Annotated in this window: 43 protein-coding genes, 1 tRNA gene and 1 pseudogene (2 of these 45 running past the window's edge); 23 read left to right on the forward strand and 22 right to left on the reverse strand. The window is 72.8% G+C overall.

Annotated features, from left to right (window positions below; translation table 11 throughout):
• Window positions 1-42, reverse strand: the 5' end (the start) of a protein-coding gene (locus OHA17_RS25770) for a Gfo/Idh/MocA family protein (protein WP_406508562.1). 966 nt of this gene lie to the left of the window's left edge; only the first 42 of its 1,008 coding nucleotides appear in the window; its start codon is at window positions 40-42; its stop codon lies off the left edge, out of view.
• Window position 43: 1 nt separating this feature from the next.
• On the reverse strand, window positions 44-946 hold the full coding sequence (locus tag OHA17_RS25775) for a sugar phosphate isomerase/epimerase family protein (RefSeq protein ID WP_406508563.1): 903 nt from the start codon (window positions 944-946) through the stop codon (window positions 44-46).
• A gap of 133 nt (window positions 947-1,079) precedes the next feature.
• Between OHA17_RS25775 and iolC the strand changes: the two genes are divergently transcribed.
• From iolC to mmsA, 5 genes are read left to right on the forward strand one after another with little or no spacing between them, the layout of a single operon-like run.
• Window positions 1,080-2,078 carry a 5-dehydro-2-deoxygluconokinase gene (iolC, locus tag OHA17_RS25780; RefSeq protein WP_406508564.1) on the forward strand — a complete coding sequence of 333 codons (999 nt, stop codon included), beginning with the start codon at window positions 1,080-1,082 and terminating at the stop codon, window positions 2,076-2,078.
• The gene (locus OHA17_RS25785; protein ID WP_406508565.1) at window positions 2,075-2,962 is read left to right on the forward strand and encodes a deoxyribose-phosphate aldolase; all 888 of its coding nucleotides are present in this window, start codon (window positions 2,075-2,077) and stop codon (window positions 2,960-2,962) included. The genes iolC and OHA17_RS25785 overlap by 4 nt, the downstream gene beginning before the upstream one ends.
• A 16-nt stretch (window positions 2,963-2,978) precedes the next feature.
• Window positions 2,979-3,794, forward strand: a complete 816-nt coding sequence (gene iolB, locus OHA17_RS25790; RefSeq protein ID WP_406508566.1) for a 5-deoxy-glucuronate isomerase — start codon at window positions 2,979-2,981, stop codon at window positions 3,792-3,794.
• Window positions 3,785-5,674, forward strand: coding sequence for a 3D-(3,5/4)-trihydroxycyclohexane-1,2-dione acylhydrolase (decyclizing) (gene iolD, locus OHA17_RS25795; RefSeq protein WP_406510814.1), 1,890 nt, complete (start codon window positions 3,785-3,787; stop codon window positions 5,672-5,674). The genes iolB and iolD overlap by 10 nt, the downstream gene beginning before the upstream one ends.
• Before the next feature lie 14 nt (window positions 5,675-5,688).
• Complete coding sequence (mmsA, locus tag OHA17_RS25800) at window positions 5,689-7,191, forward strand: CoA-acylating methylmalonate-semialdehyde dehydrogenase (RefSeq protein ID WP_406508567.1); 1,503 nt, start codon at window positions 5,689-5,691, stop codon at window positions 7,189-7,191.
• Window positions 7,192-7,202: 11 nt separating this feature from the next.
• Here mmsA and OHA17_RS25805 read toward each other — a convergent pair.
• Window positions 7,203-7,624 (reverse strand): annotated as a pseudogene (locus OHA17_RS25805) (hypothetical protein); the annotation flags it as partial.
• A gap of 96 nt (window positions 7,625-7,720) precedes the next feature.
• Between OHA17_RS25805 and OHA17_RS25810 the strand changes: the two are divergent.
• From OHA17_RS25810 to OHA17_RS25830, 5 genes are all read left to right on the forward strand, one after another.
• Entirely contained in the window at window positions 7,721-8,371 is a 651-nt protein-coding gene (locus OHA17_RS25810) for a LysR substrate-binding domain-containing protein (RefSeq protein WP_406508568.1), read from the forward strand.
• Between the two features lie 299 nt (window positions 8,372-8,670).
• A complete protein-coding gene (locus OHA17_RS25815; protein WP_398872023.1) occupies window positions 8,671-10,068 on the forward strand; it encodes an APC family permease in 1,398 nt (465 codons plus the stop codon).
• Between the two features lie 21 nt (window positions 10,069-10,089).
• On the forward strand, window positions 10,090-10,863 hold the full coding sequence (locus OHA17_RS25820; RefSeq protein WP_406508569.1) for a maleylpyruvate isomerase family mycothiol-dependent enzyme: 774 nt from the start codon (window positions 10,090-10,092) through the stop codon (window positions 10,861-10,863).
• A 161-nt stretch (window positions 10,864-11,024) separates the two neighbouring features.
• On the forward strand, window positions 11,025-13,634 hold the full coding sequence (locus tag OHA17_RS25825) for an alpha/beta fold hydrolase (protein ID WP_406508570.1): 2,610 nt from the start codon (window positions 11,025-11,027) through the stop codon (window positions 13,632-13,634).
• Window positions 13,631-14,500: an ABC transporter permease gene (locus OHA17_RS25830; protein WP_406508571.1), complete on the forward strand. Its 870-nt coding sequence runs from the start codon at window positions 13,631-13,633 to the stop codon at window positions 14,498-14,500. Before OHA17_RS25825 ends, OHA17_RS25830 begins: the two co-directional genes overlap by 4 nt.
• 37 nt (window positions 14,501-14,537) lie before the next feature.
• Here the strand turns inward: OHA17_RS25830 and OHA17_RS25835 are convergent, their stop codons facing one another.
• Window positions 14,538-15,809, reverse strand: coding sequence for an aminotransferase class I/II-fold pyridoxal phosphate-dependent enzyme (locus OHA17_RS25835; RefSeq protein WP_053727348.1), 1,272 nt, complete (start codon window positions 15,807-15,809; stop codon window positions 14,538-14,540).
• 183 nt (window positions 15,810-15,992) lie between these two features.
• On the opposite strand from OHA17_RS25835, the gene OHA17_RS25840 reads away from it, so the two are divergent.
• Window positions 15,993-16,994, forward strand: a complete 1,002-nt coding sequence (locus OHA17_RS25840) for an aldo/keto reductase (protein ID WP_406508572.1) — start codon at window positions 15,993-15,995, stop codon at window positions 16,992-16,994.
• 171 nt (window positions 16,995-17,165) lie between these two features.
• Window positions 17,166-19,562: an ATP-binding protein gene (locus OHA17_RS25845; protein WP_406508573.1), complete on the forward strand. Its 2,397-nt coding sequence runs from the start codon at window positions 17,166-17,168 to the stop codon at window positions 19,560-19,562.
• A 94-nt stretch (window positions 19,563-19,656) separates the two neighbouring features.
• On the opposite strand, the gene OHA17_RS25850 is transcribed toward OHA17_RS25845, so the two are convergent.
• On the reverse strand, window positions 19,657-21,357 hold the full coding sequence (locus OHA17_RS25850) for a hypothetical protein (protein WP_406510815.1): 1,701 nt from the start codon (window positions 21,355-21,357) through the stop codon (window positions 19,657-19,659).
• Window positions 21,358-21,667: 310 nt separating this feature from the next.
• Window positions 21,668-22,729: a tRNA (adenosine(37)-N6)-threonylcarbamoyltransferase complex transferase subunit TsaD gene (gene tsaD, locus OHA17_RS25855; RefSeq protein ID WP_406510816.1), complete on the reverse strand. Its 1,062-nt coding sequence runs from the start codon at window positions 22,727-22,729 to the stop codon at window positions 21,668-21,670.
• Between the two features lie 208 nt (window positions 22,730-22,937).
• On the opposite strand from tsaD, the gene OHA17_RS25860 reads away from it, so the two are divergent.
• Together OHA17_RS25860 and OHA17_RS25865 are read left to right on the forward strand one after the other, a co-directional pair.
• Window positions 22,938-24,497: a cytochrome bc complex cytochrome b subunit gene (locus OHA17_RS25860; RefSeq protein WP_406508574.1), complete on the forward strand. Its 1,560-nt coding sequence runs from the start codon at window positions 22,938-22,940 to the stop codon at window positions 24,495-24,497.
• 147 nt (window positions 24,498-24,644) lie between these two features.
• On the forward strand, window positions 24,645-25,367 hold the full coding sequence (locus OHA17_RS25865; protein ID WP_406508575.1) for a TetR/AcrR family transcriptional regulator: 723 nt from the start codon (window positions 24,645-24,647) through the stop codon (window positions 25,365-25,367).
• Between the two features lie 31 nt (window positions 25,368-25,398).
• Here the strand turns inward: OHA17_RS25865 and OHA17_RS25870 are convergent, their stop codons facing one another.
• The gene (locus OHA17_RS25870) at window positions 25,399-25,869 is read right to left on the reverse strand and encodes a DUF4429 domain-containing protein (protein WP_406508576.1); all 471 of its coding nucleotides are present in this window, start codon (window positions 25,867-25,869) and stop codon (window positions 25,399-25,401) included.
• A 361-nt stretch (window positions 25,870-26,230) separates the two neighbouring features.
• Between OHA17_RS25870 and OHA17_RS25875 the strand changes: the two genes are divergently transcribed.
• Window positions 26,231-26,482: a hypothetical protein gene (locus OHA17_RS25875; protein ID WP_406508577.1), complete on the forward strand. Its 252-nt coding sequence runs from the start codon at window positions 26,231-26,233 to the stop codon at window positions 26,480-26,482.
• Window positions 26,483-26,575: 93 nt separating this feature from the next.
• Here OHA17_RS25875 and OHA17_RS25880 read toward each other — a convergent pair.
• Window positions 26,576-26,648: transfer RNA gene (locus tag OHA17_RS25880), tRNA-Arg, on the reverse strand.
• 365 nt (window positions 26,649-27,013) lie between these two features.
• On the opposite strand from OHA17_RS25880, the gene OHA17_RS25885 reads away from it, so the two are divergent.
• The 7 genes from OHA17_RS25885 (at window position 27,014) to OHA17_RS25915 (ending at window position 35,907) form a co-directional block, all read left to right on the forward strand.
• Window positions 27,014-28,618, forward strand: coding sequence for a dynamin family protein (locus OHA17_RS25885; protein WP_398871999.1), 1,605 nt, complete (start codon window positions 27,014-27,016; stop codon window positions 28,616-28,618).
• On the forward strand, window positions 28,615-30,336 hold the full coding sequence (locus OHA17_RS25890; protein WP_406508578.1) for a GTPase: 1,722 nt from the start codon (window positions 28,615-28,617) through the stop codon (window positions 30,334-30,336). Before OHA17_RS25885 ends, OHA17_RS25890 begins: the two co-directional genes overlap by 4 nt.
• A 214-nt stretch (window positions 30,337-30,550) precedes the next feature.
• Window positions 30,551-31,087, forward strand: coding sequence for a single-stranded DNA-binding protein (locus OHA17_RS25895; protein WP_406508579.1), 537 nt, complete (start codon window positions 30,551-30,553; stop codon window positions 31,085-31,087).
• A 302-nt stretch (window positions 31,088-31,389) separates the two neighbouring features.
• Complete coding sequence (locus OHA17_RS25900) at window positions 31,390-32,796, forward strand: Cys-Gln thioester bond-forming surface protein (protein WP_406508580.1); 1,407 nt, start codon at window positions 31,390-31,392, stop codon at window positions 32,794-32,796.
• A gap of 298 nt (window positions 32,797-33,094) precedes the next feature.
• A complete protein-coding gene (gene ettA, locus OHA17_RS25905) occupies window positions 33,095-34,759 on the forward strand; it encodes an energy-dependent translational throttle protein EttA (RefSeq protein ID WP_406508581.1) in 1,665 nt (554 codons plus the stop codon).
• A gap of 6 nt (window positions 34,760-34,765) precedes the next feature.
• On the forward strand, window positions 34,766-35,218 hold the full coding sequence (locus OHA17_RS25910; RefSeq protein WP_053727427.1) for a thioesterase family protein: 453 nt from the start codon (window positions 34,766-34,768) through the stop codon (window positions 35,216-35,218).
• Window positions 35,215-35,907, forward strand: coding sequence for a hypothetical protein (locus OHA17_RS25915; protein ID WP_406508582.1), 693 nt, complete (start codon window positions 35,215-35,217; stop codon window positions 35,905-35,907). The genes OHA17_RS25910 and OHA17_RS25915 overlap by 4 nt, the downstream gene beginning before the upstream one ends.
• A gap of 49 nt (window positions 35,908-35,956) precedes the next feature.
• Here the strand turns inward: OHA17_RS25915 and OHA17_RS25920 are convergent, their stop codons facing one another.
• From OHA17_RS25920 to OHA17_RS25935, 4 genes are all read right to left on the reverse strand, one after another.
• Window positions 35,957-36,895 carry an ABC transporter ATP-binding protein gene (locus OHA17_RS25920; RefSeq protein WP_406508583.1) on the reverse strand — a complete coding sequence of 313 codons (939 nt, stop codon included), beginning with the start codon at window positions 36,893-36,895 and terminating at the stop codon, window positions 35,957-35,959.
• Complete coding sequence (locus tag OHA17_RS25925; RefSeq protein ID WP_406508584.1) at window positions 36,892-39,609, reverse strand: FtsX-like permease family protein; 2,718 nt, start codon at window positions 39,607-39,609, stop codon at window positions 36,892-36,894. The genes OHA17_RS25920 and OHA17_RS25925 overlap by 4 nt, the downstream gene beginning before the upstream one ends.
• A gap of 1 nt (window position 39,610) precedes the next feature.
• Window positions 39,611-42,832, reverse strand: a complete 3,222-nt coding sequence (locus OHA17_RS25930) for an FtsX-like permease family protein (protein ID WP_406508585.1) — start codon at window positions 42,830-42,832, stop codon at window positions 39,611-39,613.
• A gap of 196 nt (window positions 42,833-43,028) precedes the next feature.
• On the reverse strand, window positions 43,029-43,433 hold the full coding sequence (locus tag OHA17_RS25935; RefSeq protein ID WP_053727428.1) for a globin: 405 nt from the start codon (window positions 43,431-43,433) through the stop codon (window positions 43,029-43,031).
• 168 nt (window positions 43,434-43,601) lie between these two features.
• On the opposite strand from OHA17_RS25935, the gene OHA17_RS25940 reads away from it, so the two are divergent.
• On the forward strand, window positions 43,602-44,552 hold the full coding sequence (locus tag OHA17_RS25940) for a methyltransferase domain-containing protein (RefSeq protein ID WP_406508586.1): 951 nt from the start codon (window positions 43,602-43,604) through the stop codon (window positions 44,550-44,552).
• Window positions 44,553-44,564: 12 nt separating this feature from the next.
• Here the strand turns inward: OHA17_RS25940 and OHA17_RS25945 are convergent, their stop codons facing one another.
• The 10 genes from OHA17_RS25945 to OHA17_RS25990 all read right to left on the reverse strand — a co-directional run.
• Window positions 44,565-45,806, reverse strand: coding sequence for an FHA domain-containing protein (locus OHA17_RS25945; protein WP_406508587.1), 1,242 nt, complete (start codon window positions 45,804-45,806; stop codon window positions 44,565-44,567).
• 147 nt (window positions 45,807-45,953) lie between these two features.
• On the reverse strand, window positions 45,954-47,312 hold the full coding sequence (locus OHA17_RS25950; RefSeq protein WP_398871979.1) for a VWA domain-containing protein: 1,359 nt from the start codon (window positions 47,310-47,312) through the stop codon (window positions 45,954-45,956).
• 85 nt (window positions 47,313-47,397) lie between these two features.
• Entirely contained in the window at window positions 47,398-48,630 is a 1,233-nt protein-coding gene (locus OHA17_RS25955) for a protein phosphatase 2C domain-containing protein (RefSeq protein WP_406508588.1), read from the reverse strand.
• Between the two features lie 2 nt (window positions 48,631-48,632).
• A complete protein-coding gene (locus tag OHA17_RS25960; protein WP_406510817.1) occupies window positions 48,633-51,185 on the reverse strand; it encodes a tetratricopeptide repeat protein in 2,553 nt (850 codons plus the stop codon).
• A gap of 50 nt (window positions 51,186-51,235) precedes the next feature.
• On the reverse strand, window positions 51,236-52,516 hold the full coding sequence (locus tag OHA17_RS25965) for a hypothetical protein (protein ID WP_398871975.1): 1,281 nt from the start codon (window positions 52,514-52,516) through the stop codon (window positions 51,236-51,238).
• A 95-nt stretch (window positions 52,517-52,611) separates the two neighbouring features.
• Window positions 52,612-53,547, reverse strand: coding sequence for a glutamate ABC transporter substrate-binding protein (locus OHA17_RS25970; protein ID WP_406510818.1), 936 nt, complete (start codon window positions 53,545-53,547; stop codon window positions 52,612-52,614).
• A 185-nt stretch (window positions 53,548-53,732) separates the two neighbouring features.
• Window positions 53,733-55,112 carry a hypothetical protein gene (locus tag OHA17_RS25975; protein WP_406508589.1) on the reverse strand — a complete coding sequence of 460 codons (1,380 nt, stop codon included), beginning with the start codon at window positions 55,110-55,112 and terminating at the stop codon, window positions 53,733-53,735.
• Between the two features lie 176 nt (window positions 55,113-55,288).
• The gene (locus tag OHA17_RS25980) at window positions 55,289-56,263 is read right to left on the reverse strand and encodes an N-acetylglucosamine kinase (RefSeq protein ID WP_406508590.1); all 975 of its coding nucleotides are present in this window, start codon (window positions 56,261-56,263) and stop codon (window positions 55,289-55,291) included.
• The gene (locus OHA17_RS25985; RefSeq protein WP_406508591.1) at window positions 56,260-57,525 is read right to left on the reverse strand and encodes a 6-phospho-beta-glucosidase; all 1,266 of its coding nucleotides are present in this window, start codon (window positions 57,523-57,525) and stop codon (window positions 56,260-56,262) included. The genes OHA17_RS25980 and OHA17_RS25985 overlap by 4 nt, the downstream gene beginning before the upstream one ends.
• A 6-nt stretch (window positions 57,526-57,531) precedes the next feature.
• On the reverse strand, window positions 57,532-57,671 hold the final stretch of the coding sequence (locus OHA17_RS25990; RefSeq protein ID WP_406508592.1) for a carbohydrate ABC transporter permease. It continues 748 nt past the right edge of the window; the window shows 140 of its 888 coding nt (coding positions 749-888); the start codon falls outside the window, past its right edge; its stop codon occupies window positions 57,532-57,534.

Below are 57,671 nucleotides of genomic sequence, written 5' to 3' on the forward strand. Positions count from 1 at the left end.
GCCCATCCGGCCGGTGCCGATGACGGCGATGCCCAGGGGCATGTCAGGCCCCGCACGAGCGGAGGAAGGTGCGGGTGCGCTCGGCGATCGGCAGGGGCTTGTCCGGATCGCAGGGGTACATGTCCTGCTCGACGATCGCGAACAGGTCGACGTCCAGATTCTGGGCGGCGGCCAGGACCGGTTCGAGCGCGGGCACGCCGTGCGGGGGCTCGCACATCACGCCCCGCGCGACAGCGGGCCCGAACGGCGTCCCCTCGGCGCGGACTTGGGCGAGGACCGCCGGATCGACCTGCTTGAGATGGAGGTAGCCGATCCGCTCCCCGTACGTCTCGATCAGCTTGACGCTGTCGCCGCCGCAGTACGCGTAGTGCCCGGTGTCCAGGCACAGCGAGACCAGGTCGGCGTCGGTGGCGTGCAGGAAGCGGGCCACGTTCTCCTCGCTGTCGATGTGGGTGTCGGCGTGCGGGTGCACGACGACGCGCAGGCCGTAGCGGTCCCGCACCTCGCGGGCGAGCCGCTCGGTCTGACCGGCGAGATCGCGCCACTGCGTGGCGGTCAGCGTGCTGTCCTCCAGGATCTCGCCGGTCTTGTCATCGCGCCAGAAGGAGGGGATGACCACGAGGTGCCCGGCGCCGGTGGCCTGCGCGAGCGCGGCCACGTCCGCGACGTGCGCCCAGGTCTTCTCCCACACCGCCGGGCCGTGGTGCAGCCCCGTGAAGACGGTCCCGGCCGAGACCCGCAGATCGCGTACGGCGGTCTCCTCGGCGAGGCGCGCCGGGTCGGTGGGGAGATAGCCGTACGGTCCGAGTTCGATCCACCGGTAGCCCGCGCCCGCGACCTCGTCGAGGAAGCGCTGCCAGGGGACTTGGCGAGGGTCGTCGGGAAACCAGACGCCCCAGGAGTCGGGGGCCGAACCGATCCGGATGCGGGTCTTCGCCGTCGTCATGGGGGCCAGCCTTCCGGGGCCGCGGGAGGAGTGTCAAGGCTACGTCCGAATGTAAGGACAAAAGATTGACAGGGGTGGCGAACGGCGGCTAGACCTGGGTGCACCGGCGACCCGGCGACCCGAGGGGACGTGCATGGACGAGGCTCCGCATGGCACCGAGAACGGCAGTGAGCGCGACCCTGCGTACGACCTGATCACCATGGGCCGGATCGGAGTCGACCTCTACCCCTTGCAGACCGGGGTGTCGCTGGCGAAGGTCAGCTCGTTCGGGAAGTTCCTCGGCGGCTCGCCCTCCAACGTGGCGGTCGCCGCGGCCCGGCTCGGTCGCCGCACCGCCGTCGTCACCCGCACCGGGCGCGACCCCTTCGGCGAGTATCTCCGTACGGAACTGGGCGAGTTCGGGGTCGACGCGCGCTGGGTCACCCCCGTGGACGGGCTGCCCACGCCTGTCACGTTCTGCGAGGTGTTCCCGCCGGACGACTTCCCGCTGTACTTCTACCGGCTGCCCAAGGCCCCCGATCTGGAGCTGCGGGAGGGCGAGTTGGACCTCACGGCGATCCGGGCGGCGCGGATCTTCTGGGTGACGGGGACGGGGCTGTGCGCCGAGCCCAGCCGGAGCGCGACGCTGGCCGCGCTGGCGGCGCGGGGCGCCCCCGAGAAGGTGGCCACCGTCTTCGACCTCGACTGGCGGCCCATGTTCTGGGCCGATCCCGAGGAGGCCCGGGTCCACTATCGCGCCGCCCTCGCTCACGCCACCGTCGCCGTGGGCAACCTCGACGAGTGCGAGGTCGCCACGGGGACGCGCGAACCCCGGGCCGCCGCCGAGGCACTTCTCGCCGCCGGGGTCGAGCTCGCCATCGTCAAGCAGGGGCCCAAGGGCGTGCTCGCCGTGCACCGCGACGGCACGGTCGCCGAGGTGCCGCCGGTGCCGGTCGACGTGGTCAACGGGCTCGGCGCGGGCGACGCGTTCGGCGGGGCGCTCTGCCACGGGCTGCTCGCCGGATGGCCCCTCGAACGCGTCATGCGGTACGCCAACGCCGCCGGGGCCATCGTCGCCTCCCGGCTCGCCTGCTCCTCCGCGATGCCGTACCCCGCCGAGGTCGAGCGCGTCCTGGAAGGCGGCCGGGCGTGAGCGCCGAACTCGGACCCGGCGGGCTCGCCCGGCTGCGGGCCCGCCACCCCGAAGCCGTCGCCGAGGCCGCGGCCCGCCGGGTGCGCAGACCGCTGCTCCGCGGCGACGGCGGGCGGCTGATGGTGATCGCCGCCGACCATCCGGCCCGGGGCGCGCTCGGCGTCGGCGCCGACGGGCTCGCCATGGCCGACCGGGGCGACCTGCTCGACCGGCTCCGGCTCGCGCTCTCGCGGCCCGGCGTCGACGGCGTGCTCGCCGGCGCCGACGTCCTGGAGGACCTGCTGCTGCTCGGCGCCCTGGAGGACAAGGTCGTCATCGGCTCCATGAACCGCGGCGGCCTCGCCGGAGCCGCCTTCGAACTCGACGACCGCTTCACCGGCCACCGCGCCCAGGACCTCGACCGGCTCGGCTTCGACGCGGGAAAACTCCTGCTCAGGATCGACTATGAGGACGCCGGTTCGCTCGACACGCTGCACGCGGCGGCCCGCGCCGTCGACGAGATGGCCGAGCGCCGACTCCCCGTGTTCGTCGAGCCGTTCATCTGCCATCGACGCGAGGGGCGGATTCGTCATGACCTCTCCGCCGAGGCCGTCACCCGGTCCATCGCCATCGCCTCGGGCCTCGCCGGCACCTCCGCGTACACCTGGCTGAAGGTGCCCGTCACCGAGAACCCGGACGACATGGCCGAGGTCATGGCCGCCAGCACGCTGCCCGCGGTGCTGCTCGGCGGCGACATAGGGGACGACCAGGACGCCGCCTTCGAGAAGTGGCGCGGGGCGCTGCACCTGCCCACCGTGCAGGGCCTGGTCGCCGGGCGCTCGCTGCTCTATCCGGCCGACGGCGATGTGGCGGCGGCCGTCGATACCGCCGTCGGGCTGCTGTAGGGGGTAGGGATCGGACATGGATCACCAAGGACTGCTCGTACGGGCCGGGGACGCGGCCCGCGATGCGTATGCCGTCGACATCGACCCCGAGCGGGCGGGGTGGAGCCATTCCTCCCTGCGCGTGCTCGACCTGCCGCCGGGCGGCTCGCACCGCCTTGACTCCGGGGACAGCGAGTGGCTCGTGGTGCCGCTCGACGGCGGCTGTACGGTGCGCACCGACGGACAGGCCCTCGAACTGCTCGGCCGCAAGGGCGTGTTCGAAGGACCGACCGACTTCGCCTATGTGCCGCGTGACGCGGACACCCAGATCACCTCCGGCGCGGGAGGCCGTTTCGCCCTGGCAGGAGCGCGGTGCGAGCGACGACTCCCCGCTCGCCGCGGCCCCGCGCCGGAGGTACCCGTCGAAGCGAGGGGCTCCGGAAACTGTTCCCGTACGGTGCGCAACTTCGCCTCGGCGGACGCCTTCGCCTGCGACCGGCTCATCGCCGTGGAGGTGATCACACCCGGCGGCAACTGGTCCTCGTACCCGCCGCACAAGCACGACGAGCACCTGCCCGGCCGGGAGAGCGAGCTGGAGGAGATCTACTACTTCGAGTTCGAGCGCCCCGGCGGCTACGGCTACCAGCGGATCTCGCCGTCCCGCGACGGCGGCGCCGACCTCCTCGCCGAGGTGCGCACCGGCGACGCCGTGCTCGTGCCGGACGGCTGGCACGGGCCGTCCGTCGCCCAGCCCGGCAATGCCATGTACTACCTGAACGTGATGGCGGGCCCGGGGCAGGAACGGGAGTGGAAGATCTCCTTCCACCCCGACCACGTGGAGGGATACCAGTGACCGGTACGACGCGCCGCCTCACCACCGCACAGGCGCTGATCGCCTTCCTGGCCCGCCAGTACACCGCCCGCGACGGAGTCAACCACCGCCTGATCGCCGCCACTTGGGGCATCTTCGGGCACGGCAACGTCGCCGGGATCGGGCAGGCGCTCCTCGAATCCGGTCCTGACACGATGCCCTTCCACCAGGGCCGCAACGAGCAGGCCATGGTGCACGCCGCCGTCGGCCACGCCCGCCAGTCCGGCCGGCTCTCGGCGCACGCCGTGACCACCTCCATCGGCCCCGGCGCCACCAACCTGGTCACGGGCGCGGCCCTGGCCACCATCAACCACCTCCCGGTGCTGCTCCTGCCCGGCGACGCCTTCGCCGGCCGCCCCGCCGACCCGGTCCTGCAACAGCTCGAAGTCCCGTACGCGGGCGACGTGTCGGTCAACGACTGCCTGCGCCCGGTCTCCCGCTACTTCGACCGCGTCACCCGCCCCGAGGCGCTGATCCCGGCCGCCCTGAACGCGATGGGCGTCCTGACCGACCCCGCGAACACCGGCGCCGTCACGCTCGCGCTGCCGCAGGACGTCCAGGCGCAGGCGTACGACTGGCCGGAGGAGTTCTTCCGGGAGCGGGTCTGGCAGGTGCGGGCCCCGGCCGTCGACACCGATGAACTGGCGGGCGCAGTGCGGGAGTTGAGGCAGGCCCGGCGGCCGCTGATCGTCGCCGGCGGCGGGGTGCGGCACGCCCTGGCCCAGGACGTGCTCGGCGCGTTCGCCGAGGACACCGGCATCCCGGTCGCGAGCACCCAGGCGGGCAAGGGCGCGCTGCTCCACGACCACCCCCGCGACGTCGGCGGCATCGGCCACACCGGGACGGCCGCCGCCGACGAACTGGCCCGCACCGCCGACGTGGTGCTCGGCGTCGGCACCCGCTGGACCGACTTCACGACCGCCTCCGCCACCCTCTTCCAGAACCCGGACGTCCGCTTCGTCAACCTGAACGTCCGCCCCGCCGACGCGCTCAAGATGGGCGGCCGACAACTGGTCGGGGACGCCCGCACGGGCCTTGCCGCCCTGCACGAGGCGCTGAAGGGGTACCAAGTACCGGCGGCGTACGAGGCCGAGTGTGCGCGGCTGAAGGCGGCGTGGGAGGCGCGGGTGGACGCCGCCTACACGCCCGCGTCCGACGACGCGCGCCCCACCCAGGCCCAAGTCCTCGGCGTACTCGACACGTTGGTCACCGGGGACGACATCCTGATCAATGCGGCGGGCTCGCTCCCCGGCGACCTCCACAAGCTGTGGCGGACCCGCTCGCGCGACCAGTACCACGTCGAATACGGCTACTCCTGCATGGGCTACGAGATCCCCGCAGCCATCGGAGTCGCCCTCGCGGCGCCCGGGCGGCCGGTGTGGGCACTGGTCGGCGACGGCACGTACCTGATGAATCCGACCGAAATCGTCACAGCCGTGCAGGAGAACATCCCCATCAAGGTGGTGATCCTCCAAAACCATGGGTACGCCTCGATCGGCGGGCTCTCGGATGCGGTGGGGGGTGAGCGGTTCGGCACGGCGTACCGGTTCCGCGCGCCGGACGGGACGTACGGCGGTGCTCCGCTGCCGGTCGACCTGGCGGCCAACGCGGCCTCGCTCGGGATGCGGGTGCTGCGCGCCGAAACGGTGCGTGACCTGCGGGAAGCCCTCGCACAGGCGCGCCGCTCGGACGTTCCCACATGTGTCTACGTGGAGACCGAAACGCCCGACACAGTGTCGGGCCCGCCCCCGGCCCAGGCGTGGTGGGATGTGCCCGTGGCCGAGACCGCGACCCGCACGTCGGCGGTCACGGCCCGCGAGGAGTACGAACGGCACGTCACCGCCCGACGCCGCCATCTGTGAAGGAGCACTTGGACATGACGAAGACCGTCCACCACTGGATCGGTGGCAAGAGTGTCGAGGGCACGTCGGGCAGCTTCGGCCCGGTGACCGACCCGGCGACCGGCGCGGTCACCACGCAGGTCGCCTTCGCGTCGGTGGAGGAGGTGGACCAGGCCGTGGCCACCGCCAAGGCGGCGTACGCCACCTGGGGCACGTCCTCGCTGGCCCAGCGCACCACCGTCCTCTTCAAGTTCCGGGCGCTGCTCGACGCGAACCGGGACGCCATCGCCGAGCTGATCACCGCCGAGCACGGCAAGGTGCACTCGGACGCGCTCGGCGAGGTCGCCCGCGGTCTGGAGATCGTGGACCTGGCCTGCGGCATCACCACGCAGCTCAAGGGCGAGCTGTCCACGCAGGTCTCCAGCCGGGTCGACGTGGCCTCCATCCGCCAGCCGCTGGGCGTCGTCGCGGGCATCACGCCGTTCAACTTCCCGGCGATGGTGCCGATGTGGATGTTCCCGCTCGCCATCGCGTGCGGCAACACGTTCATCCTGAAGCCGTCGGAGAAGGACCCGTCGGCGTCGATGAAGATCGCCGAGCTGCTCGCCGAGGCGGGCCTGCCCGACGGCGTCTTCAACGTCCTGCACGGCGACAAGGTGGCCGTCGACGCGCTGCTCGCCCACCCGGACGTGGCCGCGGTCTCCTTCGTCGGCTCGACCCCGATCGCCCGCTACATCCACACCACCGCCTCCGCGAACGGCAAGCGGGTGCAGGCGCTCGGCGGCGCCAAGAACCACATGCTGGTCCTGCCGGACGCCGACCTGGACGCGGCGGCCGACGCCGCCGTCTCGGCCGCGTACGGCTCGGCGGGCGAGCGCTGCATGGCGATCTCCGCGGTGGTCGCCGTCGGCGCGATCGGCGACGAGCTGGTGGAGAAGATCCGCGAGCGCGCCGAGAAGATCAAGATCGGCCCCGGCAACGACCCGGAGTCCGAGATGGGCCCGCTGATCACCGCGGCCCATCGCGACAAGGTCGCGTCGTACGTCGCGGGCGCGGCCGCCCAGGGCTCCGAGGTCGTCCTGGACGGCACCGACTACACGGTCGAGGGCTTCGAGAACGGCCACTGGATCGGCCTGTCCCTCCTGGACCACGTGCCGACCTCGGCGGACGCTTACCGGGACGAGATCTTCGGCCCGGTCCTGTGCGTGCTGCGCGCCGAGACGTACGAGGAGGGCCTGGCGCTGATCAACGCCTCCCCGTTCGGCAACGGCACCGCGATCTTCACCCGGGACGGCGGCGCGGCCCGCCGCTTCCAGCTGGAGGTCGAGGCCGGCATGGTCGGAGTGAACGTGCCGATCCCGGTGCCGGTGGGCTACCACTCCTTCGGCGGCTGGAAGGACTCGCTCTTCGGCGACCACCACATCTACGGCAACGACGGCACGCACTTCTACACCCGGGGCAAGGTCGTCACGACCCGCTGGCCGGACCCGGCCGACGGCCCGTCGGGCGTGGACCTGGGCTTCCCGCGCAACCACTGACACCGCGTCGCCTTCGCGTGTTCCACCGCGGCCGTCGCCAGCCCCCTGATGAAGGGGTGCGGGCGGCGGCCGTCGCCCGTCGGCTCCGGCTGGAAGAGGGTGGCGAGGAAGAAGGGGTGGCCGGGGAGTTCGGTGACGCGTACGTCTCCCTCGGTGTCGGCGCCCGTGAAGGCCAGGCCGTGGGCGCGCAGGGTGTCCAGGTGCCGAGGAAGGGGATGCCCTCCTCGCGGGCGGTCCGCACCGCGGCCAGCGCCCCGGCCTTGCTGCGGTACGGGCTGCCAAGCAGCAGCCACACCGCGTCGAAGCCCCCGACCCCGTGCACCTCGGCCTCCTCCGTCGGGATCCAGTACGCGTCGAGGAGCAGCGGGACACGGGTGTGGGAGCGGACGTCGGGCGAGCGGTCGCCGACCAGGGCGATACGGGTCGTGGTCATGCGCACCAGACTGTCGGCGCCCCGTCGGTCCCACCGAGGCCGGGGAGCGTCTCCTGGAGCACGCCCGCCCGCTGCTGCTCCGCCTGGACGCGGCCCGTGCCGACATCGCGCGGCTCACCTCAGGTGCGGCCCTCGCGGCTCACCCTCGCCTGCGCGCCCGCCGCGCTCACGCCCGCTCTCGCCGACGCCCTCGCGACCGTGCGCCGGGCCGCCCCCGGCCTCGCCGTCGAGGTGCGTGTCCTCGGCCGGGACGAGGCTGTGCGGGCGGTCCTCGCCGGCGCCGCCGACCTGGGCCTGGTCACCGGCGCCGCCCCTCCCAGTGACCCTTTGCCGCTGCCCGACGCGGGCCCGATGATCACCCTCGCCGCCGAGGAGCCCCTCGCGGTGCTGCTCCCCGCCTCCCACCCCCTCGCCGGCCGCCCCGCGCTGCGCCTGGCCGACCTCGCCGACGCCCGCTGGATCGACGCCCCCGACACCGCCGTACCCCTGGCCCAGCTGCGCGCCGCCGCCCACACCGACGGCTTCGCGGCCCAAGTGACGTACGGCGGAACGGACTTGAGGGGGCTCGGGGCGCTCGTCGCCGCCGGGCACGGGCTCGCGGCCCTCGCGCCCGGGGCCGCCGAGGGGCTCGCGGGGACGGTGGCGGTGCGGGTCTCGGCGCCGCGCCTCGTGCACCGTACGGAGATCATTCACCCGCGCGGCCCGGCGGACCCGGTGCGCGCGCTGGTGGCCGCGCTGACCGGCTGAGGGCTGTCTGAACGGCCCCAGAGCGTCCGTACCGCGGAAAGTTACGGACGAACTTCGACGCGGGCGCTGCGGTTCCCGTACCGGCCGAACTTCATGGCTTGACGCGTTCTTGACGCCGAAAACCGGCGTTCAGGCGGGCCGGATCTTCGGATTCCGCAGGTAACCCGCTATTGACCTGCGGTTCTGCGAAGGATTCCATGACGTCCACCCGGGAGCCACCGAACCACTTCACCACCCCGCCTCTGGAGGCGATACCGCTCCCGCGCATCGGAACCGCACCAGTCGATCGGAACCGCACGATGACGGAAACGCTCAGCGCCCCCCAGGCGCTCGCCCCCGCGACCGGCCCCACCCCGCAGAAGCTCAAGCGTTCCATCGGCGTCGTGGGCGGCACCCTCCTCACGCTGTCCTGCGTGACGCCCGCCTCCACCCTGTTCGTCGTCGTGCCCGACCTCTTCGCCACCCTCGGCACCTACACCGCGCTCACCATCGCGATCGGCTCGCTGCTCTGTATCGGCGTCGCGTTCTGCTACTCGGAGCTGGGCACCCTCATCCCCAGCGCCGGCGGCGAGTACGCCATGGTGTCGACGATGGCGGGGCGGCTCGCGGGCTGGCTGGTGTTCGTCCTCTCGTTGCTCGTCGTGATGATCGTGCCGCCCGTCATCGCGATGGGCACCGCCGACTACCTCGCGCCGATCGTGCACATACCGGCGCCGCTGGCCGGCGCCGGCGTCATGCTGCTCGCCACCCTGGCCGGCCTGCTCGACCTGCGCGCCAACGCCTGGATCACCGGAATCTTCCTCGTACTCGAAGTCGTCGCGGCCGGAGTCGTCGCCGTACTCGGCTTCGCCCACAGCGAGCGCGGCGCCTCGGCCCTCGTGCACGGCTCGGTCGCCACGGACGGCGGTGCGCCGTCCACGGTCACCGCGATGATGGTGATCTCCGGACTCGCCATCGCCCTCTTCATCACCCAGGGCTTCTCGACCGCCGTGTACCTGTCGGAGGAGCTGGAGCACCCGCGGCGCAACGTCGCCCGCACCGTGCTCGCCACCCTCGCCATCTCAACCGCCGTGATCCTGGTGCCCGTCGTGGCCATCACGCTGGGCGCCCCCGACCTCGCGGCGCTCACCAGCGGCAACCTCAGCGACATGGTCGCCGCCTGGTCGAACTCCGCGGTCGGCACCTTCGTCAGCCTCTGCGTCGCGCTCGCCATCATCAACGCGGGCATCGTCATGGTCATCCAGAACTCCCGCGTCCTGTTCGCCTCCGCCCGCGACAAGGCCTGGCCCGAGCCGGTCAACCGGGGTCTGTCGCGGCTCGGCCGGTTCGGCTCCCCGTGGGTGGCCACCCTCCTCGTCGGCGTCCCCGGCGCGGCCCTGTGCTTCGTCAAGCTCGACACCCTCTACGGCGTCACCGGCGTCTCCGTCACCGCCATGTACCTGCTGGTCGCGGTCGCCGCCCTGCTCTGCCGGCGCGGCTCGCACAAGGACGTCCCGGCCTGGCGGATGCCGCTGTGGCCCGCGGTGCCGGTCCTCCTCATCGCCGTACTCGCCTACATCCTGACCCAGCAGGAGACCCAGTACCTGCTGTGGACCGGCGGCATCACCGCGGTCGCCACCCTGTACTGGGCGCTGTACCTGCGGCCGCGCCGCGAGACCCGCTGGCTGGTCAGCATCCCCGAGGATGCCCGGGTCTGAGGCATTGCCTAGGGTGGGGCCATGACTCTTGAACATGCGACGTACTGCGACGAACTCGTCCGACAGACCGCTGAGTTGAGGTCTCACCTGTCCGGCGCGGACCTCTCGGCGAAGGTGCCGACCTGTCCCGACTGGACCCTGCGCGAACTCGCCCGGCACGTGGGCGGAGCGCACCGCTGGGTCCACCAGATCGTGAGCACCAAGGCCACCGAGCCCGTCTCGCCGGAGCAGGTGGCCGGCCGCGGCGGGCCCGAGAGCGACGACGCGGCCGCCCTGGACGCGTGGCTGGCCGAGGGCGCCGAGCTCTGTGCCACGGCGCTGCGGGACGCCGGGCCCGACCTGGAGGTCTGGTCCTGGGCGGGCATGACGCCCGCCTCCTTCTGGTCGCGCCGGATGACCCACGAGACCGTCGTGCACCGAGCGGACGCGGCCGGCGCGGTGGGCGCGGCGTACACGCTGCCCGCCGATGTGGCGGCCGACGCCCTCGACGAGTGGCTCGGCATCATCGACTTCGCCCGGGCGTTCAAGCGCTCCGAGACCCCGCTCGGCGAGCCCGGCCAGTCCCTGCACCTGCACGCCACGGACGCCCCCGGCGCCGAATGGCTCATCGAGATCGGCGAGGACGGCTTCACCTGGCGCCGCGCCCACGACAAGGCGACGGTGGCGCTGCGCGGCCCGCTCGCCGACGTACTGCGCGTCTTCTACCGCCGGCTGCCCACCGACACCCCGACCGTCGAGGTCCTCGGCGACGCGGCCGTGCTCGACCGCTGGCTGAGCGGGGCGTCGTTCGGCTGAGCCCGTGCGACGGCGGCCGGCGCGTCGACCGGGGCACGCCCACTACTCCCGCTGCGGTACGGGACGGTGCGACCGTACTCCCCGGGTACAGCAGGCACTTCCACCCAGCGGCAGGCTCCGTTGTCGGTGCGGGCGCATACCGTTGGGGGATGGAGATCAGCATGCGCAGACGCCGATGGCGGCTGGCCGCGGGGGCGGCTGCCCTCGCCGCGCTCGCCGGGGCCGGCGTCTGGAGTGCCGCGGGCGCCTCGGGCGCCCCCGCCGTGCACCGTGAGGACCAGGTTCTCGACATGCCCGGAGCGAAGATCGACACCTCGTTCTTCACGGCGGGCAGCGCCAAGGACAAGCGGCCCGCCGTGCTGATCGGACACGGCTTCGGCGGCAGCAAGGACGAGGTGAAGGGCCAGGCCGAGCAGCTCGCGCGGGACGGGTACGCGGTCATGACGTGGTCCGCGCGCGGCTTCGGCAAGTCCAGCGGCCAGATCGGGCTCAATGATCCGCAGTTCGAGGTCAAGGACGTGTCGCGGCTCGTCGACTGGCTGGCCAAGAGGCCCGAGGTACGGCTCGACGGTGCGGGCGACCCGCGCGTCGGCGTCACCGGGGTCTCGTACGGCGGGGCGATCTCGCTGCTCGCCGCCGGATACGACAAGCGGGTCGACGCGATCGCCCCGGAGATGACGTACTGGAACCTGTCGGACGTCTTCTTCCCCGACGGCGTCTACAAGAAGCTCTGGGCGGGGATCTTCGTCTCCACGGCCGGCGGCTGCCAGAAGTTCGAGCCTCGGATCTGCGCGATGTACGACCGGGTCGCGACCGCCGGGCAGCCGGACGACGAGGCCGAGAAACTCCTTGAGTCCAAGAGCCCGTCCGCCGTCGGCGACCGGATCAAGGTGCCCGCGCTGATCATGCAGGGCCAGACCGACTCGCTGTTCCCGCTCGGCCAGGCCGACGCCATGGCCCAGCGGATCGCCGCCAACGGCGCCCCCGTTTCCGTCGACTGGATCGCGGGCGGCCACGACGGCGGCGACCGCGAGACCGGCCGCACCCAGGCCCGCGTCACCCAGTGGTTCGACCGGTACTTGAAGGACGACAAGGGCGCCGACACCGGGCCCGCCTTCCGCGTCACCCGCACCGGAGGCGTCAACTCCACTGATGGCGCAGCCCAGTTGAGGGGAGCGAGCAGTGGCAGCTACCCCGGCCTGGAGAGCGGGCGCCAGGCGATCGCGCTGACCGGCCGGGAGCAGAGCTTCGACAACCCGCCGGGCGGCGCACCGCCCGCGATCTCGGCGGTGCCCGGCCTCGGCGCGGGCCTGTCCGGCCTGTCCTCCCTCGGCGTCGGCCTCTCCCTCGACTTCCCCGGCCAGTACGCCAGGTTCGACTCGGCGCCCCTGAAGACCGGCGTCCACGTCACCGGCTCGCCCACCGTCAAGCTCAAGGTGAAGTCGAGCGGCGACACCGCCGTGCTCTTCGGGAAGGTGTACGACGTCGGCCCCGACGGCAAGCAGCAGGTCCTGCCCTCCCAGCTCGTCGCCCCGATACGGGTCGACGGCGCCAAGGGCGGGAAGACCGTCGAGCTGACGCTGCCCGCCGTCGACCACAACGTCGAGGCCGGCCACCGGCTTCGCCTCGTCGTGGCCGCCACCGACCTCGGCTTCGCCTCCCCGGCCGCGCCCGCCACGTACACCGTCTCGCTGGACGGCGGCGGCCTGAGCGTGCCCACCGTGCCCGCCGCGCGCACCGCCTCCGCGGGCCTGTCCTGGTGGGTGTGGGGGCTGCCGCTCGCCGGGGCCCTCATCGGCGGCGCGCTCCTGGTCACCCGGCGCACCCACACCCCCGCGCCCGACCCGGAGCTGGCCCAAGTGCCGCTCCAGATCACCGACTTGACCAAGAAGTACGCCAGGTCCAGCGATCGGTACGCCGTGCGTGAGCTGTCCCTCCGGGTGGAGAAGGGGCAGGTGCTCGGCCTGCTCGGGCCCAATGGCGCGGGCAAGACCACCACCCTGCGCATGCTCATGGGCCTCATCCGGCCCGACGGCGGCGAGATCCGGGTGTTCGGCCACGCCATCCGGCCGGGCTCGCCCGTCCTGTCCAGGGTCGGCGCGTTCGTCGAGGGCGCGGGCTTCCTGCCGCACCTGTCGGGCCGCGAGAACCTGGAGCTGTACTGGGCGGCGACCGGCCGCCCCGCCGAGGACTCCCGCATCGAGGAGGCCCTGGAGATCGCCGGCCTGGGCGACGCCCTCCAGCGAGCGGTCCGCACGTACTCGCAGGGCATGCGGCAGCGGCTCGCCATCGCGCAGGCCATGCTCGGCATGCCGGACCTGCTGATCCTCGACGAGCCGACCAACGGGCTCGACCCGCCCCAGATCCGCGAGATGCGGGACGTGATGATCCGGTACGCGGAGGGCGGCCGCACCGTGATCGTCTCCAGCCACCTCCTGTCGGAGGTCGAGCAGTCCTGTACGCATCTGGTGGTGATGGACCGCGGCCGGCTCGTCCAGGCGGGCCCCGTCGCCGAGATCACCGGCGCGAGCGACACGCTGCTCGTCACGACGGCCGAACCGGTGGCCGAGGCCGTCGTGGACAAGGTGGCGGCGCTGCCCGGCATCGGCTCGGCGCTGCGCACCGACGAGGGCCTCCTGATCCGCCTCGAAGGGGCGACCACCACCGAGCTCATCGCCGAACTCCTGCGCCTGGACGTGCAGTTGACCGGCGTCGGCCCGCACCGCCGCCTGGAGGACGCGTTCCTCACCCTGATCGGAGGTTCCGCATGACCACGCTGATGGAGTCCCCGTCGGGCGAGACGGCCCCCGGCTACCGCGCCCGGCGCACCCTGCCCCTGCGCGTCGAGGCCGTACGGCAGCTCAAGCGCCGGCGCACCCTGGTCATGGGCGCGGTGCTCGGCGCGCTGCCGTTCGTCCTGATCGTCGCCTTCGCCATCGGCGGCAGCCCGAGCAGCCGCAACGGCCGCATCACGCTGATGGACACGGCGACCGCGTCCGGCGCCAACTTCGCCGCGACCTGCCTGTTCGTGTCGGCGGGCTTCCTGCTCGTGGTGCCGGTCGCGCTGTTCTGCGGCGACACGGTGGCCTCGGAGGCGAGCTGGTCCTCGCTGCGCTATCTGCTCGCGGCGCCCGTGCCCCGGGCGCGGCTGCTGTGGTCGAAGCTGGCGGTGGCGCTCGCCTTCAGCGCGGCGGCGATCGTGCTGCTGCCCGTGGTGGCGCTCGCGGCGGGCACAGCGGTGTACGGCTGGGGGCCGCTCCAGATCCCGACCGGCGGCTCGCTGGGCTCGGGCGAGGCCATACCCCGCCTCGCGATCGCCGTCGCCTTCGTCTTCGTGTCCCAGCTGGTCACGGCGGCGCTCGCGTTCTGGCTCTCCACGAGGACGGACGCGCCGCTCGGCGCGGTCGGCGGCGCGGTGGGCCTGACCATCGTCGGCAACGTCCTGGACGCGGTGACGGCGCTCGGCGACTGGCGGGACTTCCTGCCCGCGCACTGGCAGTTCGCCTGGGCCGACGCCCTCCAGCCGCACCTGGAGTGGGGCGGCATGCTGAAGGGCTCGGCGGTGTCGGTGGCGTACGCGCTCGTGCTGTTCGCGCTGGCCTTCCGCGGGTTCGCCCGCAAGGACATCGTGTCGTAGGCCCGGGGTCCTTGCGGGCGGGGTTCTCGCGGGGCGGTCAGGCCGCCAGGAGCTTCTCGTACCCGACGAGCCGCACGCAGGCCGTGAGGCCCAGGATCGCCTGCTCCAGCTCCGCGAGGCCCGGGTAGCTGGGCGCGATGCGGATGACGGCGTCCTTCGGGTCGTTGCCGTACGGGTGCGTCGCACCGGCCGGGGTCAGCACGACGCCCGCCTCGCCAGCCCGCTTCACGACCTCCTTCGCGCAGCCCTCGGGGACCTCAAGGGTGACGAAGTAGCCGCCCTGGGGGAGCGTCCAGCTCGCGAGGCCGGTGCCGCCGAGCTCGCTCTCCAGGATCCGCTGGACGGTCTCGAACTTCGGCTGCAGCAGGGCGCGCTGGCGCTCCATGTGGGCCCGTACGCCGTCCGCGTCCCGCAGGAACAGGACGTGGCGCAGCTGGTTGATCTTGTCGGGGCCGATCGAGCGCTTGGAGTTGTTGGCGAGCAGCCACTGCACGTTGGCGGGCGAGGATCCGAAGAAGGCGACGCCCGCGCCCGCGGCCGTGATCTTCGAGGTGGAGCCGAAGACGAACGCCCGGTCCGCGTGACCGGCCGCCGCGCAGGCGCCGAGCAGGTCGGCGATCTCGGTGGGCTCGTCGGTCAGGTGGTGGGCGGCGTACGCGTTGTCCCAGAAGATCCGGAAGTCGGGGGCCGCGGTCTCCATGCGGGCCAGGCGCGCCACGGTCTCGTCGCTGTAGCTGACGCCGCTCGGGTTGCTGTACTTCGGCACGCACCAGATGCCCTTGATGCCCGCGTCCTCGGCGACCAGGCGCTCCACGACGTCCATGTCCGGGCCCGCGTCGGTCATCGGCACCGGGATCATCTCGATGCCGAAGCGCTCGCACAGCGCGAAGTGCCGGTCGTAGCCCGGCACCGGGCACAGGAACGCGAGGCGCTCCTGGTCCACCCAGTGGGACTCGGCGCCGGGGACGACGCTCAGCATCGCGTGCACGAGGCAGTCGTGCATGAGCTCCAGGCTGGAGTTGCCCGCGGCGAGCAGCTGCCCGGCCGGCACCTGGAGCACCTCGGCGAAGATCTCCCGGAGCTCCATGAGGCCCTGGAGGCCGCCGTAGTTGCGCACGTCCGTGCCGTCGGCGGAGGTGTAGCGGCCGCCGGGCAGGCTGAGCAGGTCCTCGGAGAGGTCGAGCTGCTCGGGTGCGGGCTTGCCCCGGGTGAGGTCGAGCTTGAGGCCGCGAGCCGCAAGCGCCGCGTAGTCCTGCCGGGCCTGGTCGAGCAGCCCGGCCAGGGCGTCGGAGCTCAACTCGGTGGTCATGGTGTTTCCTCTCGCGGGGCCGCGCGTGCGTGGAACGGCATCGGGTGGGTGCGCCCTGTCGAGCTTACAAAGAGCCCCCTGAGGGCCGGACGACCGGCTTCCTCCCGCCCGTACGGAAGCGGAATACGGGAGAATCTGGGGGCTGGAACTTCGGGGAGTGACAGAAGGGGAGCTGAACGCGACATGAGGTATCGCGAACTCGGCACCGGGGGCCCGGCCGTCTCGGCCGTGGGTCTGGGGTGCATGGGCATGTCGACGGCGTACGGGGTGCCGGACGACGCGGAGTCCGAGCGGGCCCTGGACCGGGCGCTCGACCTGGGCGTCACCCTGCTCGACACGGCGGACGCGTACGGTCGCGGCGCCAACGAGGAGTTCCTCGGCCGCTGGCTGCGGCGGCGCGCGGCCGACCGGGAGCGCCTGGTGATCGCGACGAAGTTCGGGCTGCGGCACGACCCCGGGACCGGCCGGGTGACCCGGGTGGACACCTCGGCGGCCCATGTCCGCAACGCCTGCGACGCCTCGCTGCGGCGCCTGGGCGTCGAGCGCATCGACCTCTACCACGTGCACCGCCGCGACCCCTCGGTCCCGGTCGAGGAGACGGTGGGCGCCATGGCCGAACTGGTCGCCGAGGGCAAGATCGGCCACCTCGCGCTGAGCGAGATCAGCGTCGACACCTTGCGCAAGGCGCATGCCGAACACCCCATCGCCGCCGTGCAGTTGGAGTACTCGCTGTTCACCCGGGACGTCGTCGAGGGCGCCATGCTGGACGCGTGCCGCGAGCTGGGGATCGCCGTGGTCGCGTACAGCCCGCTGGGCCGCGGCATGCTCACCGGCGGCATCACCTCCACGGCCGACCTGGACGGCGCGGACAACCGCAGGCGCTGGCCGCGCTTCGCCGAGGAGAACATCGAGCACAACCTGGCCCTCGTGGACGCGGTGCGCGCCGTCGCCGCCGACCTCGGCTGCACACCGGGCCAGGCCGCCCTGGCCTGGCTGCTCGCGCAGGGCGAGGACATCGTCCCGATCCCCGGCACGAAGAAGCGCCGCTACGTCGAGGAGAACGCGGCGGCGGCCGAGCTCACCCTGACCCCGGACCAGGCGGCCCTGCTGACCCGCGCCGTCCCCGAGGGCGCGGTCGCCCGGGGCCGCTACCCGGACGCGGCGCTGGCGAGGCTGGGGCACTGAGGGGGCGGGGCGCGCGGCTCGGGTGGTGCGGGTCGGCCGGATCTCGCGGTGCCGCGCCGCAGGTCGTACTGTCCAAGCCGGGACGATCTCTCTACCGTGGGTTGTCCAGTGCCGAGGTGGCCTCGGAACATCCGCTGACACCGTTCGCGTGCGCGACACAAAGGGGGCTCTGTGGAAGCCGAGTTGGCGACGCTCGCGGGAACGGCGGCGACCACGCTGATGGGGCTCATGGTCTCGGAGTCCTGGACGCAGGCCCGGGCCCGGGTGGCGCGCTTCTTCGCCCGCAGGGGCGGGGAGGGCGCGGCGGAGGACGAACTCCCGGACGCCCCGGACGAGTTGACGGTTGCCGCGGGCGCTGACGACGCGGCGGCCGTCGAGGGCGAACTGCGCCGCCGGCTGCGGCGGATGCTGGAGGAGGACCCGGGCGCCGCTCAGGAGCTGCGCATCCTGCTCGCCGAACTGACCGGAGCTGCGGGGCCGGCCCCCGATGGCCGGGCCGTCCCCGGCCGTCACGCGGGGATCGCCGCCCGTGGACAGCTGCCGTCCGAGAACCGCCCCGACGAGGTGCCGGCCCTGCGCACCCGGTTCTTCAACCGTACGGACACGCTCTCGGCGCTCGACGGCATCCTCGCCACCGGCGCGAGCGAGGCCGTCCACGTCGGTGTACTGGTGGTCGCGGGCCCGCCCGGGGTCGGCAAGAAGGCGACCGTCCGCCACTGCGCGCACCGCTCGCGCGCCTACTTCCCGGACGGGCAGGTCTACGTCGACTTCGCCGAGCTGCGCGGCCGGGCGGGCGGCGCGGACGTGTCCGCCGCCCTGGGGATGTGCCTGCGCTCCCTCGGCGTGAAGGAGGACTACCTGCCGCGCACCCTGCCCGAGCAGACCAGACTGCTGAGGGAGCGCACCGGCGGGCGGCGGCTCCTTTTCGTCCTGGACAACGTCGACGCACCGGCCCAGGTGCGCGCCCTCGTACCGAACGGCCCGGGCAGCGCGGTCCTGGTCACCAGCAGTACGTCCCTGGGTGAACTCGCCGTGGACGGCGCGCGGTTGATGTCCCTGGAGCCGCTCGGCACGCACAGTGCCCTGGCGCTCCTCGCCGACCGCTGCGGTCAGGAGGCGGTCGACGCCGACCGGGCGGCCGCCGAGCGGCTCGTCGAGCTGTGCGGCGGACTGCCCGTGGCCCTGCACGTGGTCGCGGCCCGGCTGCTCACCCAGCGCCGCCTGACGACGGCCGCCCTCGCCGCCGAACTGTCCGACGAGAACCGCCGGCTGTCCGCGATGTCCCTGAGGGGGGAGCACCCGGTGTCCGCAGTGTTCGATGCGTCCTACCGGCAGCTGGAGCCCGAGGCGGCCCGCTGCTACCGCCTGCTGAGCTGGATCCCCGGCCGCACCTTCGAGACGGGAACGGTCGCCGCCGCCCTCGGTGCGGACCGGATGGCCGCCGGGTCGCTGCTCGACGAACTCGTGGAGGCGAGCCTCCTGGAGGAGGCGGGCGAGGACCGCTACCGCTGCCATGAACTCGTACGGCTGCACGCGCGGGAGCGAGCGGAGTCGGAGGAGCCGCAGGGTGGTCAACTGGCCGTCGTGGAACGGGTGTTGACGCATTATCTGGCCCTGACGGCGTTCGCCGACCGGGCTGTCCGGCTCGACAGGCTGCGCATCGCGGACCTGGCCGAGCTGCTCGCCGACAACCCGGACCCGTTCGCGGCCGATGACGCGCCGGACCCGCTCGACTGGCTGGGGGCGGAGCGCGCCAACATCCTGGCCGTGCTGCGGGCGGCCGGTGACCACGGCCTCTGCATGCGGGGCTGGCAGCTGGCGGAGGGATTCACCGTCCTGTTCCTGCACCGCAGGTACGTCGCGGACTGGAAGGAATCGCTGGAACTCGGCGCGGCCTTCGCCTCTGCCGCACTGGAACCGGCCGCCGAGGCCCGCCTGCGCAGCCTCCTGTCCCGCCCGTTGATGGACCTGGGCGAGTACGAGCACGCCCGTGCGGAACTGAACACGGCGCAGGCGTGCGCGGAGGTGGCCGACCACACGCAACTGCGGGCATCCGTCCTGGAGTTCCTCGGCCGGTACTGGGACCGCTCCGACCCCGCGCGGGCCATCGAGGTGTACGAGGAGTCCGTGCGCCTCAACACCGAGGCGGGCCAGGCGCGGGGTGCGGCCATCGTGACCTTCTTCCTCGGCTGCGCGCAGGACGCGGCGGGCGACTCCGCGCTCGCCCTGGACACGCTGAGGCAGGCCCACCAGGCGCTGCTCGGCCTCGCGGATCCCGATGTGCGGATGGCCGCCCGAGCGACGGCCGCGATCGGCCGGGCCCACGGCCACCTGGGGCAGCGCGCGGAGGCGGAGCGCGAACTGCGCGAGGCGGTACGGGTCCTGCGCGAGCAGGACGCGACCCACTACGAGGCGCAGGCCCTCCTGGAACTCGCCGACATCGCCCAACGCGAGGGCGGCGAACGGGCGTTGCTGCGTGCGGACCTGACCCGCGCGCTGGAGATCCACGAGGCGGGAGGCAGCCCGCTGGCGGCGGAGATCCGGTCGCGGCTGGGGGAGTTGGGGTGAGTCCGGCTCCGCCGGTGCGAGAGGCGGCCCGCAGCCGCAGGGCTCCCGCTCAGCGGGACCAATGAGTGGCGCCCCGTACCCGCAGGGCTCCCGCTCAGCCGGATTGCTGGGCGGCCCGCACCCGCAGGGCGACGTCCTCCGTGCGAGCCGCCCCGATCCGCAACGCCACCAGCGCATCCGTCAAGGGCCCGCCCGCCCGCAGGCGCGCGTAGACAACAGCGGCCGCGAGGCCCGGGTCCACGGCCGCGCCGGTCGAGGTGGCCTCGACGATCCGGCCGTCCCGCAGCCCGACCAGGACGCCGCGCGAGTCCGTGGCGACGGCCGTCAGCAGGCAGCCGGGGAATCGCTCCAGGGCGTCGGCGATCCAGCGCAGGGCGCCAACTGCCGTACCCGCCCGGCCTTGTCGGACGATGACCGAAGCGCTCTCGGCCAGCCGCCGGTCCGGCTCGTCCTCCGCGCAGGCCAGGTGGGCGAACGTATCGGCGCCCTCCTCGACGGCGCCGGACACCGAAGCGGGATGGCGCCGGACGGTGACGACGGGCCCCGAGCGGTCGGCGGACACGGCGGTGGCGACCCGCCACGACCTGCACGGGACGGCGTCGACGTCCGCGCCGCCCAGCGCGGGCGCGCACGGCGCCGCGGTGGCCGGCTCGGGCAGCTCCATGAGGCCGTACAGCGCGCTGCGGAGCCGGGCGTGCGCCTGCCCAGGGTCCGCGAAGGCGCGCTCGGCGACGGGGGAGTAGCGCTGCGGCACGTGCGCGCGGACGGCTTCCTCGACCTGCCCGGCCAGATCGGCGCGCGGGTCGAGGCGCGGTGCGAGCCGGGCCAGGTCGAAGGCCGCCGTGCCCGGCACCGCGTCGGGGCCGAACGCGGCGAGCAGTACGGGGATGTCGAGGCAGGCCCCGTACAGCGTCACCGATCCGTGGTCGCCGATCACCAGGTCGGCGGCGACGAGCGCGGGCCGCCAGGCGTGCACCGGCGGCACGAGCAGCAGCCCCGCGTCGAGGGCGGCCGCCTGAAGCGTACGGATCTGCCAACTCCCGTGCCCTGCCCAGACATTGGGGTGGACGACCAGGGCGACCCGGTACTCGTCGTACGGCAGCGCGGCGAGCAGCCGGGCCGGCAGCTCCGGGTCCTGCCCGACGAGGGAGGTGGGCCCCCAGGTGGAGCTGACCACGACGAGCCGGCGCCCGTCGCCGACCCCCAACTCCCGTCGGTAGACGTCTCGTTGGCGCATCGCACCGAGGAGCTCGTCGAAGCACGGGTCGCCGACCGGGAGCGTGCGCCCGGCGGTCTTGGGGTGTGCGGCGAGCAGCTGCTCCTCCTGCTCCGGATGCGAAACGGCCAGCCAGGCCCGCCCGGCCTCAAGGAGCGCATCCGGTACGAGCCCGGAAAGCCGCTCCCGCGCACTACGGGAATCGGGCACCAGCTTCTGGAACCCCACCCCGTGCGGCAGCACAAGGACCGGGCAGTCGCCGTCCGGCACGTCGATGTTCTCGCTGGCGGTGACGATGAGGTCGGGGCTGATGCGGCCGAGCTGCTCCCAGGGCATGACCCGGCACCCGGCATCGTGGAGCAGTTGCAGCACGCCGTCGCTGAAGGCGGACGTCGGATCGTAGGCGAACACGACGGAGACACGGCTGTCGTCGCGCACCAGGGTGGGCAGGCACTCAAGGACGCGGACGGTCGACGTCACCGTACGGGCGGCCACGACCAGGGTCTTCTCGGCGCGGAAGGTGCGCCACCGGTGGGCATCGGGCCCGACCGGAACGCGAAGGGGCTGGCTAGCGTGCATGGCCACCCCGAAAAGCTACGCGCCGGCCGCCCCACTCGCGGCTCGCGGCTCGCGGCTCGCGGCTCGCGGCTCGCGGCTCGCGGCTCGCGGCTCGCGGCTCGCGGCTCGCGGCTCGCGGCTCGCGGCTCGCGGCTCGCGGCTCGCGGCTCGCGGCCATCGTCGCCCTATCGTCTTTCAAGCTGCGCCACAACCTTTCGGACGGACCTCGGCCGCACTGGCGCGCCTGACTCCCCGTCAACTGGCGCATGCTACCCGCCCGTCCCGCGAGACACTCGCCGGCCCGGCGCCGACCAGGGGAAGCCCGCCGCCGTCAGGCGACCCGCACGCCCCGGGCGACCGGGTGCAGGGCCGCGTACTCCAGCGGGGCGGACGGGTCGATGGAGACGTCCAGCGGGGCGGGTTCGGCGCCCGCGCGGACCAGCAGGTCGCCCACCGCCGCGATCATCGCGCCGTTGTCGGTGCACAGGCCGAGCGGCGGCACCCGCAGGGTGATCCCGGCGGCCGCGCAGCGCTGCTCGGCGAGGGAGCGTACGCGGGAGTTCGCGGCGACCCCGCCCACCACGACCAGGGTGTCGACCCCGTGCGTGCGGCAGGCGTCCACCGCCTTGCGGGTCAGTACGTCGGCGATCGCCTCCTGGAGGGCCGCCGAGCCGTCGGCGACGGGTAGTTCGGTGCCCGCGTGCCGCTCGGCCCAGCGGGCGGCGGCCGTCTTGAGCCCGGAGAAGGAGAAGGCGTACGGGTCGTCGCGCGGCCCGGTCAGCGGCCGGGGGAAGGTGACCGCGCCCGCGTCGCCGCCCCGGGCCGCCCGGTCGATGGCGGGGCCGCCCGGGTAGGGCAGCCCGAAGACGCGGGCGACCTTGTCGAAGCACTCGCCCGCCGCGTCGTCCAGCGTGTCGCCGAGATGCGTGATCGGGTCGCGCGCCAAGTCGCGTACGAGCAGGAGCGAGGTGTGGCCGCCGGACACGATGAGCACCATGCACGGGTCGGGCAGCGGACCGTGCTCCAGGGTGTCGGCCGCGACGTGACCGGCGAGGTGGTGGACTCCGTACAGCGGTACGTCCAGGGCGTACGCCAGTCCCTTCGCGCCCGCGAGGCCGACCTGGAGGGCGCCGGACAGGCCGGGCCCGGTGGTCACGGCGACCGCGCCGATGTCGGACATCCGCAGCCCGGCGTCCTCCAGCGCCCGGTGCACGACTGGGGTGAAGGAGTGGACGTGGGCGCGGGCGGCGATCTCCGGCACGACCCCGCCGTAGCGGGCGTGCTCGTCCATGCTCGACGCCACCGCATGGCCGAGCAGCCGCCCGTTCCGCACGAGACCGGCCCCGGTCTCGTCGCAGGACGACTCGATCCCGAGCACCACTGGAAACCCCACCCCGAACACCCCTTCCGCCTGCACCGCCGTTATTGCAAGTAGTTCGCAATAAGGATAGAGGCGCGCGGGAGGGGCAGGCCCCCGGCTAAATGGGGAAGTATCCCCGGTTAGTATTCGGGGCGTCGGCAAGGGAGTCGCGTGGTCAAGCCCTGCCGACGTCCGACGTGCGCGTCTTCAGCGAGGGCGCGCCGGAGCGAGGGGGTTCGGGATGGCAGGCCGTGGAGAGCGGGTCGCCGACTGGGCGGACGGGCGGGTGGGCCTCCACCGGCTCGCCAAGAGCAACATGCGCAAGATCTTTCCGGACCACTGGTCGTTCATGCTGGGCGAGATCTGCCTGTACAGCTTCGTCGTCATCATCCTGACCGGCGTCTATCTGACGCTGTTCTTCAAGCCGAGCATGGTGGAGGTCGTCTACGACGGCTCGTACGTCCCGCTCAACGGCCAGAAGGTCTCCGAGGCCTTCGACTCCACGATGCACATCAGCTTCGAGGTGCGCGGCGGGCTGCTGATCCGGCAGATCCACCACTGGGCGGCGCTGATCTTCATCGCGGCGATGTTCGTGCACATGATGCGGGTGTTCTTCACCGGCGCCTTCCGCAAACCCCGCGAGGTCAACTGGCTGTTCGGCTTCGGCCTGCTGTTCCTCGGCATGCTGGACGGCTTCTTCGGCTACTCGCTCCCCGACGACCTGCTCTCCGGCACGGGCATCCGCTTCATCGAAGGCGTGATCCTGTCGGTGCCGGTGGTCGGAACGTACATCCAAATGTTCCTGTTCGGCGGGGAGTTCCCGGGTGCGGACATCATTCCGCGCTTCTACAGCCTGCACGTCCTGCTCATCCCGGGCATCATGCTGGGCCTGCTCGTGGCCCATCTGATCCTGGTCTTCTTCCACAAGCACACGCAGTTCGCCGGGCCCGGCCGCACCGAGAAGAACGTGGTCGGCATGCCGCTCCTGCCGGTGTACGCGGCGAAGGCGGGCGGCTTCTTCTTCCTGGTCTTCGGGGTCACGGCGGTGGTGGCCGCGATCGCTTCCATCAACCCGATCTGGGCGTTCGGCCCGTACCGCCCCGACCAGGTCTCCACCGGCGCCCAGCCCGACTGGTACATGGGCTTCGCGGAGGGGCTGATCCGCGTGATGCCGGGCTGGGAGATCAACGCGTGGGGCCACACCCTGGCCCTCGGCGTCCTCATCCCGTTCCTCCTCTTCCCGACGATCCTCGGCCTGATCGCGGTCTATCCCTTCGTGGAGGCGTGGATCACCAAGGACCGGCGCGAGCACCACCTCCTCGACCGGCCGCGCAACGCCCCCGTGCGTACGGCGCTCGGTGCGGCCTGGATCAGCCTGTACGTGGTGACCCTGGTCGGCGGCGGCAACGACCTGTTCGCCACCCACTTCCACCTCTCGCTCAACGCGATGACCTGGACGGTGCGGACCGGCTTCTTCGTGGTGCCGGTACTCGTCTTCGAGATCACCCGCCGCTGGTGCCTCGGCCTCCAACGCCGCGACCGCGACCTGGTGCTGCACGGCAGGGAGACCGGCCGCATCAGGAAGCTGCCGCACGGCGAGTACGTCGAGGTGCACGAGCCACTGCCCGCGGAGCGGCTGCACACCCTGACCGCGCACGAACAGCCCGAACCGCTCGCCGACGGGAAGTCGCTGCGGGCCCGGCTGTCCCGCGCGTACTTCGGCGCGGGCGGCCAGGTCGCGAAGGCGACACCGCAGGAGCGCGAGAGCCTAGCCGCCGGGCGCGGGGGTGCCGGACATTGAACGGGGTGCGGACGCCGATGAGCGCCGGGGTCGGTCAACCGGCCCGCGCCCGGCTGCGGCACGGGCCGGCCGGGACGGTGGGGGCCCGATCGGCAGGGCCCGGCAACCGGGGAGGGGTCCTCGTTTCCCGTTGTAGGGTCTGGCCCCATGGCCCCGCCGGAGAATGAGCAGCAGAACCACCCAAAGCTGAACCATCAGCAACAGAACCATCAGAACCAGAAAAAGCCCGCACCCCTGCGGCGGGACGCGCTGCGGAACCGGGAGCTGCTGGTGGCGGCGGCGCGGGAACTGTTCGCTGAGCAGGGGATCAACGTCCCGCTGGACGAGATCGCGAAGCGCGCGGGGGTGGGCAACGCGACGCTGTACCGGCGCTTCCCGGCCCGGGGCGACCTGGTGGAGGCGGTCTTCCACGACGACCTGGCGGCGGTGATGGCCTCCGGCGAGAGGGCGCGTCTGGCGGACGACGCGTGGGGCGCGCTGACCACGTACTTGGAAGGCGTGTGCGCGCTGCTGGCCCGGGACCGGGGCGTCGGCGACCTGATGACCACGGGCATCGAGGGCGCCCCGACCCTGGACGCGATCCACGCCCACAACCACGCGACCCTGAGCGGGTTGATGCGCCGGGCCGCCGAGGACGGCGAACTGCGCACGGACGTGGTCACGGAAGACCTCCTCTTCGCCCTGAGTGCCCTGGGCACCTCGCTCCCCGCGACCGAATCAGTCCGCCCGGGCTCCTGGCGCCGCCACCTGGCCCTCCTTCTGGACGGCTTTCGAGCAGCGGCCCAACGCCCACTGCCGGAGCGGGCGTTGACGGCGGAGGAAACGAACCTCGTGCATCGTGAGCTGGGGGGAGAGCCGCCTCTGGTGTGACGCGGGCCCGGCCACCCCGTCGGGTAGCACGCTACTGGCCGAGCAGCCTGGCCTTCTGCTGTTCAAACTCGGCCTGGCTGAGGACGCCTTGGCTTCGCAGGGCGGCCAGTTTGGTCAGCTCGTCCGCCAGCGACGCGGGCGCTGCTGCGGACGGTGTCCGTGGTGAGTGCTGTACAGAGATCGCCTGGTCGAGGGCGGCACGGAGCTTTTCGAACTCCGGCTGCTGCTTTTTGGTGAAGACTACCGAGTTCTCGTCATGCGCCGCGCTGGTGGTCTGCCCGCCGAAGGCGGAGCGCCGCTCTTTTCCTCCTGGCAAAGTGAACTGGATGAAACCGTTCACAAACGGGCCGGCGGGCTTCCACTGGATAGCCGTGACCTGCGAAATGTGAAGACGCTTCTCGCCTTTGCCAATGGTGGCGCGGGCGAGAAATCCCTTGCGGGTGATGGTGAGGTACTGACCGTCGAACTGGATCTGTCCGCCGTAGCCACTGACTTCGATCATCTTGTGCCCCCTGGCCGCTGGGGGCATCGTGGCATGAGCCGGGTCCGGGCGTCAGTTGGTTTCGATATTTTCCCGCGATCCCTGGTGCGTACGCAGCATGACCTTTGCGTGCCGCTGCAATTCGGGCGGGCCCGCGCTTCAGCACTACTACGGGTCTGAGCTGTGATCGAAGCCATCGAGTGCCGGTGGAGGCCAGGCTCGTACCGCTGATGTGCGGCACAGCCGATCGCTCCATAAAGCCTCTTCGAGCACGGCGACCTGCCCTGAATGTGGCTGCCAATGGTTACGGAACGGCCACATCCTCATCCGCCTCCCGAACTCCACGTCATGATTCCTCGCAAAGGCAAGACAGGGGGAATCTGTGTCCAATTACAGCGACGTGCAGAGGGCTGTCCGGGTTGAGAAGTTTCGAATCTGGTTCGCCTGGGTCTCTGGCGGGGTCATCATGGCAATCGTTACGAACGCGACCCGACATGTCCCAGTCGTGGGAGTCATCACCGAGGTGTTGTTCTTTGCTCTGGGCATCTTGTTCACCATCGTGGCCGTGCGGATGACCAACGCCCTGAATCGCAGGGCCGAGGCCGCCCAGCGTGAAGTTCTCGGCGGCCTTTGATCGCTTACGCCCTTGCTACCGGCACCTCGCTAAGCTCCCCCGACCAGCCAAAAGGCCCTCCCGAAGGAGGGCCGGACGCCCGGTGAACGTGGGCGCCCCCGGCAGGACTCGAACCTGCGGCCAAGCGCTTAGAAGGCGCCTGCTCTATCCACTGAGCTACGGGGGCCGGATGGGGCCTCGGTGGCCTGGAGCCCCGGGCGGGCAAGGGCGGAGGTCCGGGACGGGTCCCGGGCCGATGACCTTGCCGGGGACAAGGATAGGGCTCCTGTCACCTCGTCCCGGTTGCTTCACCTGCGTGGCACGATGTGGAGGTTCGGTGAAGCGAACCGATAATCGCAGGCAGGTGCGAATCATGCAGCGCTTTTGACGCTCGCGGCGCAGGGTGTTGTGCACTCGTTATGCCTGCGTCCCACTCGTCCCGTGTGTCCCATCTGTCCGTTCGGCATGTCCCGGCGACCTACGGACGCGCGCGGAAGTGGCCATACGCTTCAAAAAGGCGCCAAAATTGGGCATTCTTCGCATGTGGTGACCATGGACGTACGGCCTCAGCTCATCGACGCACTCTCCGCCCTGCGCGACAGTGTCGCCGCCGTGCGTCTCCCGCTGCCCCTGCCGGGTGCTCCACGCGCCCGGCAGACGCGCAGCGAGCTGCTCGCACAGCTCGACGACTATCTGCTGCCCCGGCTCAAGGATCCTGAAGCCCCTCTGCTGGCTGTTATCGGCGGGTCGACGGGGGCGGGGAAGTCCACCTTGGTCAACTCCCTTGTGGGGAGGCGGGTCAGCCAGGCCGGGGTGCTGCGGCCCACCACTCGTACGCCCGTCCTCGTGTGCCACCCCGATGACAAGGACTGGTTCGCGGGGGTGCGGGTGCTGCCCGAACTCACCCGCGTCTGGCTGCCGCAGCAGCAGGACGACGCCGAGGCGGACGAGCTGCCCGGCGGGGACGACGACGGGGCCGTACGCGTCGAGACCGCCACCACGCTGCCCCGCGGGCTCGCGCTCCTGGACGCGCCGGACATCGACTCACTGGTCGTCAGCAACCGCATCCTGGCCGCCGAACTCATCTGCGCCGCCGACGTATGGGTCATGGTCACCACCGCATCGCGGTACGCCGACGCGGTGCCCTGGCACCTGCTGCGTACCGCCAAGGAGTACGACGCCACGCTCGTCACCGTGCTCGACCGGGTGCCGCATCCGGTGCTCGGCGAAGTGTCGCGGCAGTACGGGGCGTTGCTCACCAAGGCCGGACTCGGGGACGTGCCGCGGTTCACCGTGCCCGAACTGCCCGAGTCCGCCGGGGCCTCGCACGGGCTGCTGCCCGCCACCGCGGTCGCGGCCCTGCGAGCCTGGCTCACCCACCGCAGCCAGGACCCGGCCGCCCGCCAGCAGGCCGTGGCCCGTACCGCGTCGGGCGCCATCGAGTCGCTCAACGCGCGGATGCCGGAGCTCGCTTCGGCCGTCGCCGCCCAGTACGCCGCCGCCGTACGCCTCACCGGCGCGGTCGAGGACGCGTACGCAAAGGAAGGCGCCCGGGTGCGGCGGCGGTTGCAGGCCGGCGGGGTGCTCGCCGGGGACGCGCTCACCCGCTGGCGCGCCCACCCCGGCGGCGCCTCCTCCGCCGAGCTCCTGGACGCGCTCGTGGACAGCCTCGCCGAACTGCTGCGGTGCGCGGCCGCGGCCGCCGATGAACGCGTCCGTGAGGCGTGGGCGCGCGAGCCGGCCGCCGGGCGGTTCGACAACGACGTACGCCACCGGGACCCGGAGGACCGGATCGGGCTCGCCGTGCGGCGCTGGCGCAGGGTCCTCGAAGAGCTGGCCGAGGAGGAAGTGCGGGAGATGGAACGCTCGCTGGCCCCCGACCCCGAGACCGTGGCGGCGCTGCTCGCGGCCGCGCTGCTCGGCGGGCGGCGGGCCCGCAGGGCGGGCGAGCGGCTCGCCGAGCGGATCGGCGCCCAGGGCGCGCTGCGGCTCAGCGACAAGGGCGGCGAACTCGTCGCCACGTACATCGACCAGGTGCTCGGCGCCGAGCGCGAGCGCCGGCTCGCGCCGCTGGACGCCCTTGAGGTGACGCCCGAGCCGCAGGCCGGGCTGATCGCCGCACTGTCCATGGTGCAGAAGGAGAGGAAAGCGGCATGACGCAGCAGATCGACGACCAATGGGCCGACGGGTTGATCGCGCGGCGCGCCGCCGATCCCGGCGAGATGACCACTCCTGAGGACGAGGAACCCCAGGAGGACGATCTCGACTTCGAGCCCATTGGCGGGCCGTACGTCGGGGCGGTACGGGGCCGGCTCGACGCGCTGCGCGAACTGGTCGCGCTCTCCCGCACCCGGCTCGAAGCCGAGGCGCTCGCCGAGGCCGGGCGGGTGCTCGACGAGGCGTCCGCGCGCCAGCGGCTGTCCGCGCGGCACACCGTCGTCGCCGTCGCGGGCGCCACCGGAAGCGGTAAGTCCACTCTCTTCAACTCCCTTGCGGGAAGCCAGATTTCGGACACCGGTCTGCGCCGTCCCGCCACGGGCGCGCCCATCGCGTGCAGCTGGACCGACGGCGCCGCCGGGCTGCTCGACCGGCTCGGCATCCCCGGCCGGCTGCGCCGCCGCCCGCTCGACATCGTGGGCGGCTCGGGCAGCTCGGGCGGCGACCTGGAGGGCCTGGTCCTGGTCGACCTGCCCGACCTCGACTCGGCGGTCGTCTCGCACCGCCAGGCGGCCGACCGGGTGCTCGCCCTGGTGGACGCGATCGTGTGGGTGGTGGACCCCGAGAAGTACGCCGACGCCGTGCTCCACGAGCGCTATCTGCGGCCCCTCGCCGGGCACGCGGAGGTCAGCTTCGTCGTGCTCAACCAGGTGGACCGGCTGCCCGGCGAGGCCGCCGACCAGGTGCTCGACGATCTGCGCCGCCTCCTCGACGAGGACGGCATGGCGCTCGGCGAACACGGCGAGCCCGGCGCCACGGTGCTCTCCGTGTCCGCGCTGACCGGCCGGGGCGTGGGCGAACTGCGCGAACAGCTCGGCCGGTTCGTGCAGGAACGCGGCGCCGCCGCACGCCGCCTCGCCGCCGATGTGGACGCGGCCGCCGTCGAACTGCGCCCGCTGTACGTCGCGGACGGCCGGCCCGGACTCGACGAACGAGCCCGCAAGGACTTCGCGGACCGCCTCGCCGCGGCGGTCGGCGCCTCGGCCGCGGGCGAGGCCGCCGAACGCGAGTGGCAGCGCAACGCCCAGCACGCGTGCGGGACTCCGTGGCTGCGGCTGTGGCGCTGGCTCGACCGGCTCCGCGCCCCGGCCGTGCAGCGGCCGCCCTCCGATGCCGAGGTCGAGGATCAGGTCACCGCACGCCAGCGGGTCGAGCAGGCGGTCCGTACGGTCGCCGACGAGGCCTCGGCGGGGCTGCCCGCGCCCTGGGCGCAGGCCGTGCGTGAATCCGCGGTGCGCGGCGCCGAGGGGCTTCCCGAGGCCCTGGACGAACTCGCGGTACGGGAGGAACTGGAGCGCGGCACCTCGCCCCGGCCGCCCTGGTGGCCGGCCGCGGTGTTGGCCCAGATGGTCATGACGGGCATTCAGGTCGTGGGCGGGCTCTGGCTGGTCGGCCAGATCGTGGGCGTCCTTCAGCCGGGGCTCATCGTCCCCGCGCTGGTGATGCTGGCCGGCATCGTGGGCGGCCCGCTGGTGGAGTGGGCGTGCGCGGTGGCGGCGCGCGGGCCCGGGCGGCGCTACGGACAGGAGGCCGAACGCAGGCTCCGGGAGGCGGCCGCGGGCTGCGGGCGGGCCAGGGTCCTGGATCCGGTGGCCGCGGAGTTGCTGCGGTACCGCGAGGTGCGGGAGCAGTACGCCGCAGTCGCGGGGACGGGGTGATGCGGGGCGGCCCCGGCCGGGTGAGCGGGTTTTCCACAACGGGGCGGTAGTCCACAGGCTCCGGCAGGGACTCCCCGTCCGGTCCAGCATGGAGATCGACAGCGCAAGGGTTCGATCGAGTGCCGGGCCGGGCGGGGCTTTTCATTGCCTCGTTCCCGTTCCGGCGTACGAGAGGTCGGACCCACGGGATCTACCCGGTACGGGGGTTGAGGCAGTGAACGAGACGATGGTGACGCTGGTCGGCAATGTGGCGACGCAGGTGGAGTGGCGGGAATCGGCGACGGGCGGGGCGGCCAGGTTCCGGCTGGCGGTGACCGCGCGCCGCTTCGACCGGGAGAAGCAGTCCTGGGTGGACGGGGCCACCAGTTTCTACACGGTGTGGGCGGCGCGGGCGCTCGGGATGAATCTGACGGGCTCGGTCGCGATCGGAGAACCGCTGGTGGTGCACGGCCGGTTGAAGGTGCGGGACGAGGAGCGGAAGGACGGGCCGCGCCGCTTCTCGGCGGACGTCGACGCGGTGGCGATCGGGCACGACATGTCGCGGGGGACCACCGCGTTCCGCCGGGTGTTCAAGGGCGAGGCGGGTCCGGTCGAACGGGCCGGGGCTCAGGGCGCGGAGGGCGGCCCGGCACCGGGCCGCGAGCCGACCGCGTCCCAGGTGGGCCAGCCGATTTCGGCCAACAGTGTCCCGGCAGTGGTATGGGAATCGGCCACATCCACGGCTTCGGCGCCCGCTCCGATGGGCGTCTAGGCGGGGGCACTTGAGGAGGGAGGGAGTGGCGGTGGAGGGTTGGTTGAGCGGTAAAGGTGTCCCGAAACTCCCTTTCTGTACCGGGGATTTGTCGATAAGACCAGGTGGCACACCCGTTCCGGGATAACGATTCCGAATCAGAATGCTTATCTGATGTCATCGCTGCGGATCGTTGACTTCCGTATCCCTAGGATTCCCGCGTACTCACGGGGCACTTGAGTCTGCCGGTGAGGCACTTCCCCCACGCGCACCCCTGTGCACGCGCACCACATGCGAAAGTGCCTCGCCCGAAGGGGAATTCTGTGTTTTCAGCCGTTCACGGGCGTTCCGCCCGCAAGCGGGGTGCTCTGCGCCTCGCCACTGCCACAGCCGTCTCGGGACTCGTCGCGGCCGGTGCGATAGCCGGCGCCGGTGCGGCCGTCGCGGACACGCCCGACCAGCAGGGCCAGGGCGGCGCGACCGCCACCATCCAGGGTCTTGAGCCCGGCTCGTTCGCCGGCGCCGTCATCACGGGCGACAACGGCCACCAGGAGCAGGTCTCCGCCGGTCTGTTCCGGATGAACGTCGACGGTGGCGGCACGCTGCGCACGTACTGCATCGACATCCACAACCCGACGCAGCGCGAGGCCCAGTACCGCGAGACGCCGTGGAGCGGCACCTCCCTGGCGAACAACAAGGACGCCGGCAAGATCCGCTGGATCCTGGAGAACTCCTACCCGCAGAAGAACGACCTCGGCCAGCTGGCCAAGGACGCGGGCGTCACCGGCAAGCTCAGCAACGGCGAGGCGGCCGCGGCCACCCAGGTCGCGATCTGGCGCTACTCGGACCACGTCAAGGTCGACGCGGCCGACAAGGACGCGCAGACCCTGGCCGACTGGCTGTTCAAGAACGCCAAGGTCGTCGAGGAGCCCAAGGCCTCCCTGACGCTCGACGGCGCGTCGGTGGCGGGCAAGGCCGGCCAGAAGCTCGGCCCGGTCACGGTGCACACCAACGCCGACAAGGTGACGGTCACGCCGTCCCAGGAGCTCCAGGCCGCCGGGGTCAAGATCGTCGACAAGGCGGGGAAGACCGTAAGCTCCGCCGTCAACAACAGCCAGCTCTTCTTCGACGTGCCCGCGGGTGCCCAGCCGGGCTCCGGCTCGCTGCGCCTGTCGGCCACCACCCAGGTGCCGGTCGGCCGCGCGTTCGCGAGTGACTCCAAGAGCCAGACGCAGATCCTGGCCGGCTCCAGCGACTCGACGGTCAACGCCGAGGCCAAGGCGACCTGGGCCAAGCAGGGCGCCATCCCGGCCGTGTCGGTCAAGAAGGACTGCGCCAAGGGCGGCGTGGACATCACCGTCACCAACAAGGGCGACGAGGCCTTCCCGGTGACCGTCGGTGGCAAGACCATCGCGACGGTCCCGGCCGGCGGCTCGAAGTCCGTGCTGTTCCCCGTAGCCGAGGACCAGAAGTACGACTTCACCATCGCGGGCCAGCACTTCTCCGGTGTCCTCGACTGCAAGACCGCGGGCACCGGCCCGGCCCCGTCCTCGAAGCCCAGCCCCGCCTCGGCCGGTGGCAGCTCGACCGGGACCAACGGTGGCACCAACCTGGCCGAGACCGGCAGCTCCAGCGCCACCCCGATGATCGCCGGCGCGGCGGTCGTCCTGGTGCTGCTCGGTGGCGGCGCGGTGTTCTTCCTCCGCAAGAAGAAGGCCGCCGGTCAGTAAGCAGGACCAGTAGGCGAGCAGTACGAGCAAACACTGAGCTCAGTGTGAGCGCCCGGTGACGGGCAGCGGCCCCGGTACGCGATCGCGTACCGGGGCCGCTTCGTCGTGCCGGGCCAATTCCCGGCCGCGCGGGTCCGCCGGACAGGATCCGATACCGACGGCCCGTGACAGGCCGACTACAGCGGTGGCCCAACGCCGGCAGGTCAGCGGTGCACCGCGATACGGGTTTCCCCCCAGGGGTGGCCGTCAGGCAAGATGGGGTGTATCTGCCCACACATCGATTGCCGGACGGTTTCTCTTGGCTGAGTACATCTACACGATGCGCAAGACGCGCAAGGCGCACGGCGACAAGGTGATCCTTGACGACGTGACGCTGAGCTTCCTGCCCGGCGCGAAGATCGGTGTGGTGGGGCCCAACGGTGCCGGTAAGTCCACGGTGCTGAAGATCATGGCGGGCCTTGAGCAGCCCTCCAACGGTGACGCCTTCCTGTCGCCCGGGTACAGCGTCGGCATCCTCATGCAGGAGCCCAAGCTCGACGACTCCAAGACCGTCCTGGAGAACGTCCAGGACGGCGCCGCCGAGATCATGGGCAAGCTCAAGCGCTTCAACGAGGTCGCCGAGCTCATGGCGACCGACTACTCGGACGCGCTGCTCGACGAGATGGGCAAGCTCCAGGAGGACCTGGACCACGCCAACGCCTGGGACCTCGACGCCCAGCTGGAGCAGGCCATGGACGCCCTGGGCTGCCCGCCCGGCGACTGGCCCGTGGTCAACCTCTCCGGTGGCGAGAAGCGCCGCGTGGCGCTCTGCAAGCTGCTCATCGAGGCCCCCGACCTGCTGCTCCTCGACGAGCCCACCAACCACCTCGACGCCGAGTCGGTGAACTGGCTGGAGCAGCACCTCTCGAAGTACGCGGGCGCCGTGGTGGCCGTCACCCACGACCGGTACTTCCTGAACAACGTCGCCGAGTGGATCCTGGAGCTCGACCGCGGCCGCGCCATCCCGTACGAGGGCAACTACTCCACGTACCTGGAAAAGAAGGCGTCCCGCCTCAAGGTCGAGGGCCGCAAGGACGAGAAGCGCCAGAAGCGCCTCAAGGAAGAGCTGGAGTGGGTGCGGTCGAACGCCAAGGGGCGTCAGACCAAGTCCAAGGCCCGTCTCGCCCGCTACGAGGAGATGGCCGCCGAAGCCGACAAGATGCGGAAGCTGGACTTCGAGGAGATCCAGATCCCGCCGGGCCCGCGCCTCGGCTCCATCGTGGTCGAGGTCAACAACCTCTCCAAGGCGTTCGGTGACAAGGTCCTCATCGACGACCTGTCCTTCACGCTGCCGCGCAACGGCATCGTGGGCATCATCGGCCCGAACGGCGCCGGCAAGACCACGCTGTTCAAGATGATCCAGGGCCTGGAGACGCCGGACAACGGCTCCATCAAGGTCGGCGAGACCGTCAAGATCAGTTACGTCGACCAGAGCCGCGCCAACATCGACCCCAAGAAGACCCTTTGGGCCGTCGTCTCCGACGAGCTCGACTACATCAACGTCGGCCAGGTCGAGATGCCGTCCCGCGCGTACGTCAGCGCCTTCGGCTTCAAGGGCCCGGACCAGCAGAAGCCGGCCGGTGTCCTGTCCGGTGGTGAGCGCAACCGCCTCAACCTGGCGCTCACGCTCAAGGAGGGCGGCAACCTGCTGCTCCTCGACGAGCCCACCAACGACCTCGACGTCGAGACGCTCTCCTCGCTTGAGAACGCGCTCCTGGAGTTCCCCGGTGCCGCCGTCGTGATCTCCCACGACCGCTGGTTCCTGGACCGAGTGGCCACCCACATCCTCGCCTACGAGGGCGAGTCCAAGTGGTACTGGTTCGAGGGCAACTTCGAGTCGTACGAGAAGAACAAGGTCGAGCGCCTCGGTGCGGACGCGGCCCGCCCGCACCGCGCCACCTACAAGAAGCTCACCCGGGGCTGAGTGTCAGTGACCCGTCACATCTACCGCTGCCCGCTGCGCTGGTCGGACATGGATGCCTTCGGGCACGTCAACAACGCGGTCTTCGTCCGGTACCTGGAGGAAGCCCGCATCGACTTCATGTTCCGGCTGCAGCCGGGCGACGGGTCGCCGTCGTTCCAGGGCGGGTCCGTCGTGGCCCGGCATGAGATCGACTACAAGCGGCCCCTGGTCCACCGGCACGAGCCGGTGATCATCGAGTCGTGGGTGACGAAGATCGGCGCGGCGTCACTGACCATCTCCTACGAGATCAAGGAGCCCGGCGAGGGCGGCCTGGTGTACGTCGCCGCGGCCACCGTCGTCGTGCCCTACGACCTGGCGGCGGGCCGGCCGCGGCGGATCACCGCCGAGGAGAAGGCCTTCCTGCTGGAGTACCTGGACGACGGCTCGCGCGACGACGGGCAGGAGCGGGCCGCGGCATGAACGCCGTGCTGCGGTTCGACGACGCCAGGGAGGCGGCGGATCTCGCCGCCTTCCTCGGCCGGCTGATCCACTACGACCGGGCCGCCGCGGTCCGCCTCCAGGCGGGCGGCGGCGCCCTCGCCGTGTTCGGCCGGCCGCCCTCCTTCGAGGTGCTCGCGATCCGTACGGCCCGGCTCCAGGACGACTTGGTCGCCCTGGACGTGACCGTCTCCGCCGGTGAACTCCTCGAATCCCTCGACGAGTCGAGCGCGACCACGACCGTCCCCGAGGCCGTCACCGGGCCGCCGTGGGCCGGGGTGCTCCCGCCGCGCGGCGGCTGGCAGCCGGTGCCGGGGCTGCCCGAACCCGAACGGATGCGGGGCGCCGTCGCGGCCGCCGTCGCCGAATTCCGTGCCCGGGACGAGGCGTTGCCCGAAGAGCGGCGCACCCGGGCCGAGCGCGAGCTGATCGGGCGCGAGATCTGGTCGCGCACGCTCGGCTCCACCGAACTGCCGCTGCGAGCCGTGCACGCGGCCCAGTCGCTCGGCTTCCTGCGGCCCGTCCGCGCGCTCGCCTCGGCGGGCGCGCCCTCCGCGCCCGAACCGGTGGCGCTGTTCGCCTCGGGCCCGTGGCTGCGCCTTCGCACGCCGTACGGGTCCGTCGCGCTGCGCAGGGCCGGACTCGGCGGGCTGACCGTCACGCCCGCCTGAGGCGCCCGACTGTGCCGGGATACCCCAACTGCCTTGCTCTGTAAGGCGGTTACTGCTCGTCCGGCCAGATCTGGATGTGGTCGCTCTCCAGCTCCAGGGCCACCCGGTGCTCCATGCTCAGGGCGCGGGTGTACTCCGCGGGGAGCTGGAGGCGCCCGGCCCGGTCGAGCATCGCGTACTCGCGGGCGACCAGGGACTCCTCGCCCGTCGCCTCGTCCACCTGGGTGCGGCGCAGGACCTCCGTCGAGGTGCGGCCGTCGCGGATGGCCACGGTGCGGCGGACCTCGCTCGCCACGGCCTGGTCATGGGTGACGATCACGATCGTCGTGCCCAGCTCCTCGTTGGCCGTGCGGAACGCCGCGAAGATCTGCTCGCCCGTCGCCGAGTCCAGCTCGCCCGTCGGCTCGTCGGCGAGCAGCACGGACGGGCTGTTGGCCAGGGCCACCGCGATCGCGACGCGCTGCTGTTCGCCGCCCGACACCTGATGGGGGCGCCGGTCGCGGCAGTGCGCGACGTCCAGCATCGTCAGGAGCGAGTCGGCCCGCTCGGCCTTGCCGCGCTTGGAGAGGCCGCCCCCCAGCTGCATCGGCAGCGCCACATTCTGAATAGCCGTCAGATACGGCAGCAGGTTGCGGGCGGTCTGCTGCCACACGAAGCCCACCACGTCGCGGCGGTAGCCGAGCCGTGCCCCGGAGTCCATCGTCAGCAGGTCGCGGCCGGCCACCCTGGCGGCCCCCGCCGTCGGCACGTCCAGGCCCGCCAGGATGTTCATCAGGGTCGACTTGCCGCTGCCCGACGCACCGACCAGGGCCATCAACTCGCCCTCGGTGACCAGGAGATCGAGGCCCTGGAGGGCCTGCACCTCAACACCGTCGGTCGTGAAGACCCGTACCAGACGGTCGCAGGCGATCAGCGCGTCGTGGCCGTAGGCGGGCCGGTCGCGGTGGGCCGTGGCCCGGCGCTCCAGGTCTTCGAGCGATGTGGTCATCGAGCGTCTCCTGCCCTGAGTTCGGTGATGGATCCGCGGCGGCCGCTCCACCAGGCCTGCGCGGTCGCCACGCCCGCCGCGAGCAGCACCACGCACACGGCGGGCAGCAGCAGCGACAGCGGGTCCGCGCGCAGCTCGGAGCCGACCGGCGCCAGAGTGCTGCTGGTGGCGAGCGCCAGGCCCGCCAGGTCGATGCCGGGCGCGAGCAGCGCGATCGACGCCCAGCCGGTGAGCGCGCCGCCCACCGCCGCGAGGAACGCCGGCGGCAGTGCCTCCAGGACCAGGAGCGTGCGGCCCTGGCGGCGGGTGAGGCCCATGGTGCGAAGGCGGGCGAGCAGCGCGGAGCGTTCGGGGGCACCGCGCAGGAGCGAGAGGAGCAGCGCGAGCACGGCCAGGCCCGCGCCCGCCGCGACGGCCGCCGCGTAGATGTGTCCGGCGCCGCTCTGGAGCGGCGAGTCGGCGTACTCCTGCCGCGCCTCGGACCGCAGCCGGACGTTCGCATGGCCGCTCACGGCGGCCTTGCGCAGGGCCTTCGCGTCGATGGAGGTGCCGCCGACGAGCAGCGCGGTCGGGTCCTTCGCGCCGAGGCCCGCGGTGTCCACCAGGATGAAGTCGCTCTGCGGTACGGCCGCCGAGCCGTCCTGCGCGGCGACCACCTTGATCGTCACGTCGTAGCCCGCGACGCGCAGCTTCACCGGCTCCTTGCCGAGGCGCTGGGCGACCGAGGGCGAGGCCACGGCGGGCAGAACCGCCTTGCCCTGGGCGCCGGTCGGGGCCTTGAGCCGGTCCGCCGGGACGCTGAGGGCGGTGCCCGCCGTGAGCTTCGCGTACGTCGTGGGGTCCACGCCCGCGACCGCGGTCTTGTCGTCGTCCGGGAGCAGGACGGAGTACTCGATGTGGACGGGGGAGACGCCGTGGACGCCCGGGACCCGGGCGACGCGCCCCGGCAGGTCCCTGGGCAGCGACAGATCGCTGTCGACGCGGGCGTCGGTGCCGGTCGCGTACAGCGCGGCCAGGTCGCGGGCGTCGGCCGCGCCCGCAAGCACCGAGCCGCCGAACGCGGCCGTCGTCAGCGCCGTGAGCAGGGCGAGCAGCGGAAGCACGCCGCCGCCCGAGGCGCGTCCGGCGCGGGCGAGCGACAGGAAGCCGACCGTGCTGCGCAGCCGGGCCGCCGGGCGGGCCGCCCAGCGCAGCGGCAGCGGGTAGAGCCGGATCAGGACCAGCGCCGCGATCACCCCGATGAGCACCGGCGCAGCGCTGACCAGCGAGTCGGCGGAGCCCCCGGCGGTGCCGCGGCGGCGCAGCGCGAACACCGCGCCCGCCGCGAGCACGAGCAGCGTCAGCTCGGCCACCGTGCGCCGCGCGGAGGGCTTCTCGCGTACGAGATCGGCGCGTTCGGCGGCCGAGCGGACCGCGCGGTGGGTCAGGGCCGCGCGCACCGGCAGGGCGAGGCAGCCAAGGGTCGCGACCCCGCCCGCCGCGGCGAGCGCGGGGCCGAGGCGGCCGTGCGGCACGGCGAGCACCGCGAGGAGCAGGCCGAGGGCCGCGGCCGGGACCACCACGACCGCGCTCTCGGCGAGCAGCCGCCCGGCGATCTGGCGCAGCGAACCGCCGCGGGCCCGCAGCAGGGCGAGCTCGGCGGTGCGGCGCGCGGCGGCGAGGCCGCCCGCCATCAGGAGCACCACGGCCGCCACGGTCGCGGTGCCGAAGCCCGCGACCGCGACCACCGGGGTGATCGAGTCGCGCACGGTCGCGTACGAGAGGAGCACGCGGTCGAGTTCGGTGTAGACGTTGGTCGACATGGAGAAGGAGGTGCGGATCCGCGAGAGCGCGGGTCCGTTCTGCAGGCCCGCGACCGCCGTCTTCAGATCATCGAACTGACGGGCATTCAAATGCTGGCTGTCCGGGGCGAGTTGGGCGTACGCCTCGGGCTTGCCGGTGGTCGCGAGCAGGGCCGGGGCGGCGCCGGGGGCGAGCAGCAGGCCGCCGTGCCAGTACATCGGCGGATCCGGCTTTTTGCTGGCGGGCAGCAGTTGCGGGGTGCGGAGCACCGGCAGGACGGACCAGTAGCCCGCCTCCGGGAGTAGCGGCTCCACGATGCCGGTCACCTTGAACGCGAGGCGCGGGCCGCCGAGCGTGTCCACGTGCAGCACCGAGCCCGCCTTGATGTTCAAGGTCCGGGCGGTGGCCGTGGTGACGGCGGCCTCGGCCTCCGCCGACTTCTGGTCGGCCGACCCGCCGGGCAGCCGGCCCGACACCACGCGTGCGTGGGCGGCCAGGTCCGACTGGGTGGCCACGGTGAACCGCGGCGGCACCCGGTCCGGCTTCGGCAGGTACGGCTCGTCGGACTCCAGCTGCTGGGTGGTCCGCAGCCCGTACGCCGACTGGGAGAGGTCGGCCGTGAGCGGGGCCGGCACGTCCTTCACGACCGAGTCGAAGCGCCGCTTCGTCTCCTCGGGGGAGACCATCGCGGCCCGCTGGTCGTCGGGCAGGGCCAGGCCCGGTGCCCCCGCGACGAACTGGAGGGCGGTGCGGCCCGGCGCTGCCGTGGCGACGGTGCGGCGCAGCCCGTCGTCCTCGTACGTGTCGATCCCGCGCGGGTAGGCCGCGGCGAGCCACGCGGTCACCAGGACCAGGAGGGCGAGCGCGGCCGCGGCGCCCGGCGCGGTCCGCAGCCGGGTGCGCACCCAGGGCGCAACTGCCTTGCCGGACATGTCAGTTGCCCCCTTGGTGCCGCAGCGTGACGGCCGGATCGGTGCGGCGCAGCGCGATCGCCGCGACGATGAGCAGCGGCACGGCGGCGACCCCGGCGAGCAGCAGCGCCACCCGGCCGGCCGGCAGCTCGACCAGGACCGCGGGCACCGGCTGGGTCGCCTGGTCGGTCAGCACGATCAGCGGCACCACCGCCCTGGTCAGTACTTCGCCGAGGCCGAGCCCCGCCAGCAGGGCGATCGCGATCAGCACGCCCTGTTCGGCGGCGATCAGCCGGGCGAGCTGGCGGCGCGGGGTGCCGAGCGCGCGCAGCACGCCGAACTCCTGGCCGCGCTCGCGCAGCGACCCGGCGGCGCTCACCGAGAAGCCGACCGCGGCCAGCGCCGCCGCCACGATCGACACGGCCACGAGCGCCGACTGCGGGCCCGCGCCCAGCGGATCGTCGCCCAGCTCCTTGGCGATCTCCGCGCGGGACACGATCTGCGCGGGGTCGGCGTCGGGGCGGGCCTTCAGGGTCGCCACGGCCGCGGCCGAGCGGTCCGGCGCGGTGGTCAGCCACCACTCGGTGGGGAGCAGGGCGTCGCCCTTGTCCTGGAGGACCCGGTTGACGGCCCGCAGGTCGAGGAGCAGGCCTCCGCCGTCGGAGGCCGCGGTGCCCGCGGGCACCGCGGCCGGGCCGACCGCGCCGCTGCCGGTGGTCGGCAACTGCTTCAGGCGGGCGACGAGCTTCACCCGCAGACTCTGGCCCGCCAGCGGCACGTCGATGGTCTGCCCGACCTTGCTGCCACTGGACTGAAGGAACCTGTCGTCGGCGACGGCGGCCGGTGCGGGCGGCGCGGGGCGCGGCGCGGTGAGCCGCACGGTGCGGGTCACGGACGCGGAGCCCGTCTCCCAGTTCGTGTCCTTGGCGCTCTCGGTGTCCGCCTTCCACCGGCCGGCCGGCGGCACGGCGACGGCGGTCTCCTTCCCGCCGGGGCCGGTGGCGCGCAGCCCGTCCAGGGCGATCGCCTGCGGCTCGGCCGCGCCGTCGGGCAGCTCGCGCACGACGGAGAGGCCGGTCAGGAGCAGGGGTCCGGCGGGGCGTCCCGTCGGGCAGCCCGCGGCGACGGACAGATCGAGGCCGAGGGTGTGGGGCAGGCCGTCCGAGGCCAGCTTGCCGACAGTGAACGGGAACTGCATCCCGAAGCGGTCCTCCAGCGTCGCCGTCACCGCCCCGGGCGGCCCGCCCGGGGCCCCGCCGGTCAGCCGCAGGTCGAGGCCGATCCGCTCGGTGTCCTGGGGGAACGCGACACCGGCCGGGGCGTCCTGCTTCGGCGTGAGCGCGGCGAGCAGGTCCTTGGCGGAGCGGCCCGCGAGGTCCTCGCGCAGCAGGAAGCCGTCCGCGTGGTGGGTGTCGAGGGCGAGCACCGTGCCCGAGCGCCCGCCGCTCAGCGGCATCGAGCCGCGCGCGGCCGGGGCGACCGCGCTGACCCCGGGGACCGCGTCGTACGAGCCGGCCTGGCCGAAGGGGCTGATGGTGGAGCCGAGTACTCGGATGTCGGTGCCCGCGCGGAAGTCGGCCTGGTCGCTCTGCGAACGGTTCCAGGTGGACGCCTGGCCGAGGGTGAGCAGGCCCATCGCGATCGCGAGGATGAGCAGAAGGACGGGGCCCGCGCCGCGCAGCGGGCGGCGGCTGAACTGCCAGCCGGCCAGCGCCGTCGGCAGCCCGCGCCCGCCGGCCGCCCGGCGTTCGGCGAGCCTGGCCGCGGGCGGCAGCAGCCGCAGGACCAGGACGGTCCCGGCGAGCAGGGCCAGCGCGGGCGCCGCCACGAGCAGCGGGTCGACGCCGAGCCCGCCCGAGGCGTCGGTGTTGATCGCGCCGGAACCCGAGGTCTGCCGGTCCAGCTGCCAGTAGGCGACCCCGGCGATCACCAGGAGCCCGATGTCGGCGCCCGCCCGGACCGGCGCGGGCAGCGCCCCGTCCCGGCCGCCCCGGCCAAGGCGGCTCGCCGACAGCGCGGGCGCCACCACCGCCGCCGCGCAGCCCAGCGCGACGAGGGCCGCGACCAGCCACACCGTGGCGGTGGCCGAGGTGTCCAGACGCAGTCCGGCCCGCGCGAGCGCGCCCTGCCCGGCGAGCAGCCGGGTCAGCGGGCCCGCGAGGAGCGGGGCGACCAGCGCGGCCGGCACCGCGAGCAGCAGCGCCTCGGCGGCCGCGAGCCAGGTGATCTGGCCCCGCGATCCGCCCCGGGCCCGCAGCAGTTCGGTCTCGCCGGACCGCTCGCTGCTCAGCAGCCGGGCCACCAGGAGCAGCGCGTACCCGGCGAGCAGCACCAGCTGGAGCGCCACGATGAGCAGCGTCGAGCGGGACACGAGCAGGGAGCGCTCGGCCCGGTCGAGGATCTCCGGCAGTGAGGTCACCGCGGTCGCGTTGCCCCCGAACACGGGCTGTTTCACCAGGGACTTGGGCCCGTCGGTGGCGGCCGAGCGGAGCCGGTCCATGCGGTCGACGCCGATCCCGGAGAAGTCGGCGGAGGCCAGCCACGCGCTCTGGCCCGTACTGACCCGGCCGCCCGCGAGCACCGAGTCGTCGGCGAGCAGCGGCCCGTACGTGGTGAAGTCGAGCTTGCGCATGCCGCGGCCGCCGAGGTCGTCGAGGCGCCAGTACGCGTCCGAGACGTCAACCGCCTTGTAGATACCGGTGATCCGGGCGGTGACGGGCGGGCCGTCGAGCCGGTCGGTGAGGGCGAGCGTGGCACCCGGGTGCAGATCCAGCCGCCCGGCCGCGGACTCGGGCAGCGCGACCTGGATCTCTGGCGAGCTGTTGGCGGCGGGCCAGCCGCCCGCGGTGAGGCGGACGCGCGAGCGGTCGATCGCGGCGAACAGCGTGAGGTCGGGGTCGCCGCCGCGGGCGTCCGGCGGTTGCAGGGAGCGCGGCAGGGCGTACGGTCCTGATTCGGTCAACTCCCTTGTTGTGACCGGGAGTTGATCGAAGACGGCGCGGGCGCCGGTGCGCACCGCGTCGCCCGCGGCCCTGCGCTGGTCCGGCTTGACCTCGGACTTGACGGCGAGGGCCGCGGGCGCGGCGGAGCGGGTGGCCAGCGTGTGGCGCAGCGCCGCGTCCCCGATGGACCCGGAGAACGTTGCCAGGGCGGCGAGTACGGATGTGGTGAGCAGCACCGCGAGCAGCGCCGCGATCAGCAGCAGCCGGTGCGCACGCACCCGCAGAAAGACGAACCCCGGCACACGGCCCCCCTCGGCGGCTTTTAGGCCATCCCCCCGAAATGTGCCCAGATGCTTTCAGAGGGCATGAGGCCGTGGAAACCGCTTGCCGTATGAACTTGCCCGATCGTGATCGGAATGCGACCACGGACGACCGAATTCCGGTCGGAGGGGCAGTTTTCGAGGGTGCTTTCGGGCAGCTGGGGTGGTGCGGGGCGGCTCAGCCCTCGGAGTTGACCATCGAAGCGGCCGCGTACGTCAGATAGTTCCAGAGCGTCTGCTCGTGCTCGGGGGACAGTTCCAGGCCGTCGACGGCGGTGCGCATGTGGCGCAGCCAGGCGTCGTGCGCGGCCCGGTCGACCGTGAACGGCGCGTGCCGCATCCGCAGCCGCGGGTGCCCCCGGCCGTCGCTGTAGGTGCGCGGGCCGCCCCAGTACTGCATCAGGAACAGGGCGAGGCGCTCCTCGGCCGGGCCCAGGTCCTCCTCCGGGTACATCGGACGAAGCAGCGGGTCCTCGCCGACGCCCTGGTAGAAGAGGTGCACGAGGCGCCGGAAGGTCCGCTCGCCGCCGACCTGCTCGTAGAAGGTCTGCTCCGGCAGCGTGCCGCGCGGAATCTCGGTCACGTAGAACACCCTCGCAATGTCGTGTTGGCCTGCCCCGGAACGCGGCCCGGAGTCCAGGGGCCGTTCCCCGGGAAATGCAGCACGCTTCCATGGTCTCAGACCTCGTGGCCGAGGACCGGAGGCGTAGGACCGCTCGCCTCCCGGCCCCCGGCGCAGCACAGTGGACGTATGAGCGCGGACCTGGCACTGAGGCGGGCCCTGGTGCGCGGGATCGCGGCCGGCGGGGCGCTCGCCGACCCGGCCTGGCGAGCCGCCTTCGAGGACGTGCCGCGCCACCTCTTCGTGCCGTACTACTACGAGGGCGCGCCCGGCGGCCACGTCCGGCTGTGGGGCGAGGACCCGGACCCCGAGCAGCGCGAACGCTGGCTGACCGGGGCCTATGCGGACGCCCCGCTGGCCACCCGGATGCGCGACGGCGAGCTCGTCTCGTCCTCCAGCCAGCCCTCGCTCATGGCCCGCATGCTGGAGGCGCTGGAGATAGGGGACGGGGACCGGGTCCTGGAGGTCGGCGCCGGGACCGGGTACAACGCGGCGCTGCTGTGCCACCGGCTCGGCGAGGAGAACGTGACCACCGTCGACCTCGACCCCGAGATCACCGAGTCCGCGCGGACGCACCTGGCCACGGCCGGGTACCACCCCGCCGTGATCACCGGGGACGGGGCGCGCGGCGCTCCCTCGCGGGCCCCCTTCGACAAGATCGTGGCGACCTGCACGGTGGGCTCGGTGCCCCACGACTGGCCCGCCCAGTGCCGCACGGGCGCGCTGATCCTGGCCCCGCTGGCGACCGGCCTGATCCGGCTGCGCGTGACGGGCCCGGGCCACGCCGAGGGGCGCTTCCTGCACACCCCGGCCTACTTCGTGCCGCTGCGCGGCGCGGCCTCACAGAACCGGACCGTCCCCTACGCGGGCGGCCTGCCGCGCGAGAGCGTGGCGAACGAGCTGTTCCGCTTCCTGCTCGAACTGACGGCGGGCAGCCTCGACCCGTACGAGGCGCACCAGCTGTGGCGGCGCGAGCAGCGGCCCCGCCGTGAGCGGTTCGGGGTGACCGTGGACGACGGCGCCCAGTGGGCGTGGCTGGACGATCCGCAGGGGCCCTACACCTGGCCCCTGCGGGAGTGACCGGTCGGGCTCTCAGCCCCGGCGCACGGTGATCGTCGTCCAGGCGCCCACGTGCACCCGGTCGCCGTCCTGCAGCGGCACCGGAACGTAGGGCTGGATCGGCTCGCTGGAGCCGTTGACCGTGGTGCCGTTCGTCGAGTTCTGGTCGACGACCGCCCACGTGCCGTCCGGCTGCTGCACGAGCACCGCGTGCTGGTGCGAGACGCCCGGGTCCTCCGGCGGCACCGACAGGTCGATGTCGGGCGCCTCGCCGGTGGAGTGGCGGCGGCGGCCGATGGTGATCTGGTTGCCGGACAGCGGGCGCTGCTGCTCGGGCGAGTACGCCGGCAGGTTCAGACCGGCCGCTTCCGGGCCGCTGCGCTGCATCATCGCCAGGAAGTAGTCCCGGTCCGGGCCGATCGTGATCGCCCAGCCGGCCGGCGCGGGCGGCGGCACGGCCTGCGGCCAGTCGTCGCCCTGCTCCGGGGTGGACTGCGGCCAGTCGTCGCCGCCCCGCTCGGGAGTCGGCTGCGGCCAGTCGTCACCCCGGTCAGGGCCGGTGGCCTGCGGCCAGTCGTCGCCGCGGTCGGGCTGCTGGCGCGTCCCCTGGACGGGCTGGGACGGCGGCGGCAGCATCCAGTCGTCTTCGGCCCCCGGCTGCTGAACCTGCGGCGGAGCCGGCGGCGCCTGCTGCTGGAAGGCGGGCGGCGGCGGGGGCGGCCCGCCCTGGCCGCCGTTGAAGGGCCCGGGGGGCGGGGGCGGCTGCTGCTGGAACGCGTTCGGGGGCAGCTGCTGCGCGGAGCGCTGCGAGGGGTCGCCGGCCAGCGGCTCGGCGGGCCGGTTCACCTGCGAGGGCCGCGAGCTCTGGTACTCGTACGGGTCGCGCGCCGGCGGGGGCGGCGGCGGGCCCTGCTGGAAGGCGGGCGGCAGGTTAAGGCCGGGGCCGGGAGCAGGGCCGGGCCCGGGACCGGGGCCGTTCGCCGGGCCGGGGCCCTGGTTCGGCATCGGCTGCTGCGGGGCCAGCGGCGTGTACGAGGTCGCCGTGTTGGTGAGGAAGTTCCAGCGGCACTCCTCGCAGAAGGGCGCCCCGGCCTCGCGCGGGGTGCGGCACTGCGGGCAGAGCTCGGCCTGGGAGGTGGCGTTCGGATCCCCGGGGCCCGGGTAGCCGTACGCGGGCGGAGGCGGGGGAGGCGGCGGCACGGCGCCCATGCGATGGCCGCAGATCTCGCACCAGTCGTCGGAACCCGACTGGTGTCCGTTCGGGCAGGTCGGCATGGAGTCGCTTCCCCCTCTCGTCGTCCGGCCCGGCGGGCCGCGGTATTTCGGCGGTTCTTTGTACTCGCGTACTCGGTATTGCTGCTTGGTGCTTTTCGGGCGTAACCACGCACTATTCGGGCGTAGCCACTTCTTGTGCGCTTCTTGCTACTTCTTGACGCGAACGGTCTTCGTGGAGCGCGTTTCGAGGGTCATCTCGTCCGCTTCCGCGACCTTCGCCTTCAGTCGCACAGTACCCGTCGCCTCGTCGACGACGTCCACCACCTTCGCAAGGAGTTTCGCGGTATCCGCGTTCCCCGAGGCGGCGGCCAGCTGCACCGCCCGGCCGAGCTTCGCGGTCGCGCCGTCCACATCGCCCGACTTGCGGGCATCCAGACCCTGTTGGATGACCTGTGCCAGTTCGGCCTGGCCCGTGTAGTGCGCGACCTGGGGGTTGATGGAGGTGGAGGCCGCCATGTCGTCGGTCCACACCGCCCGCACCAGACCCTGCGAAAGGACCTGCGGCGCACCGCCCTCGCGGTCGGGCACGATCAGCGAGACGCGGGCGGCGAGCATCTCCTGGCCGATTCCGGCCTCGGGCACCCGCACGCACACGTGGTAGTCGCGGGACTCGTCGCCCCAGGAGCCGGTCGGATAGTCCCCGGCGCGCGGGCCCGCCTCGGTGCGGCGGTCCGTCAACTCCTCGACGGTGGGCGCCACTTGCTTGACGAACGCGATCTCCACGCCGACCGGGGTCCACAGCCGCAGGGCGACGTCCGCGACCTCCTTGCCCATCGCGTTCTCCATCATCTGCGTGAAGTCCGCGGCCAGATTGGCCGGATCCGCGACGATGTCCGCGGTGCCGAGCAGCGCGGAGGCGATCGAGGTGACCTCCTTGACCTCCCAGTCGGTCCCCACGCCCCGGGCGTCACAGGTGAACCGTCCGGCGCAGGCCGTCAGGGCGGAGCGCAGGTCCTCGGGCGACTCGTGCTCGTTGCGCCCGTCGGTGAGCAGGATGCCGTGCCGGATCGGGACGTCGGCCGCCCCGAGCAGCCGGTCGGCGAGCCGCAGCCAGGTGCCGATCGCGGTGCCGCCGCCCGCGCTCAGCTTGCGCAGCGCCTCTTTCGCCTGCGTACGGGTCTGGCTGTCGGCGGTGGCGAGGCGGCCGTTGCCCGGGTAGACCTCACGGGCGATGTGCGTGCCGGCGACGACCGCGAAGGCGACCCCGTCGCGCAGCGTGTCGATGGCGGCGGCCGTCGCGTCACGGGCGTTGCGCATCTTGGTCGGCGGGTAGTCCATCGAGCCCGAGCAGTCCACCATGATCACCACGGCCGCGGTGGGCGGCCGGCCGGGTATGTAGGACGGCGCGGTCGTGGCCGCCGTGAAGGGCGCGCCGCCCAGGGTGCCGCCGCCGGTGGAGGCCACCGTGACGATCGCGTTGACCTCGCGGCCGCCCTCCGGCAGGAACTCGTTCTGGTACACCTCGACGGAGAACTGCGGCACGTTGGACTTGGAGAAGTTGGCCATCGGAAAAGGCTCCTTGAGGCTCCATGGACCTGAAGTGAAAGAAGTGAGAGAAGCCGCGCAAGAGGGATGCAATGGGGACGGAGGCCTAGTTGTAGGCGGATCCTGCCCCTTGCTGCTCCACCGCGAACGGCAGCACGGCCACTGTTACGTTGTCGTGGCCCCCGCCGTCCAGGGCGTGCCCGACGAGCACCTGGGCGCTGTGCAGCGGCCGTTCGGCGGCGTCCGCCGGGATGACGCGGGCCATCTCCTCGGCGGCCTCCGCGTAGTTCCACAGCCCGTCCGTGCAGACCACCACCACGCCGGAGCGGTCCGGCTTGAACGAGGCGGTGTGCGGGTCCAGTTCGTACGCGTCGGCCCCCAGCCACCCGGTGATGGCGTGGGCGCGCTCGTCGGCGTAGGCGTCGGCCTCGCTCATCAGGCGGGCCGCCACCATCTGCGCGGCCCACGAGTCGTCCTCGGTGAGCCGGGCCGGGGCGGTCGTGCGGTCGTCCGGCACCCAGTACGCCCGGCTGTCCCCGACCCAGCCCACGACGAGAAGACCGCCCGCCGAGATCGCCCCGACCAGCGTGCAGGCCGGCGCGTTCTGATGGCGGTGCGGATCGTCGCCGAGGGCCGGACCGGGCTCGGCGGCAAGGGAGTTGACGGCCTCGGCGGCGGCCAGGATCGCGTCGTGCATGGCCTGCTGGGGGTGGGTGCCCTGCGGCAGGGCGGCGAGCAGCGCCTCGTTGGCGGCGGCGGCGGCCGCGGCGGACGCCTCGTCGGGGCGGGTCGCCGACGACACCCCGTCGCAGACGATCGCCACGACGGCGGGCGAGCCGTCGGGCAGCGCGGTCGAGGACAGCGCGAAGGAGTCCTCGTTGCGGTGGTGGCGCAGCCCGCGGTCGCTCACCGCGGAGACCGAGCCGAGCTCCTCCTCCATGTGGTCGCGCTCGCGCGGCTGGGCGTGCCCGCAGTTCTCGCAGTACCCGTCGCCGTCGACCCGGCCGGACCGGCAGGCCACGCACACCTTGGCGCCGGGCGCCGGGGGCCGGGCGACATGGGTGGCCGGGTCGGGCTCGGCCGCGCGCGGGTCGGGCGCCGGAAGCGGATACTCGTCCACCGCGTCGTCCGCCGTAACCGGCTCGTCCGTCCGTACCGCGTACGGGAGTTGAGGCTCCGGTCCCGCGGCGGCCGGGGACGCCATCTCGATGGTCGGATGGTCGAGCGGCGGCTCGGGCACGGCCGACAGGTCGTACCCGCAGGCCCCGCAGAACAGGTCCCCCGTCTCCAACGGCTCTTCGCAGCCGGGGCAGGCGGCCGGCTGATGCGTCTGCGACATCGTCACACCCAGGTCCGGGGGCGGAATCGGTTGGCCCGTTCCACCAGGTCGATCCTTTCCTCGCCACGCTGTGCGAGCCGGGCGAGCACCCGGTACGAACGTTCCAGACCGAAGCGCAGGCCCCGCTCGTCGACTTCGCTGCCGAGCAGTGCGGTCTTCGCCTGCCCGGCGCCGGTGCTCCCCGACAGTACCCAGTCCAGAGCGGTGCCCAGGACCTCGGTCGCCAGCTGTTCACGTCGCACCGCGTCCAGACCGAACCCGTCGAGCGCCTCGACCTGGGCCGCCGCGGCCGACAAGTCCTCGATCAGCGGGTCCTGCGGGGCGCGGCTGCGCAGCCGCGCCCGGACCGCCGCGACGCGCGCCGCCGTGTAGTGGATGGAGGACTCGGGCACCGACTCCAGGGTCCGTACGGCGCTGGTGCGGTCCCCGGCGGCGAGCCGCACCCGGGCCAGGCCGAAGGCGGCGCTCACGTAACTCGGGTCGGTCGTCCACACCAGGCGGTAGTACTCGGCCGCGTTGTCGAGCTGGCCAAGCACCTCCGCGCACACGCCGAGGGCGAGCTTGGGGGCGGGCTCGCCGGGGAACGCGTCGTAGATCGCGTCGAAGGACAGCGCCGCGTTCTCGTTGTCGCCCGCCGCCAGCGAAGCCAGGCCCCGGTACCAGACCACCCGCCAGTCGTCCGGGTGGTCCATCTCCAGGGATTCGAGGGCCTTGGCGGCGGACACTCGCTCGTTCATGTCGAGCCGGGCCCGCAACTCGCGCAGCCTGCGCTCGATGGAGTCGGCCGGTGCCGAGCGCAGCGCGGTGATCAGCTCGGCGGGCGCGGCCGCCATCAGGCCCGCCAGGAACCCGGCGTTGGGGTCGCTCGGGTCCACGTGCGGCACGGGCAGCGCGAGCGAGGTGCCGCGCGGGTCCAGGGGCGTGAGCAGCGGCGCGGCGTGCCCGCCGCCGGTCGAGCCCTCGGCGCGCGGCACGGGGATGGCGCCCTGCGTCGCCGGGTGGGGCAGGTTCGGGGTGCTCGGGGCGACGGCCGGGACGGGCGGGGCGCCCGCCGGAACAGCGGCCAGGGCCGGTGCCGGGGCCGCCGCGAGCGCCTTGCGGGCGCGTCTGCCAACCGGAGCCACCCGGGCTCCGAGCCGCGAGAAGTCCCCGTTCTGCTCGGCGAACAACTTCGTGTCCGTGACGCGCAGTTCGGTGCCGAACAGCGTCGAGAGGGCCGGTCGCGGGCGGCCCGTCTGGAGCGCCACGACCTCGCGGAGGACGCCCGTCAGCTGCTCCGCCATCTCCTGCGCGGAGGCGAACCGGCGCGCCGGATCCGGGTCGGTGGCCCGCACCAGGAACCGGTAGAAAGACTCGTACGTGCGGAACACGTCGATGTTGTCGGGGTCCGGCAGGCTGTCCGCGTAGACGTTCGTGTAGCCCTGGAAGTCGAAGGTGAGGACGGCCAGGGTGCGCGCCACCGTGTACAGGTCGGAGGCGACCGAGGGGCCGAGCTCGGCGACCTCGGGGGCCTGGTAGCCGACCGTGCCGTAGATCGCCGACTCGTCGTCGTCCATGCGGCGCACCGCGCCCATGTCGATCAGCTTCAGCTGGTCCTCGGTCTGGATCGCGTTGTCGACCTTGAAGTCGCAGTACAGCAGGTTGCGGCTGTGCAGATGGCCGAGCGCCTCCAGGGCCTCGATGCCGTACGCGCAGGCCTGCTCCACGGGCAGCGGGTCGCGCTTGCCGGCGGTCGTGCGCCGCTCGTTGGCTATCTCCTTGAGCGACTTGCCGCCGACGTACTCCATGACGATGTAGCCGTCGAGCGAGCCGGTGCGCTGGTCCAGGTGCTCGACGAAGTTGTAGATCCGCACGATGTTGGAGTGCTCGATCTCGGCGAGGAAGCGCCGCTCGGAGATCGCCGCCGCCATCGCGTCCTGGTCGCCGGTGTCGAGCAGGCCCTTGAGGACCACCCAGCGGTCCGAGACCGCGCGGTCCACGGCGAGGTAGACCCAGCCGAGCCCGCCGTGCGCCAGACAGCCCACGACCTCGTACTGGCCGTGCACGATGTCGCCGGCGTGCAGCTTCGGTACGAACGAGTACGGGTGGCCGCACTTGGTGCAGAAGCCCTCCGTGCGCCCCGTGCGCTCACCGCGCGAACGGCCCACCTGCGCCCCGCAGTCCGAACGCGAGCAGAACCGCTTCCGCTCGGGGACCTCGGGGTGCTCCATCACCGCCGAGCGCGGATCGGGCCGCGGCACCTCCGGCACCGACACCAGGCCCGCGCCGAGCCGGCTGCGCGCCGACGAGCTCGCCGCCTTGCCCGAACTGCGCACCGACACCGACCGCGAGGTGCTGCCACCGGTCAGCGAGGACAGCCGCCCGGAGACCGAGCGCCGCGACGTCGAGGACCGGGAGGTGGAGGACCGCGACGAGCGCGAGGACGAGCGCGAGGACTGCGAGGCCGAGCGGTGGCCGCCGCCGGTGATCCCGGTCGGGGGCGACGACACCATGCCGTTCGGTGAGACGACGGGCGCGAGCCCGCACGTGTCGCAGTACAGCTCGCCGCCGCCCATGTCCTCGTACGAACCCGCGCAACCGGGGCGCTGGCACTGGGTGTTCTCGCTCACGAATCCCCCCTCTGGTCAACGGGCCCGGGATGTCTCGGGACCAGTACGTCGGCCGCCGCCCGCTGGTAGCGGAGCACCGCCTCCTCGGCGACGCGCAGATCGCAGGGCGCGGACCACAGCATCCGGCGGGCCGCGTCGTACCGCTCGATCAGGAGCGGATCCTCGGCCATGCCGTGCCGGGCGACCTTCGCCTTGTACGCGTCGAGGCGGCCGCGCAGCTCCGCGCGGACCGCCAGCGGCGCGGTGACCGCCGTCAACGACTCGCGGGCGCGCAGCAGTTCGTCCTCGGCCTCCCGCTCAAGCGATTCGAGCAGGGGCGAGAGCCGGTGCCACTGCGAGTGCCTGCGGTACTCGGCGGCGGTCGCCAGCTGTTCCTGGAGCGCGATCGACGGGCCGCTCACGGCGGGCACCTCGCTCGCGGCGATCTTCGCGAGGACCTCGCCGCGCGCCGACCGGGCCTCGGCCAGCGTGCGATCCGCCCGTGACAGTACATCGCGCAACCGGACCAACCGCTGCTCAGCGTCCTGCCGGACCGTCAGGACTGCGTCAATTTCGCGGCGTACGTCCTCCAGGGCGCGAGCCGCCCGGTCGTAGCGACCGGTGTCGGGGCGGCCGCCGCCCGGCGCGGAGCTGCCCGGCGCGGGCACCCAGAACGCCAGCGGGTCGGAGATCACCTGGGCGCGCAGATCGGCCAGCTCGGCCGTGATCGACTCCAGGTCGTCGCCCGAGGGATGCTCCCCGGGCCGCACGCCCACCGAGTGCGCGAGGCCCCGGGTGCGGTGCAGCTCGGCGGCCAGGAGGTCTATCCGGGCGGGCAGCGCCGACCACACCGCGTCGGCGGCCACGACCAGGTCGAGCGCGTGCGCGTACAGCTCGTTCATCCGGTTCACCAGCTCGGCGAGGGTGAACCGCTCGGTCAGCCGCGCCGGGCCCCCGGCCAGCGTCGGGGCGCTGTGCAGGGCGGCGCCCGACAGCGTCACGGACTCGCCGCGCAGCCGCTCGGTCAGCTCCACCAGGTCCTCCCGGCCGAGCCAGCGCCGCCTCGCGCGCAGCTCGCGGGCGGACTCAAGGGCCGCCGTGTACGCGTCGAAGTACGCCCAGAGCAGGGAGATCGACTGCTCGGTGGACGCCCAGCGCTCCTTGGTGACGCCGGTGAGCCCGGCGCCTTCGAGGAGCCGGCGCCCGGCATGGTCCTGGAGGGCGAGCAGCGAGGTCTCGATGGCCTCGTGCTCGGCGCCGAGGCGTGCCAGCGCACGGTCCACCTCGTCCCGGTCCATGACCGGCTCCGGGGGTCCCCCGGTGGAGCTGGGGGAGGGTCCCGCGCCCATCGATCACCTCTCCGCTCTGTGGTACGACGCCGACGTCAACTCGCTCATCCTGTCCGGTACTTGGGGGCCGGTGGCCCGGATATGCCGGGCAGGTCGGCGGCGAGCCAGTGGCGGTACGCCGTCATCCACGGGCTGTTGGCCCCGCCGGCCCGGTAGTCCACCAGGACCTGGTTGATCCGCTGCACCAGGTCGGTGTTGCCGAGCTTGACGGCGACGCCGTAGTACTCGGTGGTGAACGGGCTGCCCTTCAGCTGGACCGCCGGGTCCTGGGCGGCCTGGCCCGCGGCGAGCGCGTTGTCGGTGACCACCGCGTCCACCAGGTTCTGCTGGAGGCGGACCAGGCAGTCCAGCTGGTTGGGGACCGTGAAGTCCTGGTAGTCCGCGCCGTGCGGGCCGGCCTTGAGCGCCTCCAACGCGGTGGAGCCCGCCGCCACACAGACCCGCTTGCCCTTCAGCGAGTCGTCGAAGCCCGTGATGGCGGAGGTCTTGGGGGCGAGCACCTGCTGGCCCGCCTCGAAGTAGGCGGTGGAGAACGAGGCCTGCTTGATGCGGGTGCAGTTGACCGTCATCGTGCGCACGACGACGTCGACCGTGCCGTTCTGGAGCGCGGGGATGCGCTGACTGGTCGGGATGGCGCGGTAGATGACCGCGTTCTCGTCGCCCAGGATGTTCTTCGCGATCGCCTTCACCAGATCGATGTCGAAGCCTTCGAGGGTGCGCGTCGTCGGATTGCGGTAGCCCCAGCGGAAGCTGTTCTGGTCGACGCCCGCGATCAGCTTGCCGCGCCGCTTGATGGCGTCGATGTTCGGCCCGTCCGCCGACGACGGGGCCAGGCTCGCCTCCGGGTCCTTGCAGTCGTCGGCCTTGGCCTGCACGGCCCGGGCGACCCCGGGGCCCGCGACGCCCGCCGCGCCGTCCTCGCCGCCGTGCCGGGTCAGCGGGATCAGCGCGCCCGCGGCGACCGCCAGCGCGAGCGCCATGCCGGCGACGCCGCCCCAGCCGCGCAGCCGCCCGGCCCCGCGCCGCGTGCGCCGGGCGCGGCCGGGCAGGTCGGTGCCGGGGGCGGCCGGGTGTGCCGGATCCGCCGAGCCGTTCGCGCCGCTCATCTCGACCCCTCTCGCCGATCCGCCGCCGGTGCCGCGTCCGTTGCCGCTGTCCATGCCGCTCACCTGTACTCCGCGAGCCGGCGGCTGATGCCGACGCCCGCGCCCGCCGCCGCGAGCACCGCGAGGACGGCCGCGCCCAGCGGCAGACCCGCCAGGGCGCCGCGGCCGTCGGAGGCGGCCGTGGTGAACTCGTGCTGCTCGTGGGCGATCGCCGAGTCAAGCTCCTTGTCCACCTGGTCGAAGCACTCGCCGGTGGAGCCCGTCGCGCCGATGACCTGCGTCAGCGCGCCGTCGTAGTCACCGCTGTCGTCGGTCTTGCGGGCCGCCGTGTGGCGCTTTTGCCACTCGTCCATGTCGCCGACGGCCTTCGTGACGGGATCCTTGCCCGCGGCGTCGTCGGCGAGGCTCTTGGCCGCGCCGAGCTTGCCGGACAGCGACGCCATCTCCTTGGTGAACGACGCCTCGTACAGGTCCTTGCCGTCGTCGTTGAGCACCGCGCCCCGGGCCACCAGCGTCAGGTTCTCGTTGGCGCGGGCCTGGAGCGAGCTGATCCGGGCGTCGTTGAGGACCTTCAGGGACTCCTGGCCGTGCGCGCGCGAGGTCGACAGGTCGGAGGAGGCCACCGCGTGCCCCACCACCAGCCAGAGCAGCACCACCGTGGAGGCGGCCGTCGCGGCCAGCAGGCCGTGGTTGAACACCCGGTTCGTCCGCAGGAAGTTGCGGCGCTGGACCCACGCGAGCCCGCCGAGCGCCACCAGGCCGAGCGCGGTCGCCGCGTACGGCCACGTGTCCGCCTGGTCGTAGTCGTCGTAGAGCCGGCCCGTCTCGGCCTCGTACAGCTTCTGCGCGGCGGGCAGCAGGCTGGTGCTCATCTTCTGGTTGGCGAAGCGCAGATAGGCGCCGCCGACCGGGAAGCCCTGGCGGTTGTTGGCCCGCGCCTGCTCGATGAGGCCGTTGTAGAGCGGGAGCTGCTCGTTCATGGTGGCTATCTGCTGGGCCGACTCGGCCGAACCCGTCGTGTTCGCGGCCGCCTTGACCAGCAGCCGGGAGGCGGTCGCGATGTCCGTGTCGTACCGCTTGCGCACGTCCAGGGGCTCCTGGCCGCCCGCGAGGAAGCCGCTCGCGGCGGCCGTGTCGGCGTCGGCGAGGGAGCGGTAGATGGAGGCGGCGTCCGCGCTCAGCGGCTGACTGCGGCTGACCACGTCGCTCGCCGCCGCCGAGCGGTCCGAGATCTCCCAGGCGGTGACGCCGCCGAAGGCGACGACGAGCAGCGCCACGACCGTACCGATGATCCACAGGCGGCCGGGCTCGGTCGTCGCGGCGGCGCGCAGCTGCTTGCGGGTCTCGGCCCAGCCCCGGTGTGTGCCGGGTCGCTGAGCCGCGACCCGGGCCGCGGACTCCCGCGTCTCCGGTTCGCGCACGTTCGGCGGATTCGCCACCTGACCTCCCCCTCGGTCGCTGCCTAGGCAGTATGGCCGCAGGGACCGACAACCATCCAGGGTTGTCTGGATCTTGTTACCTGCCGTACCGCGCCCCTGGCCCCCTGCCCCACGCCCCCACCATGTATACGCGTCGGCGATCCGTTCGGTTCCACAGGGCCCCGCCCGTCTCGCGACTACGCGTACTGGGCCCGCAGCCGCGCGTAGGCCCCGTCGGGCGCGCAGAGGTGGTCGAGGCCCAGAAGCCCCGCGCCGAGCACGGGCGATGTGGTCACCACCAGCGGCACCGCCTTGGGAGCCCGGTCCGCGAGCAACTCCCTTACCCTGTCGTCCAGTTGGGGATGCCTGGCCGCGAGCACGCTGCCGCCGAGCAGCACCGGCGTCTCCACTTCCAGGAGCCCGAGCCGGTCCAGGGCGACCGTCGCCAGGGCCACGATCTCCTCGGCCTGCCGATCGACGAGGGAGCGGGCCACCGGGTCGCCGGCCGCCGCGACCTCGAACAGGACCGGGCTCAGCTCGTGCCGGCGCACGGCCGGGATCTTCTCCAGGTGCAGCGCCTCGATCAGCTCGTACATCGAGGAGAGCCCGAAGTGGGCGGGCAGCGCCGCCGCGAGCGCGGTCGGACCGCCGCGGCCGTCCTCGGCGCGCGCCGCGAAGAACAGGGCCTCCTCGGCGAGCCCGCCGCCCCCGCCCCAGTCTCCGGAGATCTTCCCGATCGCGGGGAAGCGGGCGGTGCGCCCGTCCGGGGTCATGCCGACGCAGTTGATGCCCGCGCCGCACACCACCGCGACCCCGCGCGGGTCGGCGCCGCTGGGCAGCCCGGCGCGCAGGATCGCGAACGTGTCGTTGTGCACCCGCACGGAGTCCCCCCAGCCGCGGGCCTCAAGGGCCGCCGCCAACTCCCTTTCCTCGACGGGCAGATCGGCGTTGGCCAGACACGCCGAGACGTGCTCGACCCGCAGCGGTCCGGTCCGGTGCGAGGAGAGGTAGGCCTCCTCCACCGTGGTGGCCAGCATGTGCATGGCCACCTCGACGCCCACCGACGGCGGCCGGAAGCCGCCGCCCCTGGCGGTGCCGAGCACCGTTCCGTCCGCACCGATCAGTGCCACATCGGTCTTGCTGTTGCCGGCGTCGATCGCCAGCACACTCATGCCCACGCGAGGTGCTCCCGGTTGTGCTCGATCAGCCGGTCGGTGAGTCCGTCGGCGTATGCGTACTGCCCGACCAGCGGGTGGGCGAGCAGCGCCCGGAACACCCGGTCGCGCCCGCCGCGCAGGGCGGCCTCCAGGGCGAGGTCCTCGTACGCGGTGACGTGCGCGATCAACCCGGCGTACAGCGGGTCGAGTTCGGGCACCGGCAGCGGGACGGCGCCCGCGGCGTCCACCCGGGCCGGCACCTCGATGACGGCGTCGTCCGCGAGGAAGGGCAGCGTTCCGTTGTTGTACGTGTTGACGACCTGGACGGGGCTGCCGCCGTTGCCGAGGAGCGAGGCCGCGAGGTCGACGGCCGCCTCCGAGTAGAAGGCGCCGCCGCGCTTGGCGAGCAGCTCGGGCTTCTCGTCCAGGGCCGGGTCGCCGTACATCGTGAGCAACTCCCGCTCCATGGCGGCGACTTCGGCGGCCCGGGACGGCTTCGTGCCGAGCTCGCGCACCACCTCGTCGTGCGCGTAGAAGTACCGCAGGTAGTAGGAGGGGACCACGCCGAGCCGGTCGAGGACCTGGCGGGGCAGCCGCAGGTCGTCGGCGATGGCGTCGCCGTGCTCGGCGAGCAGCTTCGGCAGGACGTTGTCGCCCTGCGGGCCGCCGAGCCGCACCCCGAGCTCCCACGTCAGGTGGTTGAGGCCGACGTGGTCGAGGTGGACCTCGGCGGGCGTGACCTGGAGCAGGGCGGCGAACTTGCGCTGGAGGCCGATGGCCACGTTGCACAGCCCGACCGCCTTGTGCCCGGCCTGGAGCAGGGCGCGGGTCACGATGCCCACCGGGTTGGTGAAGTCGATGATCCAGGCGTCCGGGTTCGTGCGGCGGACGCGCTCGGCGATGTCGAGGACGACCGGCACGGTCCGCAGCGCCTTGGCGAGGCCGCCCGCGCCCGTGGTCTCCTGGCCGACGCAGCCGCATTCGAGCGGCCACGTCTCGTCCTGCTGGCGGGCGGCCTGGCCGCCGACGCGCAGCTGGAGCAGCACCGCGGCCGCGCCCTCGACGCCCGCGTCCAGGTCGGAGGTGGTCACGATCTTCCCCGGGTGGCCCTGCTTGGCGAAGATCCGCCGGGCGAGCCCGCCGACCAGGTCCAGGCGGTCGGCGGCCGGGTCGATCAGGACGAGCTCACTGATCGGCAGGGTGTCCCGCAACCGGGCGAAGCCGTCGATGAGTTCGGGGGTGTAGGTGGACCCGCCCCCCACTACTGCGAGCTTCATTCGTGGTCAGCCTTTCACTCCGGTCAGCGTGACGCCCTCGACGAAAGCCTTCTGCGCGAAGAAGAAGACGAGGATCACGGGGGCCATGACCAGTACGGTCGCGGCCATGGTCAGGTTCCAGTCGGTATGGTGCGCGCCCTTGAAGG

The organism is Streptomyces sp. NBC_00212, from assembly GCF_045206365.1.
In the GTDB taxonomy this organism is placed as follows: Bacteria; Actinomycetota; Actinomycetes; order Streptomycetales; family Streptomycetaceae; genus Streptomyces.

Coding starts and splice junctions, on each gene's coding strand:
- OHA17_RS25940 (WP_406508586.1), top strand. CDS start 43,602: ATGAGCGCGGACCTGGCACTGAGGCGGGCCCTGGTGCGCGGGATCGCG.
- OHA17_RS25970 (WP_406510818.1), bottom strand. CDS start 53,547: ATGGCGCTCGCGCTGGCGGTCGCCGCGGGCGCGCTGATCCCGCTGACC.
- OHA17_RS25960 (WP_406510817.1), bottom strand. CDS start 51,185: ATGGGCGGCGGCGAGCTGTACTGCGACACGTGCGGGCTCGCGCCCGTC.
- OHA17_RS25865 (WP_406508575.1), top strand. CDS start 24,645: ATGGCCCCGCCGGAGAATGAGCAGCAGAACCACCCAAAGCTGAACCAT.
- OHA17_RS25840 (WP_406508572.1), top strand. CDS start 15,993: ATGAGGTATCGCGAACTCGGCACCGGGGGCCCGGCCGTCTCGGCCGTG.
- iolB (WP_406508566.1), top strand. CDS start 2,979: ATGGATCACCAAGGACTGCTCGTACGGGCCGGGGACGCGGCCCGCGAT.
- OHA17_RS25775 (WP_406508563.1), bottom strand. CDS start 946: ATGACGACGGCGAAGACCCGCATCCGGATCGGTTCGGCCCCCGACTCC.
- OHA17_RS25945 (WP_406508587.1), bottom strand. CDS start 45,806: ATGCCGACCTGCCCGAACGGACACCAGTCGGGTTCCGACGACTGGTGC.
- OHA17_RS25950 (WP_398871979.1), bottom strand. CDS start 47,312: ATGGCCAACTTCTCCAAGTCCAACGTGCCGCAGTTCTCCGTCGAGGTG.
- OHA17_RS25825 (WP_406508570.1), top strand. CDS start 11,025: ATGCGCAGACGCCGATGGCGGCTGGCCGCGGGGGCGGCTGCCCTCGCC.
- OHA17_RS25830 (WP_406508571.1), top strand. CDS start 13,631: ATGACCACGCTGATGGAGTCCCCGTCGGGCGAGACGGCCCCCGGCTAC.
- OHA17_RS25965 (WP_398871975.1), bottom strand. CDS start 52,516: ATGGACCGGGACGAGGTGGACCGTGCGCTGGCACGCCTCGGCGCCGAG.
- iolC (WP_406508564.1), top strand. CDS start 1,080: ATGGACGAGGCTCCGCATGGCACCGAGAACGGCAGTGAGCGCGACCCT.
- OHA17_RS25885 (WP_398871999.1), top strand. CDS start 27,014: ATGGACGTACGGCCTCAGCTCATCGACGCACTCTCCGCCCTGCGCGAC.
- OHA17_RS25955 (WP_406508588.1), bottom strand. CDS start 48,630: ATGTCGCAGACGCATCAGCCGGCCGCCTGCCCCGGCTGCGAAGAGCCG.
- mmsA (WP_406508567.1), top strand. CDS start 5,689: ATGACGAAGACCGTCCACCACTGGATCGGTGGCAAGAGTGTCGAGGGC.
- OHA17_RS25915 (WP_406508582.1), top strand. CDS start 35,215: ATGAACGCCGTGCTGCGGTTCGACGACGCCAGGGAGGCGGCGGATCTC.
- OHA17_RS25980 (WP_406508590.1), bottom strand. CDS start 56,263: ATGAGTGTGCTGGCGATCGACGCCGGCAACAGCAAGACCGATGTGGCA.
- OHA17_RS25835 (WP_053727348.1), bottom strand. CDS start 15,809: ATGACCACCGAGTTGAGCTCCGACGCCCTGGCCGGGCTGCTCGACCAG.
- OHA17_RS25820 (WP_406508569.1), top strand. CDS start 10,090: ATGACTCTTGAACATGCGACGTACTGCGACGAACTCGTCCGACAGACC.
- OHA17_RS25985 (WP_406508591.1), bottom strand. CDS start 57,525: ATGAAGCTCGCAGTAGTGGGGGGCGGGTCCACCTACACCCCCGAACTC.
- OHA17_RS25815 (WP_398872023.1), top strand. CDS start 8,671: ATGACGGAAACGCTCAGCGCCCCCCAGGCGCTCGCCCCCGCGACCGGC.
- OHA17_RS25850 (WP_406510815.1), bottom strand. CDS start 21,357: ATGCACGCTAGCCAGCCCCTTCGCGTTCCGGTCGGGCCCGATGCCCAC.
- OHA17_RS25920 (WP_406508583.1), bottom strand. CDS start 36,895: ATGACCACATCGCTCGAAGACCTGGAGCGCCGGGCCACGGCCCACCGC.
- OHA17_RS25925 (WP_406508584.1), bottom strand. CDS start 39,609: ATGTCCGGCAAGGCAGTTGCGCCCTGGGTGCGCACCCGGCTGCGGACC.
- OHA17_RS25890 (WP_406508578.1), top strand. CDS start 28,615: ATGACGCAGCAGATCGACGACCAATGGGCCGACGGGTTGATCGCGCGG.
- OHA17_RS25860 (WP_406508574.1), top strand. CDS start 22,938: ATGGCAGGCCGTGGAGAGCGGGTCGCCGACTGGGCGGACGGGCGGGTG.
- OHA17_RS25870 (WP_406508576.1), bottom strand. CDS start 25,869: ATGATCGAAGTCAGTGGCTACGGCGGACAGATCCAGTTCGACGGTCAG.